59 protein-coding genes and 1 tRNA gene (1 of these 60 cut by a window edge) are annotated in these 55,582 nt (G+C 55.2%); 32 read left to right on the top strand and 28 right to left on the bottom strand.

What is annotated here, in order from left to right; all coding sequences use genetic code 11:
• The first annotated feature begins 335 nt into the window (after window positions 1-335).
• From AC2FH2_RS02555 to AC2FH2_RS02540, 4 genes are read left to right on the top strand one after another with little or no spacing between them, the layout of a single operon-like run.
• Complete coding sequence (locus AC2FH2_RS02555) at window positions 336-1,940, top strand: L,D-transpeptidase family protein (RefSeq protein WP_282027398.1); 1,605 nt, start codon at window positions 336-338, stop codon at window positions 1,938-1,940.
• A 36-nt stretch (window positions 1,941-1,976) separates the two neighbouring features.
• Entirely contained in the window at window positions 1,977-3,068 is a 1,092-nt protein-coding gene (gene lpxD / locus AC2FH2_RS02550) for a UDP-3-O-(3-hydroxymyristoyl)glucosamine N-acyltransferase (RefSeq protein WP_496691225.1), read from the top strand.
• Window positions 3,069-3,100: 32 nt separating this feature from the next.
• Window positions 3,101-3,358 (top strand): acyl carrier protein, encoded by a 258-nt coding sequence (locus AC2FH2_RS02545; protein ID WP_142633752.1) that lies wholly within the window; start codon window positions 3,101-3,103, stop codon window positions 3,356-3,358.
• A gap of 9 nt (window positions 3,359-3,367) precedes the next feature.
• Window positions 3,368-4,576 carry a beta-ketoacyl-[acyl-carrier-protein] synthase family protein gene (locus tag AC2FH2_RS02540; RefSeq protein WP_281994601.1) on the top strand — a complete coding sequence of 403 codons (1,209 nt, stop codon included), beginning with the start codon at window positions 3,368-3,370 and terminating at the stop codon, window positions 4,574-4,576.
• 40 nt (window positions 4,577-4,616) lie between these two features.
• Here AC2FH2_RS02540 and AC2FH2_RS02535 read toward each other — a convergent pair whose 3' ends face one another.
• Window positions 4,617-5,234, bottom strand: a complete 618-nt coding sequence (locus AC2FH2_RS02535; RefSeq protein WP_142633757.1) for an invasion associated locus B family protein — start codon at window positions 5,232-5,234, stop codon at window positions 4,617-4,619.
• A 433-nt stretch (window positions 5,235-5,667) separates the two neighbouring features.
• On the opposite strand from AC2FH2_RS02535, the gene AC2FH2_RS02530 reads away from it, so the two are divergent.
• Window positions 5,668-7,209: a helicase HerA-like domain-containing protein gene (locus AC2FH2_RS02530; protein ID WP_496712415.1), complete on the top strand. Its 1,542-nt coding sequence runs from the start codon at window positions 5,668-5,670 to the stop codon at window positions 7,207-7,209.
• Between the two features lie 36 nt (window positions 7,210-7,245).
• On the opposite strand, the gene AC2FH2_RS02525 is transcribed toward AC2FH2_RS02530, so the two are convergent.
• The 7 genes from AC2FH2_RS02525 to AC2FH2_RS02495 all read right to left on the bottom strand — a co-directional run bounded on the left by AC2FH2_RS02525 (window position 7,246) and on the right by AC2FH2_RS02495 (window position 13,526).
• Window positions 7,246-7,497: a hypothetical protein gene (locus tag AC2FH2_RS02525; protein ID WP_142633761.1), complete on the bottom strand. Its 252-nt coding sequence runs from the start codon at window positions 7,495-7,497 to the stop codon at window positions 7,246-7,248.
• A gap of 176 nt (window positions 7,498-7,673) precedes the next feature.
• The gene (locus tag AC2FH2_RS02520) at window positions 7,674-9,116 is read right to left on the bottom strand and encodes a branched-chain amino acid ABC transporter permease (protein ID WP_142633764.1); all 1,443 of its coding nucleotides are present in this window, start codon (window positions 9,114-9,116) and stop codon (window positions 7,674-7,676) included.
• A complete protein-coding gene (locus tag AC2FH2_RS02515) occupies window positions 9,113-10,123 on the bottom strand; it encodes a branched-chain amino acid ABC transporter permease (RefSeq protein ID WP_282021241.1) in 1,011 nt (336 codons plus the stop codon). Before AC2FH2_RS02515 ends, AC2FH2_RS02520 begins: the two co-directional genes overlap by 4 nt.
• The gene (locus tag AC2FH2_RS02510; protein ID WP_496710320.1) at window positions 10,123-10,500 is read right to left on the bottom strand and encodes a hypothetical protein; all 378 of its coding nucleotides are present in this window, start codon (window positions 10,498-10,500) and stop codon (window positions 10,123-10,125) included. Before AC2FH2_RS02510 ends, AC2FH2_RS02515 begins: the two co-directional genes overlap by 1 nt.
• Window positions 10,501-10,598: 98 nt before the next feature.
• Window positions 10,599-11,429, bottom strand: a complete 831-nt coding sequence (locus tag AC2FH2_RS02505) for an ABC transporter ATP-binding protein (RefSeq protein WP_142633769.1) — start codon at window positions 11,427-11,429, stop codon at window positions 10,599-10,601.
• Window positions 11,426-12,214, bottom strand: a complete 789-nt coding sequence (locus AC2FH2_RS02500) for an ABC transporter ATP-binding protein (protein ID WP_496794223.1) — start codon at window positions 12,212-12,214, stop codon at window positions 11,426-11,428. The genes AC2FH2_RS02505 and AC2FH2_RS02500 overlap by 4 nt, the downstream gene beginning before the upstream one ends.
• Before the next feature lie 130 nt (window positions 12,215-12,344).
• Window positions 12,345-13,526, bottom strand: coding sequence for an ABC transporter substrate-binding protein (locus AC2FH2_RS02495; RefSeq protein ID WP_142633772.1), 1,182 nt, complete (start codon window positions 13,524-13,526; stop codon window positions 12,345-12,347).
• A 153-nt stretch (window positions 13,527-13,679) separates the two neighbouring features.
• On the opposite strand from AC2FH2_RS02495, the gene AC2FH2_RS02490 reads away from it, so the two are divergent.
• Window positions 13,680-14,777, top strand: coding sequence for a PQQ-dependent sugar dehydrogenase (locus AC2FH2_RS02490; protein ID WP_496822747.1), 1,098 nt, complete (start codon window positions 13,680-13,682; stop codon window positions 14,775-14,777).
• Here AC2FH2_RS02490 and AC2FH2_RS02485 read toward each other — a convergent pair.
• Window positions 14,774-15,778, bottom strand: coding sequence for a GlxA family transcriptional regulator (locus AC2FH2_RS02485; protein WP_496822745.1), 1,005 nt, complete (start codon window positions 15,776-15,778; stop codon window positions 14,774-14,776). The two genes, AC2FH2_RS02490 and AC2FH2_RS02485, sit on opposite strands and share 4 nt — an antisense overlap.
• 169 nt (window positions 15,779-15,947) lie before the next feature.
• On the opposite strand from AC2FH2_RS02485, the gene AC2FH2_RS02480 reads away from it, so the two are divergent.
• A complete protein-coding gene (locus AC2FH2_RS02480) occupies window positions 15,948-17,318 on the top strand; it encodes a class II 3-deoxy-7-phosphoheptulonate synthase (protein WP_142633778.1) in 1,371 nt (456 codons plus the stop codon).
• Between the two features lie 73 nt (window positions 17,319-17,391).
• On the opposite strand, the gene AC2FH2_RS02475 is transcribed toward AC2FH2_RS02480, so the two are convergent.
• The gene (locus AC2FH2_RS02475; RefSeq protein ID WP_282021242.1) at window positions 17,392-18,066 is read right to left on the bottom strand and encodes a PAS domain-containing protein; all 675 of its coding nucleotides are present in this window, start codon (window positions 18,064-18,066) and stop codon (window positions 17,392-17,394) included.
• Between the two features lie 243 nt (window positions 18,067-18,309).
• Between AC2FH2_RS02475 and AC2FH2_RS02470 the strand changes: the two genes are divergently transcribed.
• The 12 genes from AC2FH2_RS02470 to AC2FH2_RS02415 all read left to right on the top strand — a co-directional run bounded on the left by AC2FH2_RS02470 (window position 18,310) and on the right by AC2FH2_RS02415 (window position 30,074).
• Entirely contained in the window at window positions 18,310-19,200 is an 891-nt protein-coding gene (locus tag AC2FH2_RS02470; RefSeq protein ID WP_496822743.1) for a YicC/YloC family endoribonuclease, read from the top strand.
• A gap of 16 nt (window positions 19,201-19,216) precedes the next feature.
• On the top strand, window positions 19,217-19,858 hold the full coding sequence (gene gmk, locus AC2FH2_RS02465; RefSeq protein WP_142633784.1) for a guanylate kinase: 642 nt from the start codon (window positions 19,217-19,219) through the stop codon (window positions 19,856-19,858).
• Window positions 19,855-20,379 carry a gamma carbonic anhydrase family protein gene (locus tag AC2FH2_RS02460; RefSeq protein ID WP_282027405.1) on the top strand — a complete coding sequence of 175 codons (525 nt, stop codon included), beginning with the start codon at window positions 19,855-19,857 and terminating at the stop codon, window positions 20,377-20,379. Before gmk ends, AC2FH2_RS02460 begins: the two co-directional genes overlap by 4 nt.
• A 34-nt stretch (window positions 20,380-20,413) precedes the next feature.
• On the top strand, window positions 20,414-21,460 hold the full coding sequence (locus AC2FH2_RS02455) for a sensor histidine kinase (protein ID WP_496822742.1): 1,047 nt from the start codon (window positions 20,414-20,416) through the stop codon (window positions 21,458-21,460).
• Window positions 21,461-21,655: 195 nt separating this feature from the next.
• Window positions 21,656-22,696, top strand: a complete 1,041-nt coding sequence (locus tag AC2FH2_RS02450) for a substrate-binding domain-containing protein (protein ID WP_142633790.1) — start codon at window positions 21,656-21,658, stop codon at window positions 22,694-22,696.
• Between the two features lie 78 nt (window positions 22,697-22,774).
• Window positions 22,775-24,247 carry a phosphate ABC transporter permease subunit PstC gene (gene pstC / locus AC2FH2_RS02445; protein WP_496822741.1) on the top strand — a complete coding sequence of 491 codons (1,473 nt, stop codon included), beginning with the start codon at window positions 22,775-22,777 and terminating at the stop codon, window positions 24,245-24,247.
• Window positions 24,244-25,605, top strand: coding sequence for a phosphate ABC transporter permease PstA (pstA, locus tag AC2FH2_RS02440; protein ID WP_496822740.1), 1,362 nt, complete (start codon window positions 24,244-24,246; stop codon window positions 25,603-25,605). The genes pstC and pstA overlap by 4 nt, the downstream gene beginning before the upstream one ends.
• Before the next feature lie 12 nt (window positions 25,606-25,617).
• On the top strand, window positions 25,618-26,415 hold the full coding sequence (pstB, locus tag AC2FH2_RS02435; protein WP_142633794.1) for a phosphate ABC transporter ATP-binding protein PstB: 798 nt from the start codon (window positions 25,618-25,620) through the stop codon (window positions 26,413-26,415).
• A 16-nt stretch (window positions 26,416-26,431) separates the two neighbouring features.
• Window positions 26,432-27,133, top strand: coding sequence for a phosphate signaling complex protein PhoU (gene phoU / locus AC2FH2_RS02430; RefSeq protein ID WP_271947126.1), 702 nt, complete (start codon window positions 26,432-26,434; stop codon window positions 27,131-27,133).
• 11 nt (window positions 27,134-27,144) lie between these two features.
• Window positions 27,145-27,834, top strand: coding sequence for a phosphate regulon transcriptional regulator PhoB (phoB, locus tag AC2FH2_RS02425; RefSeq protein ID WP_142633798.1), 690 nt, complete (start codon window positions 27,145-27,147; stop codon window positions 27,832-27,834).
• A gap of 121 nt (window positions 27,835-27,955) precedes the next feature.
• Complete coding sequence (locus tag AC2FH2_RS02420; protein ID WP_496822739.1) at window positions 27,956-29,185, top strand: acyl-CoA dehydrogenase; 1,230 nt, start codon at window positions 27,956-27,958, stop codon at window positions 29,183-29,185.
• A 121-nt stretch (window positions 29,186-29,306) separates the two neighbouring features.
• A complete protein-coding gene (locus AC2FH2_RS02415) occupies window positions 29,307-30,074 on the top strand; it encodes an SDR family oxidoreductase (protein ID WP_496822738.1) in 768 nt (255 codons plus the stop codon).
• On the opposite strand, the gene AC2FH2_RS02410 is transcribed toward AC2FH2_RS02415, so the two are convergent.
• Both AC2FH2_RS02410 and AC2FH2_RS02405 read right to left on the bottom strand, forming a co-directional pair.
• On the bottom strand, window positions 30,071-30,940 hold the full coding sequence (locus AC2FH2_RS02410) for an acyl-CoA thioesterase (RefSeq protein WP_496710328.1): 870 nt from the start codon (window positions 30,938-30,940) through the stop codon (window positions 30,071-30,073). The genes AC2FH2_RS02415 and AC2FH2_RS02410 overlap by 4 nt on opposite strands.
• Before the next feature lie 49 nt (window positions 30,941-30,989).
• Window positions 30,990-32,207, bottom strand: coding sequence for a serine hydrolase domain-containing protein (locus tag AC2FH2_RS02405; RefSeq protein WP_496822736.1), 1,218 nt, complete (start codon window positions 32,205-32,207; stop codon window positions 30,990-30,992).
• Between the two features lie 183 nt (window positions 32,208-32,390).
• On the opposite strand from AC2FH2_RS02405, the gene AC2FH2_RS02400 reads away from it, so the two are divergent.
• Entirely contained in the window at window positions 32,391-33,002 is a 612-nt protein-coding gene (locus tag AC2FH2_RS02400; RefSeq protein ID WP_496688103.1) for a 2-hydroxychromene-2-carboxylate isomerase, read from the top strand.
• Window positions 33,003-33,014: 12 nt separating this feature from the next.
• On the opposite strand, the gene AC2FH2_RS02395 is transcribed toward AC2FH2_RS02400, so the two are convergent.
• Together AC2FH2_RS02395 and AC2FH2_RS02390 are read right to left on the bottom strand one after the other, a co-directional pair.
• A complete protein-coding gene (locus tag AC2FH2_RS02395; RefSeq protein ID WP_496822735.1) occupies window positions 33,015-34,034 on the bottom strand; it encodes a phosphotransferase family protein in 1,020 nt (339 codons plus the stop codon).
• A gap of 25 nt (window positions 34,035-34,059) precedes the next feature.
• A complete protein-coding gene (locus tag AC2FH2_RS02390) occupies window positions 34,060-34,878 on the bottom strand; it encodes an SDR family NAD(P)-dependent oxidoreductase (RefSeq protein ID WP_496688097.1) in 819 nt (272 codons plus the stop codon).
• Between the two features lie 151 nt (window positions 34,879-35,029).
• On the opposite strand from AC2FH2_RS02390, the gene AC2FH2_RS02385 reads away from it, so the two are divergent.
• The 3 genes from AC2FH2_RS02385 to AC2FH2_RS02375 all read left to right on the top strand — a co-directional run bounded on the left by AC2FH2_RS02385 (window position 35,030) and on the right by AC2FH2_RS02375 (window position 37,350).
• A complete protein-coding gene (locus tag AC2FH2_RS02385) occupies window positions 35,030-36,025 on the top strand; it encodes an NADPH:quinone oxidoreductase family protein (protein WP_496822733.1) in 996 nt (331 codons plus the stop codon).
• A 123-nt stretch (window positions 36,026-36,148) separates the two neighbouring features.
• Entirely contained in the window at window positions 36,149-36,589 is a 441-nt protein-coding gene (aroQ, locus tag AC2FH2_RS02380) for a type II 3-dehydroquinate dehydratase (protein WP_142633816.1), read from the top strand.
• Window positions 36,590-36,594: 5 nt separating this feature from the next.
• Window positions 36,595-37,350, top strand: coding sequence for a LuxR family transcriptional regulator (locus AC2FH2_RS02375; protein ID WP_142633818.1), 756 nt, complete (start codon window positions 36,595-36,597; stop codon window positions 37,348-37,350).
• A 394-nt stretch (window positions 37,351-37,744) separates the two neighbouring features.
• Here AC2FH2_RS02375 and tsf read toward each other — a convergent pair whose 3' ends face one another.
• From tsf to AC2FH2_RS02350, 5 genes are all read right to left on the bottom strand, one after another.
• Complete coding sequence (tsf, locus tag AC2FH2_RS02370) at window positions 37,745-38,620, bottom strand: translation elongation factor Ts (RefSeq protein ID WP_142633819.1); 876 nt, start codon at window positions 38,618-38,620, stop codon at window positions 37,745-37,747.
• Between the two features lie 77 nt (window positions 38,621-38,697).
• Window positions 38,698-39,489 (bottom strand): 30S ribosomal protein S2, encoded by a 792-nt coding sequence (rpsB, locus tag AC2FH2_RS02365; protein ID WP_142633821.1) that lies wholly within the window; start codon window positions 39,487-39,489, stop codon window positions 38,698-38,700.
• A 167-nt stretch (window positions 39,490-39,656) separates the two neighbouring features.
• Window positions 39,657-40,493 (bottom strand): lyso-ornithine lipid O-acyltransferase, encoded by an 837-nt coding sequence (gene olsA / locus AC2FH2_RS02360; protein WP_271948058.1) that lies wholly within the window; start codon window positions 40,491-40,493, stop codon window positions 39,657-39,659.
• Between the two features lie 4 nt (window positions 40,494-40,497).
• Entirely contained in the window at window positions 40,498-41,253 is a 756-nt protein-coding gene (gene olsB, locus AC2FH2_RS02355) for an L-ornithine N(alpha)-acyltransferase (RefSeq protein WP_496675580.1), read from the bottom strand.
• Between the two features lie 97 nt (window positions 41,254-41,350).
• Complete coding sequence (locus AC2FH2_RS02350) at window positions 41,351-41,533, bottom strand: DUF3553 domain-containing protein (protein ID WP_142633824.1); 183 nt, start codon at window positions 41,531-41,533, stop codon at window positions 41,351-41,353.
• A gap of 42 nt (window positions 41,534-41,575) precedes the next feature.
• Here AC2FH2_RS02350 and AC2FH2_RS02345 point away from each other — a divergent pair, with 42 nt between their 5' ends.
• Complete coding sequence (locus AC2FH2_RS02345; protein ID WP_496822731.1) at window positions 41,576-42,172, top strand: histidine phosphotransferase family protein; 597 nt, start codon at window positions 41,576-41,578, stop codon at window positions 42,170-42,172.
• Here the strand turns inward: AC2FH2_RS02345 and AC2FH2_RS02340 are convergent.
• The 9 genes from AC2FH2_RS02340 to AC2FH2_RS02300 form a co-directional block, all read right to left on the bottom strand.
• On the bottom strand, window positions 42,169-43,431 hold the full coding sequence (locus AC2FH2_RS02340; protein WP_496822729.1) for a glutamate-5-semialdehyde dehydrogenase: 1,263 nt from the start codon (window positions 43,429-43,431) through the stop codon (window positions 42,169-42,171). The two genes, AC2FH2_RS02345 and AC2FH2_RS02340, sit on opposite strands and share 4 nt — an antisense overlap.
• A gap of 24 nt (window positions 43,432-43,455) precedes the next feature.
• A complete protein-coding gene (gene proB / locus AC2FH2_RS02335) occupies window positions 43,456-44,562 on the bottom strand; it encodes a glutamate 5-kinase (RefSeq protein WP_496688083.1) in 1,107 nt (368 codons plus the stop codon).
• On the bottom strand, window positions 44,550-45,584 hold the full coding sequence (gene obgE / locus AC2FH2_RS02330) for a GTPase ObgE (RefSeq protein ID WP_496691244.1): 1,035 nt from the start codon (window positions 45,582-45,584) through the stop codon (window positions 44,550-44,552). Before obgE ends, proB begins: the two co-directional genes overlap by 13 nt.
• 37 nt (window positions 45,585-45,621) lie before the next feature.
• Window positions 45,622-46,158: a GNAT family N-acetyltransferase gene (locus AC2FH2_RS02325; RefSeq protein WP_142633834.1), complete on the bottom strand. Its 537-nt coding sequence runs from the start codon at window positions 46,156-46,158 to the stop codon at window positions 45,622-45,624.
• The gene (locus tag AC2FH2_RS02320) at window positions 46,155-46,763 is read right to left on the bottom strand and encodes a LysE family translocator (protein ID WP_271947094.1); all 609 of its coding nucleotides are present in this window, start codon (window positions 46,761-46,763) and stop codon (window positions 46,155-46,157) included. The genes AC2FH2_RS02325 and AC2FH2_RS02320 overlap by 4 nt, the downstream gene beginning before the upstream one ends.
• 93 nt (window positions 46,764-46,856) lie before the next feature.
• Entirely contained in the window at window positions 46,857-47,126 is a 270-nt protein-coding gene (rpmA, locus tag AC2FH2_RS02315) for a 50S ribosomal protein L27 (RefSeq protein WP_120635433.1), read from the bottom strand.
• Between the two features lie 11 nt (window positions 47,127-47,137).
• Window positions 47,138-47,755, bottom strand: coding sequence for a 50S ribosomal protein L21 (locus AC2FH2_RS02310; protein WP_271947092.1), 618 nt, complete (start codon window positions 47,753-47,755; stop codon window positions 47,138-47,140).
• Between the two features lie 210 nt (window positions 47,756-47,965).
• Window positions 47,966-48,763: a DUF2059 domain-containing protein gene (locus AC2FH2_RS02305; protein ID WP_281994622.1), complete on the bottom strand. Its 798-nt coding sequence runs from the start codon at window positions 48,761-48,763 to the stop codon at window positions 47,966-47,968.
• Window positions 48,763-49,584, bottom strand: coding sequence for a DUF2059 domain-containing protein (locus AC2FH2_RS02300; protein ID WP_271948056.1), 822 nt, complete (start codon window positions 49,582-49,584; stop codon window positions 48,763-48,765). The genes AC2FH2_RS02305 and AC2FH2_RS02300 overlap by 1 nt, the downstream gene beginning before the upstream one ends.
• Before the next feature lie 144 nt (window positions 49,585-49,728).
• Between AC2FH2_RS02300 and AC2FH2_RS02295 the strand changes: the two genes are divergently transcribed.
• From AC2FH2_RS02295 to AC2FH2_RS02260, 8 genes are all read left to right on the top strand, one after another.
• Window positions 49,729-49,818 (top strand) — tRNA-Ser (locus AC2FH2_RS02295).
• A gap of 344 nt (window positions 49,819-50,162) precedes the next feature.
• The gene (locus AC2FH2_RS02290; RefSeq protein WP_281972111.1) at window positions 50,163-50,684 is read left to right on the top strand and encodes a hypothetical protein; all 522 of its coding nucleotides are present in this window, start codon (window positions 50,163-50,165) and stop codon (window positions 50,682-50,684) included.
• A 200-nt stretch (window positions 50,685-50,884) separates the two neighbouring features.
• On the top strand, window positions 50,885-51,913 hold the full coding sequence (locus tag AC2FH2_RS02285; protein WP_496822727.1) for a zinc-binding dehydrogenase: 1,029 nt from the start codon (window positions 50,885-50,887) through the stop codon (window positions 51,911-51,913).
• Between the two features lie 74 nt (window positions 51,914-51,987).
• Entirely contained in the window at window positions 51,988-52,863 is an 876-nt protein-coding gene (locus AC2FH2_RS02280) for a branched-chain amino acid ABC transporter permease (protein ID WP_496822725.1), read from the top strand.
• A gap of 3 nt (window positions 52,864-52,866) precedes the next feature.
• Window positions 52,867-53,964, top strand: a complete 1,098-nt coding sequence (locus AC2FH2_RS02275; protein WP_142633851.1) for a branched-chain amino acid ABC transporter permease — start codon at window positions 52,867-52,869, stop codon at window positions 53,962-53,964.
• Window positions 53,961-54,725 carry an ABC transporter ATP-binding protein gene (locus tag AC2FH2_RS02270; protein WP_271947084.1) on the top strand — a complete coding sequence of 255 codons (765 nt, stop codon included), beginning with the start codon at window positions 53,961-53,963 and terminating at the stop codon, window positions 54,723-54,725. The genes AC2FH2_RS02275 and AC2FH2_RS02270 overlap by 4 nt, the downstream gene beginning before the upstream one ends.
• On the top strand, window positions 54,722-55,495 hold the full coding sequence (locus tag AC2FH2_RS02265) for an ABC transporter ATP-binding protein (protein WP_496693177.1): 774 nt from the start codon (window positions 54,722-54,724) through the stop codon (window positions 55,493-55,495). The genes AC2FH2_RS02270 and AC2FH2_RS02265 overlap by 4 nt, the downstream gene beginning before the upstream one ends.
• A 5-nt stretch (window positions 55,496-55,500) precedes the next feature.
• Window positions 55,501-55,582, top strand: the beginning of a protein-coding gene (locus AC2FH2_RS02260) for an AMP-dependent synthetase/ligase (protein WP_271947081.1). 1,805 nt of this gene lie beyond the right edge of the window; the window shows 82 of its 1,887 coding nt (coding positions 1-82); it begins with the start codon at window positions 55,501-55,503; its stop codon lies beyond the right edge, outside the window.

Below are 55,582 nucleotides of genomic sequence, written 5' to 3'. Positions count from 1 at the left end.
GTTCCTGCCTGCACACGATGTTACGCGCGCTGTATTAATTTATTCCCATCCCAGATGAGGGATTTATGACACAGTCGTGAAGGGCGGCCAAGAAGTCTTTCAAATTCATCTTTTCAAGGGGGAATTTTCGGCAGTTTTTTGCGCAGGTGGTGCAAAATGGCAAAGATCCAACGTCTTAGGCCGTCGCCGAAATCTGTCCGATGCAAACAAGCATCACGCTTGAGTATAAGCACGAAATTGATGCATTTGTGAATAGACAATGGGTTTCAAGCAAAACCATAATTGTTCGGCATTGCCTGAAACGGCGTATTATATTGAAAATTCAAGGGCTCCAAATGTTCTCTGTTCTTCGTGCAAGCACCGGTATTGCTTTGGCCGCATGTTTTCTGACGTCTTCGGCGATGGCGAACACTGAGGCCAAGCCTGAAACCGCATTCCAGATGGCGGTTGCCGAATTTGCACCTTCCGGGTCTGAGATTGCCGATTTCTACCGTGAAAGAGGATTCGTGCCTGTTTGGGTTGGCGACACGGCTGCACATGCTGAACGTCGTCAACGGTTGATTGAGGGGCTTTCTGCGGTCGAATTACACGGGCTACCCGCGAACGCCTATGATGCGCAGGGCTTGGTTGACCGGCTTCAATCAGCAAAATCAGCGCGTGAGCTTGGGGCCGTCGAGGTCGAGTTGACACGCGTTTTTGCAGCCTATGCTCAGGACATGAGGACAGGCCTTTTACGCCCATCCGATATAGACGATGGATTGGTCAGGAAGGTCGAGCCGACCTCGACAGCAGGGCATCTGCGTGGACTGACGACCTCGGAGGATGCAGCCTATTTCGATCAGTTGGCGCCAAGCTCGACCCAGTATCGGGCTTTGATGAAGCAGAAACTTGCGCTGGAAGAATTGGTTCGCCAAGGCGGTTGGGGAACTACTGTTCCGCAGGCTAAGCTCGAACTGGGAGATACGGGACCCGCCGTAATAGCGATGCGTAACCGACTGGTTGAAATGGGTTTTATGAACCCAACAGCCAGCCCTGTTTTTGACGATGCCTTGCTGGCAGGCGTTCAGCGGTTTCAGATCGCACATGGTCTTGCCGCAGATGGCGTCGCGGGTCCGGGCACAATTACTGAGCTGAACCGCACTGCTTCGGATCGTCTGAAGGCCGTCTATGTCGCGCTGGAGCGCGAGCGCTGGTTGCCGCGCGAGCGCGGTGAACGCCACATTCTGGTCAATCAGGCTGATTTCTCAGCCAAGATTGTTGATGACGGCTTTATTACCTTTGAAACCCGCGCCGTGATCGGCAAGAACACCCATGATCGTCGCAGCCCTGAGTTTTCGGACAAGATGGAGCATATGGTGATCAACCCCAGTTGGTATGTGCCACGCTCGATCATCACCAAGGAATACCTGCCGCAGCTGCAGTCCAACCCAAATGCCGTTGGGCATATTCAGATTACCGATCGCAGTGGTCGCCAGGTCAATCGCGGGGCAGTAGATTTCACTCAGTTCACCGCAAGCAACTTTCCATTTGCGATGCGCCAACCGCCCAGCAAAAGCAATGCCCTGGGGCTGGTGAAGTTCATGTTCCCCAACAAGCACAACATTTATCTGCATGATACACCGCAGAAAAGTCTGTTCGCTCGGGAATCTCGTGCCTTCTCGCATGGTTGTATCAGATTGGCGCAGCCTTTCGAATTCGCTTACGCACTGTTGGCGAAGCAAGAAGAAAACCCAAAGGCATTTTTCCATCGGATTCTCGCGACTGGAAAAGAGACCACTGTGAAGCTTGAGCAGCATGTTCCTGTCCACTTGATTTACCGCACTGCCTTTATTGGCCCGAAAGGTGAGGTACAGTACCGACGCGACGTCTATGGCCGTGATCAGAAAATCTGGAATGCTCTGCAGAAAGCAGGGGTGGCCCTGCCGGACGTTCAGGGGTAATCACCGGGGGCAGGTCCTAGTTCCGGGAAGCCCCACATGAAATATACAGTTCAACAAATCGCAGATGCCCTTGACGCTGAGTTCCAGGGCGATGCCAGCTTGGTCGTACATGCTGCTGCTGAACCGTCGGATGCAACTGCTACTGATCTGGCGATGGCGATGTCGCCAAAATATGCCGAGGATCTGGGATCGGGTTCGGCGCAGGTCGCCATCCTTTGGGAAGGTGCTGACTGGCAGGCGTTGGGGCTTAAGGCAGCAATATTCGTTCGACGACCGCGCATGGCGATGGCCGGGATCACCTCCATGCTGGATAAAGGGCAGGGCTTTGGGTCCGGGGTTCACCCTTCGGCAGTCATCGACCCAACTGCGGATGTGGCAGATGGGGTCTCAATCGGCCCTCTGGCAGTCATTGGTGCACGGGCCCGGGTCGGCAGAGGGGCGAATATCGGACCGCATTGCGTCATAGGCATGGATGCTGTGTTGGGCGAAGACGCCGTTCTGCGCGAAATGGTCAGCATTGGTGCCCGGGTGCAGATCGGGGATCGTTTTATCGCGCAACCAGGGGCAAGGATCGGTAGCGACGGGTTCAGTTTTGTTACGCCCGAAGTATCGGGGGTAGAGAACGCGCGCAAGACCTTGGGGGATGCAGGAGACGCCAGCGCGCAAAGCTGGCTGCGCATTCATTCGCTTGGTTCTGTGGAAATTGGCGACGATGTCGAGATCGGTGCGAATTGCACGATCGACAACGGGACCATTCGTAATACTCGCATCGGGAATGGCACAAAACTGGATAATCAGGTCCATATCGGCCACAACACGCGCGTTGGTAATGACTGTCTGCTGTGTGGTCAGTCTGGTATTTCCGGTTCGGTTGAGCTTGGCAATAACGTGGTTCTGGGTGGGCAATCAGGCGTCTCGGACAATATTTTCGTTGGCGACCGGGTGATTGTCGGCGGTGGTACCAAAATCCTGTCAAACGTACCTGCCGGTCGTGTGTTGATGGGCTACCCGGCTGTGAAGATGGAAACCTTTACTGATGTCTATAAGGCGCAGCGCAGATTGCCGCGGATGCTTCGTGACGTGGAGGCGTTGAAAAAGGCTGTTTCCAAACAGCCTCCGAGCGATTAAATCACATTCAACGTGATAATCAGAGGATCGATATGAGCATCACCGACCGCGTCATTGCCATCATTGCCGAACAAGCCGTGTTGGAGCCTTCGGATGTGACGCCCGAAAGTACGCTCGAAGATCTGGGGATCGACAGCCTGGGGCTGGTCGAGAGTATCTTTGCCATCGAAGAAGAGTTCGACATTACCGTTCCGTTCAATGCCAATGAACCAACGGCCAGTGACTTTGACATCTCAAATGTCGCCGCGATCATTGCTGGGATCGAAAAGCTTGTGGCAGAAAAGGTCTGACCCAAGCAAATGAAACGGGTAGTAATAACCGGGGCAGGCACGATCAATTCGCTTGGTCATTCAGTTCCAGATACGCTTGAGGCGATGCGGGAAGGCCGTTGTGGCATTTCGGAACTTGAATTTCGAGATGTCGACAGGTTGGCGATCAAGATCGGTGGGCAGGTCCGGGGGTTCGAAGCCGAGGGTCGGTTCAACCGCCAACAGATGACTCTGTATGACAGGTTTACACAGTTTACCCTGACCGCGGCCAAAGAGGCCATAGATCAGTCCGGGATCGAATTCCACGGTGAGTTGGCTGCACGATCTGGCGTGGTTCTGGGAACAGCAGGTGGTGGCGTTTCGACCTGGGACGACAATTACCGTTCAGTCTATGAGGACGGGAAGAACAGGGTTCATCCATTTGTTGTTCCTAAACTTATGAACAACGCGGCGGCAAGCCACGTATCGATGGAACATAACCTCAAAGGTCCCAGCTTTACCGTATCGACTGCCTGTGCCTCATCGAACCATGCGATGGCGCAAGCCTTTCAGATGGTGCGCAGCGGGGCGGCCCCTGCGATGATCACCGGCGGCTCAGAATCCATGTTGTGCTTTGGTGGCGTTAAGGCCTGGGAAGGGCTGCGGGTGATGTCCAAGGATGCCTGTCGTCCCTTTAGCGCCAACCGAAACGGTATGGTGCAAGGAGAGGGAGCGGGCATCTTCGTGTTCGAGGAATACGAACACGCGAAGGCGCGTGGGGCAGAAATTTTGTGCGAAGTTGCTGGTTTCGCGATGACCTCGGATGCATCAGACATTGTGATGCCCAGCAAGCAGGGCGCAGCCCGTGCGATGTCAGGGGCGTTGTCTGATGCTGGCCTGAATGCCAATCAGGTGGGTTATATCAACGCCCATGGCACAGGTACTGCGGCCAATGACAAAACGGAATGTGCCGCTGTAGCTGGCGTTTTCGGCCCGCATGCGGACGAACTTTTGATCTCATCCACAAAGTCGATGCATGGTCACTTGATTGGCGGAACCGGCGCGGTAGAGCTTTTGGCCTGTATCATGGCCCTGCGAGATGGGGTGATTGCACCGACGATTGGCTACGAAGAACCTGATCCGGAATGTGCTTTGGACGTTGTGCCCAACGAGGCACGCGAAGCGAAAATCGAGGTTGCGCTAAGCAACGCTTTCGCTTTCGGAGGTCTGAACGCTGTACTTGCCTTGAAGCGGATTTGAGAAAGCCGCTGGGTTAAACGGCTTTCTCGAAATGTAGTCTTCAGTTGGTTGCGACATCAACAATGTCGTAACCTGCAGTAAACCCGGACAAAGACAGGTCAAGTTCGATCACCTGATCCGGCGCGGGCGCTGGAACGATGGTCAAAGTCGCCTTGCTGCCCTGCTTCATTGCGTCGATATCCCCTTGGGTCAGGCCGATTTGGGCAACACAGCCAACAGGGTTACAAAACGAATAGTTGTAGCGTTTGGCAGGCGCCCCGTCGATTGAGAGGGTCAGCTGCGCTTGCAACAGTGTTTCAAGCGGAACCAAGATATTTGCTCCGGCTACAGCCGAACCGCCTTCGGGTAGGCGGAACATGGAAAACTCAGCCATAGGCACATCTTGCGGGCCATTTATGACCTGCAGCAGCGAACACAGATCTTTGCCCGCGTTCATCTTCAAACAGTTCAGGCTCCAGTCTCCGAATTTTTCTTTGTCATAGCGCTGTCCGACCTTGACGGTTTCATCGACCGGCTGCCCCAGGTCGAGACCATTGTCCACCTGCTCGGTCGTAGGGGATTCGGTGGCAGGTTCTGTCGTGTCGGTGGTCTCTTGCGCCAGGGCGGCGCCGTTGAAAAGAAAAGCTGCCGCAACAAGCTTTATCGGTGTCCTGAACATAATTGCCTCGTGATTGTTGATGTGGCTTTTCGCTGGGTCTAGCACCACTGGCGCGCAGTGTCAGGCATTATGCAGCGTAAAAAGACAGAAGTGATCGGAATCTCGCCTGAGGCCCCGTGGGCAATACGTGTGGCCAAGAAAAAAGGGAGCCGGTGGAGCGGCTCCCTTTCATGAATTTTTCTCCCCGTCGGACCGGCCGACTTAATTATGAGCAGACGTTACGAGAGGGCGGCGCGATGGTCAACTGCTAACCTGAAAATTTAATTATGAAGCTATGGTGGAAAAAGGGCCGCGCGTGAACGCGCGGCCAGTCGACAGGGAGGAAGTTTGTTGACCGCGCAATTCTCACACACGAACAACCAGAAAACTATCGCAGCCAAAGGTTAACTTTGTATGCTGGGTGGAGATCGGTAGGAAACAGGGCCTTAAGCATATGAGTGAGAACATATTTCTTGGCGGTGGTGGCGCAGATTACAGCCAACCGCAGACGTTGTCGTTGAAATACGCCAACCGCCACGGCCTGATCGCCGGTGCGACCGGCACTGGCAAGACCGTGACGCTTCAGATCCTGGCCGAGGGGTTTTCCAAGGCCGGGGTGCCGGTGTTTCTGTCTGACGTCAAAGGTGATCTGTCTGGTTTGGCGCTGGCGGGCAGTGAAAGTCACAAGCTACATGGGGCATTTCAGAAGCGTGCCGAAACCATCGGATTCACGGATTACGAATATGCCGCTTGCCCGGTCACTTTCTGGGATCTGTTCGGTCAGCAAGGCCATCCGGTTCGAACCACAGTATCCGAGATGGGACCTTTGTTGTTGTCCAGGCTGATGGACCTGAGCGAAGCACAAGAAGGCATTGTAAACATTGCATTTCGGGTTGCCGATGAAGAAGGTATGCCCCTGTTGGATATGAAAGATCTGCAAGCCCTGTTGGTCTGGATTGGAGAGAACAGAGCAAATCTTTCACTGCGCTATGGGAATGTCTCAACCGCCTCGATCGGTGCCATCCAGCGACGGTTGTTGGTTCTTGAAAATCAAGGGGGCACCAATCTGTTTGGCGAACCTGCCCTGGAACTGGCCGATCTTATGCGCACCGATGTCAACGGGAATGGCATGGTGAATATCCTGGCTTCTGACAAGTTGATGGGATCACCTCGGCTGTATGCGACGTTCCTGTTATGGCTGCTGAGCGAACTGTTTGAAGAGTTGCCCGAAGTCGGCGATCCGGACAAACCCAAGCTGGTATTTTTCTTTGACGAAGCGCATCTGTTGTTCGAAGACGCGCCCAAAGTTCTTGTGGACAAGGTCGAGCAGGTCGCCCGCCTTATCCGATCAAAGGGCGTAGGGGTCTATTTCATCTCGCAAAACCCGGCAGACATCCCAGAAGACATTCTGGGTCAGTTGGGTAACCGGGTACAGCATGCTTTGCGAGCCTTCACTGCCCGAGACAGGAAAAACCTTCGCCTTGCGGCCGAAACCTACCGCGAGAATCCGAACTTTGATACAGAGGCCGCCATCCGTGAGGTTGGCGTGGGCGAGGCGGTTACATCCATGCTGCAAAAGAAAGGGGTTCCGGGCATCGTCGAACGCACTTTGATCCGTCCCCCTGGGTCACAGTTGGGGCCGATTACCGCTGCCGAACGGCAAACGGTAATGAATGCATCTCCGATGAAAGGCAAATACGAAACCCGCATAGATCGCAGATCAGCCTTTGAGATGCTCCAGGCGCGGACTGATGCCGCAGCACAAGCCGCAGCCGAGGCAGAAGAACAACTTGAGTCTCAATCGATTGCAGAACGCGAATTTGCCACGGCTCGCCGATACTCAGGTAGCAAAGTATCGCGGTCTTCTTCGCGGATCGTGCGAAAGAAAGACACCTTTGCCACCGCCATGAGCGAGGCCGTCATTAAAGAGCTTAAGGGAACAACCGGGCGCAGGATCGTCCGAGGCATTCTGGGCGGGTTATTTCGTAATCGTTGAATGGCGGGCCGGGCTAATTGCCCGGCCTCACAACGGTCACTTCAGGCGGCGTTGGCCTTCTTGTCTGCAATATGCATCAGCCTCGGGGACGGACATTTTTGTTGCCGGAAAGTCGATTGCCCGGTCCCAGTCCACGCGGTTCTGCCGGTAGAGCTGGCATGTTACCACGCCCTTGGGGGTCTGGACTTTGACCGGAGTGGTTTCCAGATCTTTTGGTGACGGAATACATGCGGTCAAAGAGGCAAGAACCGGCAACAGAATGAGTGTCTTTGTAAGAGTGGTTTTCATCGGTGTTTTCTATTCCCTGCGGGCAAATGGTAGTAGTCTGCACAAAGGCAAATATTTGGTGAACACGACTGTGAAACTTGTCAGGCCGATGAGTTGCTCTAGTAAGTTCCTCACTCAAAAGCAAGAAACCGCACCAATTTCTTGACGCGGTTCCATATATTGGAGGTTCTGTGGCCCTATTTCTCGGGGATCAACCCTCTTGGGCTGAATCTAAGAACAATCAGCAGAATCAACCCCATCGTGAACAGTCGCATATGGGCCGCGCTGTCGATCAGATGCGTCTTGAGCGCACTGCCATCGGGCATTCCGGACGTGATCAGGTTCATAAGCCACAACCCAATCGGTTCGACCTGGACCCACAGGAACCAGATGAGGAACGCGCCCAGCACCGCACCAAAGTTGTTGCCCGATCCGCCCACGATCACCATGACCCAGACCAGAAATGTAAAGCGCAGAGGGTTGTAGGTACCCGGCGTCAACTGCCCGTCCAGCGTTGTCATCATTGCGCCCGCGATACCGCAGATGGCAGAGCCCAGAACGAAGATTTGCAAATGGCGGCGGGTGACATCTTTACCCATCGCCTCGGCTGCAACCTCGTTGTCACGGATGGCGCGCATCATGCGGCCCCAGGGGCTGCGCAGCGCCATCTGGGCCATCCACAGCAGGATCAGAAGAACAACCATGAACAGCAGGGAATAGCCCAGCTTGACCGACAGGGTCGAGGCGATGACAGGGTCCAGCCCAAACCAATCGGCACGGGCAATGAAGGATGGATCCTGCTGTAGCTCAACCTCATAGCCGACCACGGGCGAGGGGCGCGGGATGCCGTAGACATTCTTGACACCTCGGGCCAGCCAGTCCTCGTTTTTCATGATTGCGATGATGATTTCGGCAATCCCAAGCGTCGCAATCGCCAGATAGTCCGAGCGCAGGCCAAGGGCTGTTTTGCCGATCAACCAAGCAGCACCGGCGGCCAACACGCCGCCCGCTGGCCAGGCCAGCAGAACCGGCAGATTCAACCCGCCAAGGTTGCCCGCAACGGCTGGGTCAATGGCTTCGACACCAGCAACGCTGGGGTCAAACACCGCACGGTAAATGAAAAACCCGGCGATCAGAATGGCGACGATGGCAATCGTCTGTACACGGCCCCTCGGCATTTTTGTTGCCACCAGAACCGCCGCAACGACGGTCGCAGCCCCCAACAGCAACGAAAGGACGATCCCATATCCTCCGGATGACCACGCGCCGGGTGTCGGCGGGGTTGAGACCAGCACAACCGCCAGCCCGCCCAGCGCAACAAAGCCCATAACACCAACGTTAAACAAGCCGGCAAAGCCCCATTGCAAGTTCACCCCAAGCGCCATGATGGCCGAGATCAGCCCCATGTTCAGGATCAGGATTGCTGTGTTCCATCCCTGCACCAAGCCAGTTGCCAGTATTAGAACGGCGACCGCAGCAAAAAGAACCGAGTTTTTCAGCCGCTCGTTGTCCGTTTGCACAGCATATCGGTAAGTCCATCCTAGGGCGACCTCCGCGATTCCGGCAATCAGTCCGACGGTGCCAATAGTTGCTCCGGCGATCAGAGGAATAGCAATCGATGCAATGAGACTTAGGATCATACTGCTTTCCCCTTAAACAGACCTGTGGGCTTAAACAGAAGCACGATAAGCAAGATAACAAAGCTGACCGCGAATTTGTAATCGGTGGATAGGAATTGGACCAACCCCGAGGGCTCTAGATGTTCCGGTGCCAGATAGGTCAGCACCTTTTTCCACGCATAGGTGATCGTCACCTCGGAAAACGCGATGATGAACCCGCCCGCGATAGCGCCCAGCGGGTTGCCGAGGCCGCCGACGATGGCCGAAGCGAAGATCGGCAGCAGAAGCTGGAAATAGACAAAGGGCTTAAAGCTCTTGTCCAACCCGTAAAGCACACCCGCAGTTGTCGCCAGCGCCGCGACAAGGATCCAAGTGATCATCACCACACGTTCAGGGTTGATGCCGGACAGCAGCGCCAGATCCTCGTTATCCGAATACGCGCGCATCGACTTGCCGGTGCGGGTTTTGTTCAAAAACCAGAACAAAAGTGCCACGGCGACTACGGCCACAACCACGGTGATGCCCTGAGAGGTCTTGATCGCCAACCCCTCACGCAGCCCGGTCATTGCCTTGAATTCCCGCGCTGAAACGATGAACCGCTCACCGTCCGAGAACCTTTGATCATCCGGCCCGATTATGAACCGCACCAGCCCGTTCATGATGAACATCACGCCCATCGAGACGATAACCAGAATGACCGGTTTGGCCTTTTGTTCCCGGTAGAAACGGTAAACCAGCCGATCCGTGATCAGAACCAGAACGATACAGCCCAGAATGGCAAAGGGCAGGGCCAGCAGAGCAGTCGGTAACGGCCCGAAACTGACCCCGGCGGCCTGCAGGCCCCATGTGACCAGCACGGCGATCATCGCACCAAAGGCCATCGTGTCGCCATGGGCAAAGTTCGAGAACCGCAGGATGCCATAGATCAGAGTGACCCCCAGAGCGCCCAGCGCCAACTGGCTGCCATAGGCGATTGCAGGAACGAGGACGAAGTTGGAGAGCGCCACTAGGGCGTTGAGGAAATCCATTATTCAATGACCTCACATGTACCGATGCTGGATTGAACTGAGAGATCACCGAGCGCGTTGTAAATCTGTGTACGTACGCTTCGGCCATCAGGAAACACCGTTATGGTCAATCCTGCAAGTGGCCCCATTGAAGGGACCAGAAAATGCCGTGCCCCGCCAACCCCAATTTGCTCGATTGGGTTGTTCTGAATGGCGGTGTCAAGTTTGATGGGTTTGGAAGACGACGAATAAGCGAGTGTGGGTGTTCCAGAAAGCGTGCCGGCACTTTCAAGCGAATGGTCGTTAGACCAATCACATTCTATTTCGAATACCTGAGGTAAAGTGTTTGCTGCTTCGGCCAACGCAAAATTGTCTGTTAGACCGATTGCGCAAGCCATGGCAGTAATCCTAACGATCTGGTTCCTTGGCTTTTGAACCACGGCAGACCTATGCCAATCAAGTGAACGGGATGTTGAGCTCAAAATTTGCACTGTGCTCACCCCCCCAAGAAACTCTTACGAACCTCTGGATCGGCCAGCAGTTCCTTGCCCGTGCCGGTATAGGCATTCCGCCCCTGAACCAGAACATATCCCTTGTCCGCGATCTCCAAAGCCTGACGGGCGTTCTGTTCTACCATCAGGATCGGCAACCCGGTGCGCGAGACCTCGATGATCCGATCGAAAAGCTCATCCATCACGATGGGCGAGACACCAGCCGTTGGCTCGTCCAACATCAGCACTTTGGGCTGGGTCATCAATGCGCGGCCCACGGCGACCTGTTGGCGTTGACCCCCCGACAGCTCTCCGGCGGCTTGATTGCGTTTGTCTCGGAGAATGGGGAAGAGGTCATAAACCTGTTCCATCGTGTCTGAAAAGTCGTCACGACGGATGAAGGCACCCATCTCAAGGTTCTCTTCGACCGTCATCGACGTGAAGATGTTCGAGGTCTGAGGAACAAAGCCCATCCCCTTGATCACCCGATCCTGGGGCGACAGGTTGGTGATGTCTTCTCCGTCCAGTCGCACAGATCCCGCGCGGACATCCAGCATCCCAAACACGGCCTTCATTGCAGTGGATTTACCGGCGCCGTTGGGGCCAACGATTACAGCGATTTCACCGGCATCGACTGAAATCGTGCAATCATGCAGGATATCCGGGCCCTTGCCGTAGCCTCCGGTCATGGTGTCGCCGATCAGGAATGGGCCACCTTCGACGCGGTGCGTCTTTCCGCTTTTGCGATGTGCGGGCGTCATCGTGCCCATGCCGTGTGTATTGGTGATCGAGGCATCCTTGTTGCCGTGGTCATCCTGATAAGGATTATCGCTCATGCCCCGGCCTCCAGCTTGTCTTTGTTCTTCAGGCCGGTGCCCAGATAGGCTTCGATCACATGCTCATTGGCTTTGATCTCGTCCAAAGTGCCCTGGGCCAGAACCTTGCCCTCGGCCATACAAATGACCGGGTCGCAGATTTTGCCGATGAAATCCATGTCGTGTTCGATGACTACAAACGTATAGCCGCGTTCCTTGTTCAGGCGCAGGATCGTGTCGGCGATGGTCATCAGCAGGGTGCGGTTCACACCCGCGCCGACCTCGTCCAGAAACACGATCTTGGCGTCGACCATCATGGTACGGCCAAGTTCCAGCAGCTTTTTCTGCCCGCCCGAGACCTGACCGGCCTTGTGATCGGCCAGATGTTCGATGGTCAGAAACTCCAACACCTCATCAGCCTTAGCCTTTAACGCGCGCTCTTCATCGGCGATGCGTTTGCGGCCGAACCAGGTGTTCCAAAGCGATTCCCCGGATTGCGCGCCGGGCACCATCATCAGGTTCTCTCGGCAACTCATCGAGGAGAACTCATGCGCGATCTGAAAAGTGCGCAGCAGACCTTTGTGAAATAGATCATGCGGTGGCAAGCCGGTTATGTCCTCGCCATCCATGAACACGCGCCCAGAGGTGGGCGGGAGCACACCCGCGATCACGTTGAACAGAGTTGTCTTTCCGGCCCCGTTCGGCCCAATCAGGCCGGTGATCGAACCCTTCTGGATTTCCAGCGATGCCCCATCCACCGCATGAAACCCGCCGAAATGCTTATGCACGTCCTCGACGACGATCATCTTTTCCCCTAGCCGCCGTTTTCGGCGTTCTTGTTTTCACACCCTCATTGAAGAGGTGCGGTCTTTTTTCACTGAAGCAGCCCGGACACAAGGTCCGGGCTGCTTATTTTCAGGTCTTCTTAGGCCAAAATCAACGGAAGTTGACGGTCTTGTTTTCGCCGTCGGTGACTTCGATCTCGCGATACGAACCTGCGCTTTCGCCGGGGCCGATCAGCTCAACGCCGGACGCGCCGACATAGTCGATGTCTTGACCAGCGGCCAACAGTTCCAAACCTTTGGCCAGCTCACCCGGATAGATCTTCTCTCCTGGAGCGTTGGCAACATCTAGGATCTTGCTGCCATAGTCGGCCGGGTTGGTCGAACCAGCGGCCTGCATCGCCAGCATGAACAGCGCTGCGGCGTCATAGCTTTCAGGCGAATAGGGCGACGATCCGTCAAAACCGGCGGCTTCGGCCATGGCAAAATACTTTTCAGCACCTTCACCACCTGAACCGGCGATCTGACCGAACGAGCCGTTCAGGTCGGGACCGACATTTGCGGGCAGCGAGTCACCGATCATGCCGCCCGGCAAGCCGAACGTGTCGAATGCACCGCTGTCCAGCGCCGACTGAATGATGCCCAGTCCGCCCTGATCGAGATACCCGGCTACAACCAGAATGTCGCCACCGGCCGAGGCCAGCGCGCCAACTTCGGCCGAGTAGTCCGCTTTGCCATCTTCATGCGCTGCCACGATTGTGACTTCGCCGCCCGATGCCTCGAACGAGGACTGGATCGCGTCTGCCAGACCCTTGCCATAGTCGTTGTTGGTGTAGGTCAGTGCGATTGAAGTGATACCGCGATCATTCAGGATATCTGCCATCACTTGACCTTCACGCGCATCCGAAGGGGCGGTGCGGAAGAACAGGCCGTTATCCTCCATGGTCGACAGGCCGGGCGAGGTCGCCGAGGGCGAGATCATGACCATCCCGTTCGGGATCGCGACATTCTGCAGGATCGCTCCGGTCACGCCAGAGCAGTCACCGCCAATGATGCCGGCAACGCCGTCGGCAATCATGCGTTCACCGTTCGAGGTGGACAGGCCGTTGTCGATACAGCCGGTATCAGCGCGCGATGCGGTGACGGTCGAGCCATCCAGCAGTTTGCCGGATTCGGTGACTTCGGCCATCGCCATCTCGGCGCCTGAACCCATAGCGGGTGCCAGCGATTCAATCGGTCCGGTAAAGCCGAACAGAACACCCAATGTGACGTCTTCGGCCATAGCTGCGCCCGAAAGAAGGGCGGTTGCTGCAGTTGCTGTAAGCAGCTTTTTCATATGGTTACTCCCAGTTGTGAACGTATTCGTTCTGGGCACGACCCTAGGCAAGCTGTTCGAAAAAGAAAAGTCCTAACGCAAACGTGTTTTTGTGGCGGACAGTTCTAGTTGTTCAGATGTGCCCGGCGCGGTGTTTTCGGTAAGGAGAACGAGATGTTTAGACTAGCTTTGATCTTCATCTTTTCTGTTGTTTCAGGGTTGGCAGGGGCAGAATCGCTAACTACCAACTCCGGATCGGCGCGTGTGACGGCGATGGCGAAGGGGCTCGATACGCCCTGGGCAATCGGCATCCTGCCTGACATGTCCTTTCTGGTAACTGAGCGCGACGGTGAACTTCTGTTTGTGTCGAAGGGAAACATAGTTCGCGTCAAAGGCACTCCCAATGTGGTTGCAAAGGGGCAGGGCGGTTTGCTGGACGTAACCGTTGCCAGGGATTTTTCGCAAAGCCGTGAGGTTTTCCTGACCTATTCCAAGCCTCAACCAAAGGGGGCAGGCACTGCACTTGCGATTGCGCGCCTGTCCGAAGACGGATCAGAGCTGACCGATCTGCGCACGATTTTCGAAGCGGAAAATGGTGGGGATTCTGGGCGTCATTTTGGCTCTCGTATTGTCGAGGCAAAGGACGGGACATTACTTGTCACTATCGGCGATCGTGGTGATCGCCCGACCGCACAGGATCAATCGAGTCACAACGGCTCGGTGATCCGTGTGAATCGGGACGGCTCGGTGCCGGCTGATAATCCATTTGTCGGACAACAGGGAATTCAGCCTGAGATATGGTCTTATGGCCACCGGAATCCCCAAGGCGCAGGGCTGGATGCACGGGGGCATCTATGGGTATCGGAACATGGAGCCAAGGGCGGAGATGAAGTGAACCTAATCCGGCCGGGGCGGAACTATGGCTGGCCGGTGATTTCCTATGGCAAGCACTATTCCGGCCAGGCAATCGGCGAGGGGACGGCGAAACCGGGGATGGAGCAACCTGAATTCTATTGGGACCCTTCCATCGCCCCATCCGGCCTTTTGATTTATTCAGGCAAGCTTTGGCCCGAATGGAAGGGTGATCTATTCGTCGGGTCGCTCAAATTCGACTATATCGCTGGGCTTGAAGGCATCCCTTTGACTGAGGTCGAGCAGATCAAGGGCCCTCAGACGGAACGCGTCCGCGACATTGTCGAGGCACCAGATGGATCAATCTGGTTTATTTCCGTCGGGCAGGGCGCTGTCTTTCGCATGACCCCCAGCGATTAAACAGACAAGCGCCCGCTTTGCGCACCGCGCTCACGATAGGGCGTGGTGTTGTAATGCGCCCGGTAGCATTTCGAGAAATGGCTAGGCGAGGCAAACCCGCATGCCAGCGCCACGTTGATCACGCTCATGTCGGTCTGCATCAGCAGGTTCCGGGCTTTATGCAGGCGCAGCTCCATATAGTAGCGTTTAGGTGACCGGCTGAGGTAACGGCGAAACAGACGCTCTAGCTGCCGCGTGGACATGCCGACCTCTTTGGCCAGAAGCGAAGGCGAGATCGGCTCTTCGATGTTCTTCTCCATCATCAGGATGACCTGGCTCAGCTTGGGATGGCGCACCCCAATCCGTGTCGGGGTCGACAGACGCTGGGTGTCCTGATCGGTGCGGATCGAGGAATAGATCAACTGATCGGCCACCGCGTTGGCAAGGTCTTCCCCGAAATCCTCGGCGATGATTTTCAGCATCAGATCGATAGAGGAAGTACCGCCGGCTGTTGTCATCCGGTTTCCGTCAATCTGGAATACGGATTTGGTCAGTTCGACCTCATCAAATTCTTCGGTGAAACTGTCCGAGTTTTCCCAGTGGATCGTCGCACGCTTGCCATCCAGCAAACCCGCCTTGGCCAAGGTATAAGCTGCCGTACACAGCCCACCAATGCGCAATCCCCGGCGTGCTTCGCGGCGGACCCAGTTCAGAATTTTCTTGGTGGTAGCGGCTTGAACATCGACACCGCCGCAGATCAGCACGACGTCATCGCGCTGCAGCTCGGCTAGATCAGCGTCCAGTTTGAACTCGGTCCCGGCGGAGCATTTGATCGTCTCGCCGCCTTCGCCAGACAGGCTCCAACTGTAAAGCTCTTTGTCGGCCATGCGGTTTGCGATGCGCAGGCTATCCAGCGCGGATGCGAAACACAGCAGCGAGAATTTGTCCAACAGGACAAACACGAAATGACGAGGGCTGGCCGCAGTGGTTTCCACCGTGACAACTTGGCGTTGCTCTTGCATGGCGAGGTGTCCTTGATTCGGCGCCGTTTGACCCTACGTCCGGCGACAGATTTGACCGCCACCATGATCAAAGCTTGTTTGCGACGTCAAGAGGTCCAAATCGTATATGGCCTCTCATCAAACGTTTTTGTATAGAGGCGACTTGAATACTTCAGCGGAGATCAAAGCTATGACCGAATGGCAAAAAACGAACTGGCGCAACAAGCCCCGGGTTCAGATGCCAGACTATACAGACGCAGCCGCGCTGGCAAAAGTCGAGGCTCAGCTTTCGCAGTATCCGCCGCTGGTGTTTGCAGGTGAGGCACGTCGGCTCAAGCAACATCTTGGTGCTGCGGGGCGGGGTGAGGCTTTCCTGCTGCAGGGCGGCGACTGTGCTGAAAGCTTTGAACAATTCAGCGCGGATGCGATCCGCGACACCTTTAAGGTGATGCTGCAGATGGCCATGGTTCTGACCTATGGCGCAAAGGTGCCGGTGGTCAAAGTGGGCCGTATGGCTGGACAGTTCGCCAAACCGCGCAGCGCACCAACAGAGGTGGTGGATGGCATTGAGCTGCCCAGCTATCGCGGCGATATCATCAACGAGCTGGATTTCACGCCCGAGGCGCGGATTCCGAATCCGTCCAAGATGTTGCAAGCCTATACGCAGGCAGCGGCAACATTGAACCTGTTGCGTGCCTTTTCGACCGGTGGTTTCGCCGATATGAGCCATGTGCATTCGTGGACACTCGGCTTTGCCGATGGCCAGGATGTTCAGAAATACTCTGAAATTGCTGACCGAATTCAGGATTCGATTGATTTCATGGGGGCTGCGGGCATCACCGCGGACACAACGCATGAATTCTCGTCGGTTGAATTCTATACCAGCCACGAAGGTCTGCTGCTTGAATACGAAGAGGCGCTGACCCGTCTTGATTCTACATCGGGCAACTGGTTGGCCGGGTCCGGCCACATGATCTGGATTGGCGACCGCACCCGTCAACCTGATGGCGCGCATGTTGAATTCTGTTCCGGCGTTCTGAACCCGATCGGTCTGAAATGCGGTCCGACGACATCTGCCGAAGACCTCAAAGTTTTGATGGCCAAACTGAACCCGGAAAACGAAGAAGGGCGTCTGACCCTGATCGCGCGGTTTGGTGCAGGCAAGGCGGGAGAGCATCTGCCGCGTCTGGTCAAAGCCGTCAAGGAAGAGGGCGCCAAGGTGACCTGGGTCTGTGACCCAATGCACGGCAATACGATCAAATCGGCCACCGGCTATAAGACCCGGCCCTTTGATTCCGTGCTGCGCGAAGTTCGCGACTTCTTTGGTGTGCATCAGGCCGAGGGCACGATCCCCGGCGGTGTGCATTTTGAGATGACGGGGCTAGACGTGACCGAATGCACTGGAGGTGTACGCGCTGTAACAGAAGAAGATCTGTCAGACCGTTACCATACAGCCTGCGATCCACGTTTGAACGCGTCGCAATCGTTGGAACTGGCCTTCCTTGTTGCGGAAGAACTGACAGATCTGCGCCGGAACCGCGGCAAACGCGCAGCCTCCTAACCACTTGGTCAGACGATTTTAAAAAGGCGGGTCTAATAGGCCCGCCTTCTTTACATTTAACACGCGTTACTCGTTACTTATCCCGTGATACGACCAATCGAAGGTGAGATCCGGGACGTTTGTACTCTTGTTGTTCTTCGGCAAATCCTTCGACAACAGGCTGAACCGGTTGTTGCGGCGCCTGTATTTCTGACACAGCACGCAGTTTATAATGGCTTACATCAAAGCGCCGGGGGGTTGCCCCAATCGCCCCGTCACTGACCATAACGCCAAGAACACGGCTGACATCGCCCAAATCGCTTTTCAGCGGCAAAAGGATCATTCGCGCCTGAAGATCCGTGCGCCCAAACCCACCGGTCGAGGCCAATTCAAGTTCAGCAATGGCAGGACCGGCAAAAACCTGTTCAAGGATTTCGGTAACCTGAGTTCGCGCGCTGGGTTCGAAAAAAGCGGTCAGAGGCATTCCCCGAACCTCCATACCCGCCAGTGTGTTCAAGTGACTGCCGGCCAGACGAAACCGGGCCAGACCGGGTGCAATGCGTTCAAGGATGAAGGTGTTAGGCAGGATATTCTCAAGCCCGCGCGGGTCGATCTGAGATCGCATAGGAACACCATCGCCGGACAGCAAGGCTGTCCAGTACGCTTCGGCCTGTTGTATGGGCGATAGACTGCGCCCACTGTCAAAACGATCCATTGCGACGATCTTTCCAAATTTAGTCCCGGAACCGTTACCGAAAAAGATCTTCATTTTCATCACCCTAACTGCAATCGACCGTCATTTTCATAAAATGCAAGATACCGGGAGCTTTTGCGCCTTGTCGGTACTTGCCTAGACGAGATTGGCACGGGTTGAGTCAATTTTGGAGTAATTCTTTAATGAATGGTTAACCTCTGTCCGACGCTGTCATTCTCAGCAAACTCTTGCCCTGCACACGAGGATGGCATTAGGTGCGGACAAGAACATTAGGCGGGCAAAGCGGAGAAGATAGGCATGATCAGATCCATGACCGGATTTGCCTCGGGCAAGGGAACACATGGTCCACATAGCTGGACCTGGGAGCTGCGCAGCGTAAATGGCAAAGGGCTGGATATGCGTCTGCGGGTGCCTGAATGGCTCACGGGGCTTGAGGCTGCGCTGCGGTCACGGATGTCCAAAGGTCTGGGCCGGGGGAATGTGACGCTGTCGCTCAAGCTGAGCCGCGAGGAAGCGACCGCCGATTTGGTGCTGAACCCGGTTGCGATGGCTGCCGCGCTTGATGCGATGGCACGAACGCAGACGATGGCAGAAGAACGGGGGATAGTGCTGGCCCCCTCAACAGCGGCCGAACTGATTGCGGTCAAAGGCATGTTGGAAACCGGTGGGGATGCGGATGACCCGGCCCCCTTGGTCAAACATCTGATCGGCGCGTTTGACGATTTGCTGAGCGATTTCATTAAGATGCGTGAATCCGAAGGCCGGGCCCTGGCCGATGTGCTTGAGGCGCAGCTATCGCAGGTTTCAAGCCTTACGGAGCAAGCCGCCAAGCTCGCTGAAGAGCGCCGGGATAAAATCGCTGAAAACTTACAAGAAAATCTGCAGCGCGTGATGGATAATGCGCAAGGCGCGGATCCGGACCGGGTTGCACAAGAACTGGCTCTGATTGCAGTCAAGTCGGATATAACGGAAGAAATTGACAGGCTGAAAGCCCATGTCACTGCCGCACGCGATTTGCTTGCACAGGATGCCGCCGTGGGGCGCAAGCTTGATTTTCTGATGCAAGAGTTCAACCGCGAGGCCAATACGCTGTGTTCCAAGGCACAAAGCGCCGATTTGACATCGGTTGGGCTTGAGTTGAAGGCGGTAATAGATCAGATGCGCGAGCAAGTGCAGAACGTAGAATAATGACAGGAGCGCCCTGATGGCGGATCGACGCGGCCTATTAATCATTCTGTCCTCGCCTTCGGGCGCAGGGAAATCCACGTTGGCCAAGCGTCTGATGCAATGGGACACGGATCTGGAGTTCTCGGTTTCGGCCACAACACGCGCGCCCCGGCCTGGGGAAGAACATGGGCGTGAGTATTATTTCCTGACCGAAGATACCTTTCGACAGCAGGTGTCCGAGGGACAGATGCTGGAACATGCCCATGTGTTTGGCAATTTCTACGGCTCTCCGGCTGGGCCAGTTCGCGAGTCCATCAATGACGGCAAGGACGTTCTGTTCGATGTCGACTGGCAGGGCGAGGTGCAGATTAGGAACTCGGATCTGGGCAAACACGCCCTGTCGATTTTCATCCTGCCACCGTCGATCCCCGAATTGCGCCGCCGATTGGAAAGCCGCGGTCAGGACAGTGAAGAGGTTATTTCCAAGCGGATGCTCAAAAGCTGGGATGAGATCAGTCATTGGGGATATTACGACTATGTGCTGGTCAATGACGATCTGGACGAGACCGAAGAAAAGCTGAAAACCATCGTCAGTGCCGAGCGAATGCGGCGTATCCAGCAACCCAAGCTTCAGGATCATGTCCGTACGCTGCAAAACGAATTCGAGGATCAGTCATGACCATCTATGCCCTTGGCTCTGATGTACCGGAAATCCACGAGGACACCTGGGTCGCCCCAGACGCCAATCTGATCGGCAAAGTCGTGCTTGAACAGGGGGCCTCGGTCTGGTTCGGCTGCACGATCCGCGCTGATCACGAAGAAATTCGGGTTGGTGAGGGCAGCAATGTTCAGGAAAACTGCGTGATGCATATTGATGCGGGGTATCCTCTGACCATCGGGAAGAACTGCACGATTGGGCATAAGGTCATGCTGCATGGCTGTACGATCGGGGATAATACCCTGATCGGAATGGGGGCCATTGTGTTGAACGGTGCCAAGATCGGCAAAAACTGTCTGATCGGGGCGGGGGCTTTGGTGACCGAAGGAAAAGAGATACCGGATAACTCTTTGGTTATGGGCTCACCGGGTAAAGTGGTGCGCGAGATCGACAATGCGACCGCCCAGAAACTGACCTTCAGCGCCTTGCATTATCAAGAAAACATGCGTCATTTTCGCGATACAATGCGAGAGCTATCCTAGCGTCCAACTGCGTTGCTAAGAGAACTGCCCCTTTATGACCAACGACCAGCTTGAAGAAATTGTAACCGCCATCCCGATGCCCGCGCTGATGGTAGACCAGACGGAACGGATTATTGCGGTCAATACCGAAGCAAAGACGTTGTTGGGCCAGAATATCCTGCAGCGGCATTTCGCGACCATCCTCAGACAGCCGCAGGTGATCGAGGCGATTGAACAAAGCCTGCGCACGAAGGGAACGTCTAACACTCGGCACCTGTCCAATGACGGTGCCCAGGATACAACATTCGAAGTTCAGTGCCGGTATATGAATGGGGTCGGTGCAGTATCCGGCGGTGCGTTGCTTGCTGTATTTCAGGACGTTACGCATGTTGAGCAAGCAAATCAGATGCGACGTGATTTCGTCGCGAATGTCAGCCATGAATTGCGGACCCCGCTGACGGCATTAATGGGCTTTATTGAAACCTTGCGCGGTCCGGCCCGAGATGACGAGGCCGCCCGGGATCGTTTTCTTCAGATCATGAACGACGAGGCAAATCGCATGAACCGGCTTGTCGGCGATCTTCTGTCTTTGAACCGCGTCGAAAGCGAAGAGCGGGTTCGCCCGAAAGAACAACTTGAGCTGACGGCACTTCTTAGATCGACCCTCAATTCTCTGCGCCCATTGGCAGATGACGCGGATGTAGTGCTGAGCCTGGATGCGCCCGAAGACAAAATAATGCTAGTTGGCGACAGCGACCAGTTGCTCCAAGTATTTACCAACCTGATCGAGAACGGAATTAAATACGGCGGCAGCGGTGGTCGGGTAGAAGTTCGCGTCAAATCTTCGGATCACGATACTGCTATGCGCGGTCCCGGTGTTCGCGTTCAGATCGTGGATAGGGGACCTGGAATCGACCCGAAGCATGTATCGCGTTTGACCGAACGATTCTATCGCGCTGACAGTCATAGGTCACGGCAACTGGGTGGAACCGGGTTGGGCCTAGCGATTGTAAAACATATTCTAAACCGCCATCGCGGCAGATTGCGGGTGGAAAGCGATCTTGGAAAAGGCTCTGTTTTTACAGTGATTTTGCCGCGCTGATCGCTTGGATCAAGCCAGTTGTCGGATCTTTTTTGTTTCTTTCACAGCATATGTTCTGTGGCGTATCGGCTGAAAATCCAAACGTGTCATGAAACCGTTACACACTTGTCACAAAAGGCTTACGCACGACTTTTAAAGGTTCGGCCAAGATCATCATGAGGATGATCCAGAAACATATTTCTCAAGGAGACTGAAATGTCCTTTGTAAAACTGTCGGCTTCGGTTTTGGCTATCGCTGCTGTTTCGGCCACTGCGGCCACCGCGCGTGATCAAGTTCAGGTTGCTGGTTCTTCCACCGTTCTGCCCTATGCTTCGATCGTTGCAGAAGCCTTTGGCGAAAACTTTGACTTCCAGACCCCGGTTGTTGAATCGGGCGGATCTTCGGCCGGCCTCAAGCGGTTCTGTGAAGGTGTTGGTGAAAACACCATCGACGTAGCGAACGCTTCGCGCCAGATCCGTGAAAAAGAGATCAAAGCCTGTGCCGAAAACGGCGTCACCGACATCATCGAAGTTCAGATCGGCTATGACGGCATCGTTTTCGCATCCGACATCAACGGCAACTCGTTCGAGTTCACGCCGGAAGATTGGTACAAAGCGCTGTCCGCTCAGATCGTGGTTGATGGCCAGCTGGTCGACAATCCCAACAAGACCTGGGCCGACGTGAACCCTGCCTTCCCGGCACAGCCGATTGCAGCCTTTATCCCCGGCACCAAGCACGGCACGCGTGAAGTGTTCGAAGACAAGGTGATCCTGGCCGGTTGTGAGCATCTGGGTGACTTTGATGTCTACAAAGCTGCAAATGGCGACGACAAGAAAGCCGCTGAAAAAGCCTGTATCGCTCTGCGTACCGATGGCGTTTCGGTCGACATCGACGGTGACTATACCGAGACCCTGGCTCGTATCGACAGCAACAAAGACGGCATCGGCGTCTTTGGTCTGGCGTTCTACGAAAACAACACCGACAAACTGCAGGTTGCGACCATGGCAGGCATCGTGCCTTCGACCGAATCCATCGCAACTGGCGAATACCCGGTATCGCGCCCGCTGTTTTTCTATGTGAAAAAAGCACATATCGGCGTTATCCCCGGGCTGAAAGAATATGCAGAGTTCTTCGTCGCTGATGAGGTTGCAGGCCCCGATGGCCCTCTGGCTGCATACGGTCTGGTATCAGACCCAGAGCTGGTCAAGGTTCAGGAAATCGTAGCCAGCGAAACCACTTTGGGCGGCGGTTCATAAGCTTTCACACGACTGAACCGGGGCGGTGTCTACGCCCCGGTTTTCTTAAATCCACTCCTGCCGCTTGACGGAGTTCTCATGGCACTAACCTGGCTGCTGCTCATTTTGCTGGCGATTGCTGTTCTTGGCTATTTTGCGGGCCGGTCCCGCGCGATGGCCAGCGCGGACGGAAACCAGCGCAATCTGCACTCACTTCCATCCTATTACGGCTATAACGTTGCTTTGACGGCGCTGATACCGGGGTTCGTTTTGCTGGTCATCTGGTTGCTGGCGCAGCCCTTGATCGTCAGCAATTCTGCCTCTGGGTTGCTGCCGGACTCGGCAATCCCCGAGGGGTCGACCCGCGGCTTGCTGATGAGCGAAGTGCGCCGCGTCGCCAACGGCCTGGACGGCGCGGTTGCCGCAGGCACCATGACCGAAGACTTTGCCCGCAGCGCGCATGAAGATTTTGCCGATGTGACCGCGCGACTGAAAGAGGCTGGCCAGATCATTACGCAAGAGGTAACCGCACCCATTCTGCTGGCGGCGCAGAAATATCGCTCGATGAGCGCAAGCGGAACCATTGCGATGCAGATCGCGGTTTTGGTTGTGACGCTGATCGGGGCCTCATTTGCCTATATCCGCACTCATAAAGAATTTCGCGCCCGAAATGTTGTCGAACAAGGCATTCTGGCGCTGCTGCTGCTGGCCGCTTCGATCGCAGTTCTGACCACAGTCGGCATCGTCCTGTCCATGTTTTTTGAAACGATGAATTTCTTCGAACTTCATTCGTGGAAAGACTTTTTCTTTGGCAGCACCTGGGCCCCGAACTTCCGGGGCGGAAGTGAACTGTCGATCCTCCCACTGCTGTGGGGGACTTTGTATATTTCTCTGATCGCGTTGCTGGTTGCGGTTCCGATTGGGCTGTACGCTGCGATCTATCTTTCCGAATATGCCTCGAGCGTGGCAAGGTCTGTGGCCAAGCCTTTGCTGGAAATCCTCGCCGGTATCCCAACCATCGTTTACGGTCTTTTCGCGCTGCTGACGGTCGGTCCGGCACTGGTATCTGTGTTCGGGCAGGGGGGTGCTTTGGGCGTTGGTTGGATGGCCAGTTCGAACGCTGTACTCACGGCGGGTCTGGTCATGGGCATCATGCTCATCCCATTCGTGTCGTCACTATCTGACGACATCATCAACGCGGTGCCCCAGTCAATGCGAGACGGATCGCTAGGCTTAGGCGCAACGCATTCCGAAACTGTCAGGCAAGTCGTCCTGCCGGCAGCTTTGCCCGGGATCGTAGGGGCAATCTTGTTGGCCGCAAGCCGCGCAATCGGTGAGACGATGATTGTCGTAATGGCCGCCGGTGCGATTGCCAAATTCTCGGGAAACCCTTTCGAGGCCATGACCACAATCACCACTAGGATCGTCAGCCAGCTGACCGGGGATACTGATTTCGCAAGCCCGGAGACTCTTGTGGCCTTTGCCCTGGGTCTGACCCTGTTCATCATCACGCTGGGGCTGAACATCTTCGCCCTCTATATCGTGCGCAAATACCGGGAGCAGTATGAATGACTGACATGTCCCAAAAACAAGACGCAGCACCTGCCGCTAAACACAAAGGGGCTTCGCTGTTCAATCAGGACACACAAACCAAGCGTCGCAATGCGGCCGAAACCCGGTTCAAATTGTACGGTATCGCGGCCATTGGTGTCGGTCTTGTGATGTTGATCGTGTTGGTGACCAATATCGTCACCTCCGGTACCGGCGCCTTTCAGCAAAGCTTTCTTGAGCTGACGGTTGAGCTGAAGGAAGACAAGCTCGACAAAAAGGGCAACCGTGACATCGCGGATATCAGCAAGGTTTCGACCTTCGGATACGCGCCTTTGATCGCCTCCGCACTGGAGGTTGAGGTGCAGAAACTGGGCATCCAGTCCGATCTGTCGCCCAAAGAGATGGGGCAAATCCTTTCCAAATCCGCACAGGCGGACCTTCGTAATTACGTCATCTCGAACCCGGATGAGATCGGAAAGTCGGTCAGCTTCCGTTTTTTGGTGAACAGCCGCGTTGATGGCTATCTGAAGGGCCGTGTGACACGCCAGTCCATCGCGAATGACAAGAGCATCTCGGTCGCACAGCTGGACTTCGTGGATCAGTTGCGTGCTGCTGGTGTGCTGTACAAGGCGTTCAACCCTGACTTTATCTTCGGGGCGGACGCCTCCGATCAGCGGCCCGAGGCTGCCGGGATCGGAGTATCCATGCTGGGTTCTCTGTTCATGATGCTGGTCGTGTTGGCGCTGGCCTTACCGATCGGGGTCGCCGCCTCGATCTATCTGGAAGAATTCGCGCCTAAGAACCGGTTTACCGATATCATCGAGGTGAACATCTCGAATCTAGCGGCCGTTCCTTCGATTGTATTTGGTATTCTGGGCTTGGCCGTGTTCATCAATTATATGCATTTACCGACCTCTGCGCCGCTGGTTGGTGGTCTGGTTCTGACGCTGATGACGCTGCCAACAATTATCATTTCGACCCGAGCATCACTCAAGGCGGTGCCGCCGTCGATCCGAGACGCCGCGTTGGGGGTAGGGGCCTCGAAAATGCAGGCAGTGTTTCATCATGTGCTGCCACTGGCCGCACCTGGCATCCTGACGGGTACTATTATTGGCCTGGCGCAGGCGCTTGGTGAAACTGCGCCGTTGCTGCTGATCGGGATGGTGGGCTTTATCGCCTCGAACCCGCCGGATGGAATAGTGGACGGTTTTCTGTCTCCGAACTCGGCCATGCCAGCACAGATTTACGAATGGTCCAAGCGCGCCGACCCGGCCTTTTACGAACGCGCATGGGGGGGCATCATTATCCTTCTGCTTTTCCTGGTAACAATGAATGCAATCGCAGTCATCCTGCGCCGCCGCTTTGAACGCCGCTGGTAAATGGGGTCAATTATGAACGATATGACACGAGTGGAGAGAACCGTGGACGCCAAAGACATCAAGATCGCCGCGAACAAGGTTCAGGTTTATTACGGTGAAAATCACGCCATCAAAGACGTCGACGTCAGGATCGAAGACAAGACCGTCACCGCCTTTATCGGCCCCTCGGGTTGCGGAAAATCCACCTTCCTGCGCTGCCTGAACCGGATGAACGACACGATCGACATCTGCCGTGTCGAGGGCGATATCCTGCTGGATGGCGAAGATATCTATGACAAACGCGTCGACCCGGTTCAGCTGCGTGCCAAGGTCGGTATGGTGTTCCAGAAACCGAACCCGTTTCCCAAGTCGATCTATGACAATGTGGCCTACGGCCCGCGTATCCACGGGTTGGCCAGAAACAAAGCTGAACTGGACGAGATTGTTGAGAAATCACTGCGCCGCGGCGCCATCTGGGATGAGGTCAAAGACCGTCTGGATGCCCCCGGTACCGGCCTGTCCGGCGGTCAGCAACAGCGCCTGTGCATCGCCCGTGCGGTGGCTACGGAACCTGAGGTCCTGCTGATGGACGAGCCGTGCTCGGCCCTTGATCCGATTGCGACTGCGCAGGTCGAGGAACTGATCGACGAATTGCGGTCGCGATACTCGGTGGTGATTGTTACCCACTCGATGCAGCAGGCCGCTCGCGTCAGCCAGAAGACCGCGTTTTTCCATTTGGGCAACCTTGTCGAGTTTGGTGAAACCGGACAGATTTTCACCAACCCCGAAGATCCCCGCACCGAAAGCTACATCACCGGCCGTATCGGCTGAACATAGGTATTCAGAGATGACAGAACAACATATCGCATCCGCCTTCGACCGGGATCTGGAAGCCATTCAGGCGCATATCATGAAAATGGGCGGCCTCGTCGAAGCCGCAATCATGAGCGCGGCACGGTCGCTTGAATCGCGCGATGTCGAACTCGCGCAAGAGGTGCGTCAGGGCGACAAGGCCATTGATGCGTTGGAAGAGCTGATCAATGAAGAAACGGCGCGTTTGATCGCGCTGCGTGCGCCAACAGCAAGCGATCTTCGTCTGGTCCTATCGGTATTGAAGGTTTCCGCCAACCTGGAACGCATCGGCGACTATTCAAAGAACATAGCCAAGCGCACGACCGTCCTGGTCAATACCAGTGAGATCAATGGCAGTGCCGCCGCCTTGCGACGTATGGCACGTGAGGTCGAGCGGATGCTCAGGGACGCTTTGGACGCCTATGTCCAGCGCGACGCTGAGCTGGCGGCGGATGTCATCGAACGTGATGAGGAAGTCGACCAGATGTATAATGGTCTGTTCCGAGAATTCCTGACTTTCATGGCAGAAGACCCGCGCAACATCTCATCCTGTATGCACCTGCATTTCATCGCCAAGAATATAGAACGTATGGGCGATCATGTGACGGCCATTGCCGAGCAGGTCGTCTATCTGGTGACCGGAGAGCGCCCGACAGAAGCGCGTCCCAAAGCCGATTTTACATCGCAATCCGTCTAGGAGATTTGAGAATGTCCGCTGATCAACCGACCGTTCTGGTTGTCGAGGATGAGCCGGCTCAGCGCGAAGTCCTGGCCTATAATCTCGAGGCAGAAGGCTTTCGCGTTTCCAAAGCAGCCAATGGTGAAGAGGCCATGTTGCTGGTCGATGAAGACAGTCCGGACATTATCGTACTGGACTGGATGATGCCCAATCTTAGCGGGATCGAGGTTTGCCGCCGGCTGAAAACCCGCTCCGACACGCGGTCGATTCCAATTATCATGTTGTCGGCCCGGTCGGAAGAAATCGACAAAGTACGAGGTCTGGAAACCGGGGCTGATGACTATGTGGTCAAACCCTATTCGATTGTCGAGCTTATGGCCCGGGTACGCACCCAGTTGCGGCGTGTCCGGCCTGCGACTGTAGGAATTAGGCTGGAATTCGCAGACATCGTTTTGGATTCTGAAACTCATAAGGTCAGCCGCGACAGCAAACCACTAAAGCTTGGCCCAACCGAATTTCGCTTGCTGAGCACATTCATGGAAAAGCCGGGCCGCGTCTGGAGCCGAGAACAGCTATTGGATCGCGTCTGGGGGCGGGATATTTATGTCGATACACGAACGGTCGACGTTCATATCGGCCGCTTACGCAAAGCACTAACGCAGTATGGTGGAGATGATCCGGTTCGCACTGTTCGTGGTGCGGGATACGCGCTGGGTTGAACGCGTGGGGCAGGTGGCTGCAAGCTATGAGTTTTACTCAAGGGTGGATGCGAAACTCTTACTGTTTTTTGGCGGGCCGACGGGTTAGTTTGCCGCGAAGCTGACAAAGCGGAGACGCACCATGAATGCCCCTGACACCAAGCCGACATTACGCGCCAAAGATGCGCCTGACATGGGCCAGTTCGCCTGGGATGATCCGTTCCGCCTGTCAGACCAGCTAGACGAAGACGAACGTATGATTGCGGCCAGTGCGCAAGCCTATGCGCAAGAAAAGCTTCAGCCGCGGGTGACAGAAGCATTTCAGAACGAAGAAACTGACTCCGAGATTTTTCGTGAGATGGGTGAAATGGGTCTGCTGGGCACTACGATCCCGGAAGAATACGGCGGGCTAGGGGGCGGATATGTCTCTTACGGCCTTGTCGCCCGAGAAGTGGAACGCGTGGATTCGGGCTATCGCTCAATGATGTCTGTACAAAGCTCGTTGGTGATGTATCCGATCTATGCCTATGGCAGCGAGGAGCAGCGCCGGAAATACCTTCCGAAACTGGCCAGCGGCGAATGGATCGGATGTTTTGGCCTGACCGAACCCGATGCGGGCTCTGATCCGGCAGGTATGAAAACGCGTGCGGAAAAGATCGACGGTGGATATCGTCTATCTGGAAGCAAGATGTGGATATCGAACGCCCCGATTGCGGATGTGTTTGTTGTTTGGGCCAAATCTGATGCACATGACGGAAAGATCCGTGGTTTTGTCCTTGAAAAAGGCCTCAAAGGTCTGAGCGCGCCGAAAATCCAGAACAAGCTGAGCTTGCGCGCCTCGATCACCGGTGAAATTGTGCTGGAGGGTGTCGAAGTCACCGAGGATGCTTTGCTGCCTCATGTTCAGGGCCTGAAAGGCCCGTTTGGATGTCTTAACCGCGCACGCTACGGAATCAGCTGGGGTGTTATGGGCGCTGCCGAAAGCTGTTGGCATGCGGCACGCCAATATGGGTTGGACCGGAAACAATTTGACAAGCCATTGGCGCAGACGCAGCTTTTCCAGCGCAAATTGGCGGATATGCAGACAGAAATTGCTCTGGGTCTTCAGGCAAGCCTGCGTGTCGGGCGACTGATGGACAAGGCCGAAGCCGCGCCCGAGATGATATCAATCATTAAGCGCAACAATTGCGGCAAAGCCCTGGATATTTCACGTCATGCGCGTGACATGCACGGCGGCAACGGCATTTCGCTAGAGTTTCAGGTCATCCGACATATGGTGAACCTAGAAACGGTCAACACCTACGAGGGGACGCATGATGTTCACGCGTTGATCCTGGGGCGTGCACAGACGGGATTGCAGGCGTTTTACTAAGTTTCCAGAATTCGTGTAATTGGTATTATGTTAAATTAATGCCAATGCGCTTGGGAAACTTTTCAAATCCTCACAATACCTTACGATCTGTTCCTGACACCTACCACATCATGAGGATCGAATGGAATTGAACGGAAAGATCGTTGTTGTGACCGGTGCCGCTGATGGCATCGGAAAAGGTTTGGCACAGCGATTTGCTCGTGAAGGTGCCACGGTTGCCTGCGCTGATATCAACAAAACCGGCGCAGACGCTGTCGCAAAAGAGATTGGCGGCCATTCATTCCATTGTGATGTTTCGCTTGAGGCTAATACAGCCGAGTTGATCGAAGCTATAGAAAGCTCGATTGGCCCTATCGATCTGTATTGTGCAAATGCCGGGATATTGACGATTGGTGGCTTGGAGGTTCCGGATGAAGACTGGGATCGTATCTGGAAAATCAACGTGATGTCCCATGTTTGGACCGCGCGGCATTTGGTGCCCAGAATGCTGGACCGTGGCGAAGGCTACATCATGACCACGGCGTCTGCTGCGGGATTGCTGAACCAGCCAGGTGCTGCGCCATACGGCGTCACAAAGCACGCAGCAGTTGGATTTGCTGAATGGTTGTCGCTTACATACGGGCATAAAGGTTTGCGGGTCTCGGTACTTTGCCCACAGGCCGTACGGTCCGATATGACGCGCGGGCACGAAACTTCCGTGGCTTCGATTGACGGAATGTTGGAACCTGAAGATGTTGCCGAGGCTTGCGTAAAGGCAATATCTTCTGAGCAATTTCTGGTACTGCCGCATCCACAGGTTCTGGACTACATTCGCCATAAATCCGGAGATTATGACAGGTGGATTTCTGGAATGCAGAAGTTAAATCAAATATTTATTGAAGAGACTTAACTTTTGTTCTGAGGGCGCCTCATCAGGCCTTCCTGGGCGACTGATGCGACCAGAACGCCATCTTCGGAATAGATTGATCCACGGTTGAAGTTGCGCCCTCGTCCGCTCCATGGCGAATCCATGGAATACAGATGCCAATTCTCGAACTTGAGCGGCGCGTGAAACCAAATCGCATGGTCCAGGCTGGCGCCGTTCACTTCACCAGTAAACCAGCTTAGGCCGTGCGGGCGCATTCCCGAGCTCATGAGATACATATCTGAAGCATAGGCCAGCAACAGATGCTGCGTGACCGCATCGGCATTGGCCGCGGCCCCCATCCGGAACCAAATCTGGTTGCGGTCATCCGATTTCTCTGGGTTGAAAGGATCCAGATGGCCGACCTCGCGGACTTCGATCGGGCGCTCGCGTGTTAGTTCTCCGCGAAAGCTGGGCGGTACTTTGTCCAGATATTTCTTCTTGAGCTCTGATCGCGATGGGTAGGATTCGGGCGTTTCCATCTCAGGCATGTCGTGCTGATGATCCCAACCTTCGTCCTGAATGTGGAATGAGGCGGACATGTTTAAAATCTGCTTACCATGCTGAATTGCAACCACACGGCGCGTCGTGAAGGAACCTCCGTCACGGGCCCTATCAACTTGATAAATTACGGGAATGCTTGGGTCGCCAGGGCGGATGAAATAGGCGTGCAGGGAATGACATAGGCGGTTGTCGACGGTGCGATATGCGGCGGCTAGTGCTTGTGCGATGACCTGACCGCCGAAAATCCGCATAGGTGTTTCGCCGCCCGACCCTGTTCCCCGAAACAGGTCCACTTCCAGTCTTTCAACGTCCAGAAGATCCAGAAGAACTCTCTCTGCTTCGGTCATATGCGGTACTCCGATTAATCTTGGCGAATGGGTATCAGCGCGCCGAATGTCATTCAATGATTGACCCGAGGGTGAGCGCCTTCAATTCTGCGCGGGAGGGATAAGAGCTGGATGGTGACAGTTGGGTGAAAAAGATCGCTGTAAAATCGTTCTGACGATCAACCCAAAAGAAGGTCGATGCCATACCACCCCAGCTGAAATCCCCCATGCTGCCCGGAACACAGGTTCTGCCGGGGTTAATGACGACAGCGCCACCAAGGCCAAAGCCCATGCCCTCCATGGGTTGTTCCGCAAAACTCTGCGGTCCCATCGAGGCAATATCGCCGGGTAAGTGGTTGTGAAGCATGAATTCTACAGTTTTTGGTGCAAGAATCTGTTGATCACCGAACCTTCCGCGATTTCGGAGCATCTCTGAAAATCTAGCAAAGTCATCAATGATTGAAACCAACCCTCCGCCCCCAGAGTACATTGTTGCCGATTCAAAGGGCGATGCTTCGGCATTGTCGACCAGACGCAATGTCTGCTCACCCGTACGGGCTTCGTTTATCGCCATCGCATTGCCCGCCAAAGGCGTATAGAGCGAGGCAAACCGATCCCCTGCTCCCGCCGGAACCCTGAACCCGGTCTGGGACATGCCAAGAGGTCTGAAAATCTCTTTCGCAAGGAATTGCTCCAGAGATTGGCCAGAAATAACTTCTATCACGCGACCAATAACGTCTATCCCTACCGAATATTCCCATCGCGTTCCCGGCTGAAAGGCGAAAGGCAAAGTGGACAGCAAAGATACTCTTTCAGCCAAAGACACTTCTTTAGGGCCGAAAACAAGATCAAGTTCGTCCATTGCCGCAGCCAGGATGCCGGGGTTGAAAGGATAGCTCAGGCCACTTGTATGGGTCAGCAGCTGATGAAGCGTTGGTGCAGGTGCAGGTTCGGTCTGATCCAACCTTGTGGCGCCGGGTACCAGCGCCTGTGTTGCGGAGAAATCAGATATATATTCAGACACTTGAGCGCCGAGGTGAACCTCACCGCGTTCGACAAGGATCATCAGGGCCGCAGTGGTTATCGGCTTGGTCATCGAATAGATGCGAACGAGGGTATCCCGCTCGAATGGCAGATTGTTCTCAACGCTTCTAAGCCCGCAGGAATGAAACAGAACCTCCCTGCCCTGATGCATCATCAAGAATGAGCTTCCGGCATATTTGCGATCATCCACATAGGATTGCATCCAATCGCAAATACGATCTAGCCGGGCTTGTTCGAACTTCATCTGTGTGTGCTCAACTTTGAGAAATTAACGTATCTTTCCCGAATATTGCGGGGTTAAGCGGAAAAAGGACAGCTAAATCACCTCAATCCAACGATGTCCCTGTACGCCAAAAGGGTTTTGCCTGCTAATGTGGTCGCAGATAGATTCGTGTCCGGTTCGACTCTCGCCTGATGGAGGAGAAATATGCCGCAACATATAGAATTTGTTTATGATTTTTGCAGTCCGAACGCCTTCCTCGCGCAGAAGATGATATCTGATATCGCCGCAAAGCACGAAGTCGGTGTTACATATGTTCCGGTTCTGCTGGCCACTGTTTTCAAAGCCACCAATAACCAAAGCCCGTTTAAGGCTTTTTCAGAGAACCGGCAGAAGACGGCCTATTTGACCCGCGATCTCCATCGCTTTGCGCGTCACCGTGGGTTGAGCTTTCATATGAGCCCACATTTCCCGATGAACACCAAATTCGCCATGCGCGGGGCTTTGTTAGCATCCGGTAAATCATGGGAAAACAGATATATAGCGTCCATATTTGATGCTATTTGGGTGCACGGCCAAAAAGTGGATGATCTGGGTGTCCTTTGCGACATTCTTCAGGATAACGGCTTGCCTATACGAAAACTGCGCGAGGCCATGACCAATCTGAACGTAAAGCAAAACCTGAAAAACCAAACCAAGGCTATGGTCAAGCGAGGTGTTTTCGGTGTCCCCAGCATGTTTGTAGGTACTGAGATGTTCTTTGGCAAAAACAGCCTGGCCAACCTTGAGCTTGAATTGTCGAAATTTCATACGCCCTAGGTGGTTTCACCCTCAGCCCAATGCAGTCAGCCCTCGTTGTGCAAACTTAGGAACGTAACTACCAAAAATATGAGCTCTTTTCGGATCAGAGGCGTTTCCGTCAAGCGCCCGCTTATAAACACCCTGCAAGATCGCGGCCATTCGGAAGAAATTGAACGCCAGATAGAACCCAAAGTTATCAATTCCGGGCAGGTCGCGGCGCCCGCAGTATTGATCAATGAAAGCCTGATCGGATGGCAGGCCGAGCGAGGACCGGTCTATGCCAGCCAGACCCCGCCCCTCTTTTCCAGGTGGCATCTGCCATTGCATGATAACGGCTGCGAGATCGGCAAAGGGATGCCCGATTGTCGACAATTCCCAATCCAGTACGCCCAGACAGCGTGTGCCCTGCTTTTCGAACATCAGATTGTCGATGCGGTAATCGCCGTGAACCAGTGTTCTCTGACCATCATCCTTGGGGGTTGCGTTGGTCAAAGCCTCGATCAAGGCATCCATATCCGGAATCTGAGTGGTTTCGGACGCCCGAAATTGTTTCGTCCACCGCCCGATCTGACGCTCAAAATAGCTTCCCGGCGGGCCATAGTCGGACAGGCCAACCGAATCGATATCGACCTTATGCAGCGCCGCCAGAACGCGGTTCATCTCGTCGATAATTGCCGTGCGGGTTTCGGTTCTTTCGCCAAGCATTGTGGGTTCAAGAAACGTCCTGCCGTCGAGATGCTCCATCACATAAAACGCCGACCCGATGACGTCATCATCCTCGCAAAGCAGCAACATTTTTGGCACCGGCACATCGCTTTCGGCCAGAGCACTTTGAACCCTGAACTCACGGTCAACGGCATGGGCGGATTTCAGCAACACTCCCGGCGGCTTGCGGCGCAGGACATAGGAATTCTCAGGCGTTTTTAACTCAAAAGTTGGGTTTGATTGGCCAACCTCGAATTTTTTCGCCTCCAACGGACCCCGATACCCTTTGAGATGCGTGCCGAGATAGGCATCGACGCGTTTCAGATCCAGAATTGCGCTGTCCATTTTGTGGCTCCCTTTGGCCGATGCTTCAGAGTGCTTCAGCAAAGATGTTGCCGGCGGTGACAACATTGATCCCGCCCGAAACCGGGATCACCGCGCCTGTGACATAGCTGCCGCCAAGGCCGCACAGGAACAGCATACAGCCCGCGATATCCTCGTCACGTCCAACGCGACCCAAGGGTACGGATTCGCCGACTTTTTTGCGCGTCCCTTCGTCAGATGTGGCAAAGGCCGTCATCCGAGAGACAAAGGGTCCAGGCGCCAGCGCATTGACGGTGATGTGATGCGGAGCTAGTTCTTTGGCCATGATTTTGGTCAGATGCAGCACAGCCGCCTTTGAGGCAGAGTAGCTATACGCACCGTCGCCCATAGGAACTTCGCCCATAACCGATCCAACATTGACGATGCGGGATGGATCTTCGGCAGTCCCGGAAGACATCAGAATCGGCAACAGTTTTTGGGTCAGTTCGAAGATTCCTGTCACATTGATCGACATGACTTTTTCCCAGGCTTCGTAGGGAAACTGACCCATCGGTGCGCCCCAGGAAACACCGGCATTGTTCATGAGGATATCCAGCCGGTCCGTGCGCTTGAGCACTTCGGCCACCAGATTGTCGACACCCTCTTTTGATCCGACATCACCGGCAAACCCTTCGGCGGTTCCTGTGGCGTCCAGTGCGTTCAATTCGGCCGCGACCGCCTCGCACGCGTCGCCTTTACGAGACGCCAACAGTACACGTGCACCCGCCCGGACCAGCGCCTCGGCCGCCATTCGGCCAATTCCGGTGGCCCCACCCGTGACCAGAGCGGTTTTGCCCTGCAATGAGAAAAGAGTTTCGGGGGTCATGACCTGCTCCTCGGTTTTTGATTTTGGCAAACTGTCTCATTTGTCGGTCAAGGTTAACGCCTAACCCGGTTGTGCCGGGTGGTTTCTTGACAACTCAGAACAGTAGGCCAAAAGTTCTTCCTTACCGAATAACAGGGACATTAGCGTAAACATGCAAGCCTTACTCAGCGTCGCTCCGGGCGGGCCGGAGACATTGGAACTGACCACCCTGCCCGATCCGTCGCCGGGCAAGGGCGAATTGCTTGTTCGCGTGCGGGCCGCAGGCGTTAATTTCCCGGATACACTGATGATACGCGACCTGTATCAGATAAAGCCACCAAGACCGTTTGCCCCCGGAGGTGAAATCGCTGGCGAGGTTATCGGGCTAGGCGAAGGTGTTTCGGGCTTTAACGTTGGCGACCGTGTGCTGGCCCTGACCGGACACGGAGGTTTTGCCACACATCTGGCGGTCAAAGCGGCGACAGCTGTTAAATTCCCGAGCTCAATGCCATTTGAGGACGCGGCGAGCTTTATCTTCACCTATGGCACCTCATATCACGCCCTGAAGGACCGCGCTGCGCTGCAACAAGGGGAAACGGTCCTGATTCTGGGTGCAGCAGGCGGAGTTGGTACGGCTGCGATTGAGCTAGCCAATGCCATGGGGGCTCGGGTTATTGCGGCAGTCTCATCGCAAGACAAAGCAGATTTCTGTCGTCAGATCGGGGCGGACGAAACGATCATTTACGCGCGCGACATGGACAAACAGGCGCAAAAGGCCTTTGGATCGGGCATCAAGGCCTTAGCCGGTAGTCAGGGCGTTGATGTCGTCTACGATGCCGTTGGCGGTGCCTATTCAGAGCCAGCGCTGCGCAGCTTGGGGTGGAAGGGGCGGTTCCTGGTCGTCGGTTTCCCAGCCGGAATCCCTCAGATACCATTGAACCTCCCTCTGCTTAAGGGTTGTCAGATTGTCGGTGTTTTCTGGGGCGCCTCGGTGTTTCGCGACCCGAAGGGACATGGCAAAAACATGAAAGATTTGTTCGGGTTATACGCCAAAGGGCAGATCAAACCACAGATCAGTGCGCAATTCCCTCTGGATCAAGCCCAAAAGGCGCTAGACCTTCTGGCCAGCCGAAAGGCCCTTGGGAAAATTGTCGTGACCATGGCATAGCCAGCCAATATCTGAAACTTCAGCCTCGTGTCCTATAGGCCGCGGTTCTGACGCATGATCCAGGTTCGGTGGACATCTCTACCTGTTCACGTTTAAGAACCTTGTTATGGGGACAGTATAACAATGCATAAAGCTCTTATTCTGAATGGTCCGAACCTCAATCTGCTGGGCACGCGACAGCCCGAGGTTTACGGAAGCACAACGCTGCAAATGGTCGAGGATATGTGCCTCGACCACGGTAAGTCTATCGGGATGGAAGTGATCCATTTCCAATCCAACCACGAAGGCGCGTTGATTGATGCCATTCATGCCGCCAAAGGTGTGCAGGATGGCATTGTTTTGAACGCAGGTGCTTATACGCACAGCTCGATTGCCCTGATGGACGCAATCGCATCGGTTGAGCTGCCGGTCATCGAGGTTCATTTGTCCAATATCCACGCGCGTGAGGAGTTTCGACACCGATCCTATATCTCACGTGTGGCAGTAGGCATGATTTGCGGATTGGGTCCGCAGGGATATGTGCTGGCGCTGGATGCGTTGCGGTCCCATTTACAGGGTGAATGATCGCTATGAAGCTTTCTGAGTATCTGAATTTCCTCAGCTATACCAAAACCCTGGAAGAGCTCTGGGATGCCCATTGCCGGCAAATGGCAGAATATGGGTTCGATCGTTTGCTGTACGGATATACGCGATATCGCACCGAAACGTCGCTGGGGGATCCCGAGGATTTTGTAATCCTGACCAATCACAGCAAAGATTACCTGGATGGGTTTCTGGGAGGCGGGTTGTATTTCCATGCTCCGATGCTGAAATGGGCTTTGCATAATGAAGGGGCCGCAAGCTGGAGGATCGCCCAGGATCTGATGACTGATGGCACCCTGACCGCAAAAGAGCGAGACGTCATCGAGTTCAACAAAACCAAAGGTGTCGTCGCCGGCTATACGGTCAGTTTCGACTCGGTTTCGGTTCGGTCGAAAGGGGCAATTTCGCTTTCAGCGCATGGATCGCGTACACAAGACGATGTGGACGCTGTCTGGGAGGAATTTGGCCAGGATATTCTTCTGATGAACAACGTTGCTCATCTGAAAATCCTCACCCTGCCCTATAACGCACCAAATCGCGCCCTGACAAAACGTCAGCGTGAGGCGCTTGAGTGGGTCGGCGACGGCAAAACAACTCAGGACATTGCGATACTGATGGGGCTGACTTCTGCCACTGTCGAAAAGCATCTGCGTCTGGCGCGCGAGGCCCTCGTAGTCGAGACAACGGCGCAGGCAGTTTTGAAAGCATCTCTTCAAAATCAGATGTTCATCGTTGGGGTTTGACTCAGGGAGTGACGCGAATATGCGTCAATTTACCTAGGGTAAGGAAAACATGACTTTCCGAATCTAACGCTAAAGTTGCAAAGTGGTATTGTTCCGTGAGTGGTGGCTTTAGCCTGGGAACATTTGGTCGGATCTTTGCAATAACAAAGCTCTCCGATCGCTCTGACAATAGGGCGCCTATTTGTCCGCGTCTCTTTGTCGGAATTTTGGGGGGCCTCGTCCATCCCCATCTTTGCGGGGCCCCTCATTCAAACCAGATTTAACTTGTGGACGCTTTCGGCGTCCTTTTTCGTTTCTTGGCATCAATTCTACACTAAGGGCAAAGAAAAACCGGATACGCATGGCGTACCCGGTTTTTCAGATTGATACAGGCCCTGTTCAGGGCCTGTGATGCTTAGCCCTGAACTGCTTTTGCAACTTCAGCAGCAAAGTCTTCTTTTTCGACAACGATGCCTTCGCCAACTTCCAGACGCACGAACCCGGTGACAGTCGCGCCTGCTTCTTTGGCAGCGGCCTCAACGGTCAGGTCAGGGTTTACAACGAACTGCTGGTTCAACAGGGTCGATTCAGCGACGAACTTCTTCATGCGACCAACGATCATCTTTTCGATGACCTGCTCCGGCTTGCCGGATTCGCGTGCGATGTCCATCTGGACCTGCTTTTCTTTCTCGACGATCGCCGGGTCCATGTCTGCCTCGGACAGAGCTGCCGGGTTCACAGCCGCGATATGCATCGCAATCTGCTTGCCGATGGCTTCGTCACCGCCGGTCAGAGCGACCAGAACGCCGATCTTGCCCATGCCGTTAGTGGCTGCGTTATGGACGTAAGATACAACAGTGTCTCCCGACAGTTTGGACATACGGCGCACCGACATGTTCTCACCGATGGTGGCGATCTTGTCGGTCAGCGTTTCCGCAACGGTTTTGCCACCCAGATCAGCTGCCAGCAGAGCTTCGACATTGTCGACGCCTTCTGCGGCATATGCGATCTTACCAACCATTTCCTGAAATTCGGCGTTTTTCCCGACGAAGTCGGTTTCCGAGTTCACTTCAACTGCAACACCATTGTTGCCGTTTACGTGAACGGCAACCAGACCTTCCGCCGCGGTACGACCCGATTTCTTGGCCGCTTTGGCCAAGCCTTTGGTGCGCAGCCAATCAACGGCTTCGTCCATGTTGCCGCCGGTTTCGGTCAGCGCTTTTTTCGCGTCCATCATGCCTGCGCCAGTGGTGTCGCGCAGTTCTTTTACCATTGCTGCTGTGATTGCCATCTTTTGGCTCTCCTCAATTCAAACGGAATAGGGGCAGGTCATACCCTGCCCCAGATGTCATTTACGTGACGGGCAGCTTACGCTTCGGCAGGTGTTTCTGCTGCTGCGGGTGCTTCTTCCGCAACGACTTCTTCAACCGGTGCTTCTTCGAATGCGCCAAGATCAACGCCTGCTGCACCCATCTGAGCGGTCATGCCGTCCAGAGCGGCACGTGCTGCCAGATCGCAGTACAGCGAGATCGCGCGGGCTGCGTCATCGTTGCCAGGGATGATGTAATCGACACCATCGGGCGAGCAGTTGGTGTCGACAACTGCCACGACCGGGATACCCAGCTTGTTGGCTTCGGCGATGGCCAGTGCTTCTTTTTTGACGTCGATGACGAACAGCAGGTCCGGGACGCCGCCCATTTCGCGGATACCGCCCAACGAAGCCTGCAGTTTGCCCTGGTCACGTTCCATGCCCAGACGCTCTTTCTTGGTCAGGCCTTCGGCGCCCGATTCCATGGCTTCGTCAATCTGGTTCAGACGGTTGATCGACTGGGAAACGGTTTTCCAGTTGGTCAGGGTGCCGCCCAGCCAGCGGTGGTTCATGTAGTACTGGGCTGACTTTTCAGCTGCTTCGGCGATTGGGCCTGCGGCCTGACGCTTGGTGCCTACGAACAGAATGCGGCCGCCCTTGGCAACAGTGTCACGAACAGCCTGCAGAGCCTGGTCCAGCATCGGAACGGTCTGGGTCAGGTCCATGATGTGGATGCCATTGCGCGAGCCGTAGATGAACGGGCCCATGCGGGGATTCCAACGCTGTGTCTGGTGACCAAAGTGAACGCCAGCTTCCAACAGCTGACGCATGGAGAACTCGGGAAGAGCCATGCTTTATTTCCTTTTTCCGGTTTACGCCTCGGCGGGGGTGAAAGAAGCGGATGCTCCAACCGGCGGGCCAGATAAGGATGTCTCCCCTATAAAGCCCAAACCCCGCCTGCGGGTTTGAATGGCGCGCGTATACGGCAGGTTTTCAGGCAGTGCAAGGGCCAATCTCCCTATTTTTCAAGCCGTGCAAGGCTGTGCGCCTGACGCACGGTATCTTCGCAATAGGCGGCCAGGGCCTTTCGGTTCTCAAAGTCGCTGACCTTGGCTGGCGAATGATAGATTAGCTCTACGCCACCTTGGCGACGCGCTCCCAAAGTCTTTAACAGATGCGGCGCAAAATCCATGTCACCCCACCAGCCATAAAACCGGTCAGGCTCACCCTTAGGTGCATGGTAAACGACCGACACCGGTTGAACATACATGAAATCGCGTAGATCTTCAGTGAAGAATGCCGCAAAAAGTGTAGTTTTGAATGGTAAAATTCGTAGACCGTCGGTCGACGTGCCCTCTGGAAAAAACAGCAGCTTGTGACCGGCTGTCAGGCGCTCCTGAAACAGAAGTGTCTGTTCGCGTGCCTTCTTGCGGTCGCGCTCGATGAAGACAGTACCTGTCGCTCGCGCCAGCCAGCCTATACCGGGCCATTTGGCTACCTCGGCCTTCGAGACAAAATAGATCCTTTTACGGGCATTCAGCGCAAAAATATCAAGCCACGAGGAATGGTTCGCAACAACCGCACCACGCTGGGTCATAAGCTCGCCGGTTGTACGGTAGCTAATCCCGAGAATCCGGAACGCATTACGGCATACGAACTGCGTGATGAAGGGCGTGACCGGACGGTGAACCCCATAGAGCGGGCGCTCGATCATGCGAAGGATCAGCAGGACAATCAGCCCGCTGAATACAAATACAGCAAGTGGTAAACCCCGAAGGAAGACCAATAGCCATCCGCAGACCCCCAGATTGATTGGGTCAGGTGCGTCTTCACTGTGCCATGAGGCGTCACTCATCACGTTACGCTCCGCCATAGATGCGCCGTTGTCGCTCATTCATCCGCGCCGTGTCGAGGATAAGGCAAACATCGGTGGTATTGAACATATGGTCGATAAAGGCACCCTCGCCCACAAACCCGCCGAGACGCAGGTATGCTTTTATCAGTGCTGGAACCTGCACCATCGCTGCGCGCCGATCCAGTTTATCGCTATCCAGCATATCCATGGGCTGGAACACTTCGGGCTGAGCCCGAACCCGAAGGTCCGGAGGCGCAAGGTGATTGTGATGTAACATGGACAAAGGCTGAGCCAGAGCTTGAGGATCGGTGCCGTGGAAACTGGCGACGCCGAACAAGACCTCGATCTCGCGCTCGGCAACATAGGCGGCCAAGCCATTCCACAGGTGATACATTGCTGTGCCGCCGCGATAATCGGGATGTAGACATGAACGTCCCAACTCCAACAGCTTGCGTCCGCCTTGTTTCAAGATGGAAAGATCGTATTCATCTTCGGAATAGAACTGTCCGATTTCAGAAGCACGATCACCTGGTAACAGCCTGTAAACGCCAACAACTTTTCCAGATTGATCGTCAATCGCCAACATATGATCGAAATAGGGATCGAACCTGTCGCGCTCCAGCCCGGCATCGTGGTCGACCATTTCCCCACCGCCGCCCAGTTCACGTATGAACACGTCATAGCGTAACCGCTGTGCAGCCTGCAATTCGGTGTCATTTTCGGCGAGTTTGACGGTGAAAGAAGGGCCTGCGTCCGGCATCAGAGGTTCCGTGTTGTTTCCGCGCTGATACCGCAGGTTTCAGGGGAATGGCAACATAGAGCGCTTCGATCAAACGTTAACCTTTCTTAAACCAGTTTCACGGATCAAAGACCGGCATCAGGGCGATGCGTGCCCCGTCGATTACCACTTTTCCCTGCTCGCGGAAGTTTACGGTGATCTTACCTGCGATGTTGGATTGTACCTGTCCAACGCCCCAATCGGGGAAATCGGGGTGGCGGACATACATGCCCGGTGCAAGAATGGCATTCAGATCTGTCATCAAGGGGCTCCGGTCCGGTGGCAGATACAGCAGGAGGTACGCGTGAGCGACTTGGACGTCAACCTGGCCGAACTGATCGGCTCGCGGATCTGCCACGATCTGATCAGCCCGATCGGGGCGATCACCAACGGCTTGGAGCTGCTTGAAATGGTTGGCGCGGTGCAAGGCCCCGAGATGGAACTGATCGCGGGAAGTGTCGGCAGCGCCGGCGCACGCATCCGCTTTTTCAGGGTCGCTTTTGGGTCGGCCAGCCATCATCCCCTTGGGCGGGCCGAGGTTTTAGAGCTGTTGAATGATGTCGAACGCGCACGTCGTGTTCGCGTCAACTGGAACCTGACCGAAGCGGTACCGCGTAATCAGGTGAAACTGGCCTTTCTGGCGTTGATGTGCTGCGAAAGCGCGATGCCATTTGGCGGGGATGTAACGATCGTAAACGATGGGAAGAACTGGTCTGTGACAGGGACCGCGGACAAAATGAAGCTGGAAGCCGAGCTATGGAAGAACCTGCCCAGCGGACGGTTTACCAACAAGGTCACCCCTGCGCAGGTTCAATTTGCGCTGCTGCCTGAATCCGCATCGTCGATTGGACGGCGGGTCGCGACCGATACGGCCTCAACCCGCGTCGAAATCCGGTTTTAAGACCGAACAGTCCCTGAACCGCGCACCAGATACTGAAAACTGGTCAGTTGAGCCGCACCTACGGGGCCGCGCGCGTGCATCTTTCCGGTGGCGATGCCGATCTCGGCCCCCATGCCAAACTCACCGCCATCGGCGAATTGGGTTGAGGCGTTATGCATCAGGATCGCGCTATCAAGCCGTTCAAAGAAACGGGCAGCTGCAGCGGGATCCTCGGTCATGATGCAATCCGTATGGTTCGACCCAAACCTGCGGATATGCGCAATGGCGGCGTCGATATCAGCCACCGGCTTGGCCGCGATGATACTATCCAGAAACTCTTTGCCCCAGTCATCAGAAGTGGCCGCGATAGTGCCATCAACGGCCAAAGTACCTTCGGCGTGTACTTCGACACCTGCGGCCAACAGCGCCGATATGACATCCCGTCCCAGCGTTTCAGCGATATCCCGATGGATCAGCAGACATTCGGCAGCACCGCAGATTCCGGTACGACGGGTTTTGGCGTTTAAAACCACATCGAGCGTCTTTTGCGGATCAGCGGCCTTGTCGATATAGATATGCACAATGCCTTCCAGATGGGCAAATACCGGGACCCGGGCCTCGCGCTGGACTAGCCCGACCAGCCCTTTGCCCCCACGGGGAACGATTACGTCGACATAATCGGTCATGGTCAGCAGTTCCTGAACCGCCGCCCGGTCGCGGGTTGGGATAAGCTGAACGGCATCCTCGGGCAGGTTCGCCGATGTCAGACCCTGAACCAAACAGGCATGGATGGCTGACGAGGAATGAAAGCCTTCTGATCCACCGCGCAGGATGACCGCGTTCCCGGATTTCAGGCACAACGCCCCCGCATCCGCCGTGACATTCGGGCGGCTCTCATAGATCACGCCGATCACGCCCAGAGGCGTGCGCACGCGCTGAATGTTCAGGCCCGAGGGCATGTCCCATTCGGTCAGAACCTCACCAACAGGATCGGCTTGCTCTGCAACGGCGCGCAGCCCGTCGACCATGCCCTGAATGCGGGCCTCATCCAGCATCAGGCGATCCATCATCGCCGGGCTCAACCCTTTGTCGCGCCCAAATTCCATATCTTTCTTATTGGCCGCAATGATCTTTTCACGATTGGCCCAAACAGCCTCGGCGGCCCCAATCAGGGCTGCGTGTTTACGCTCGGCGCTTGCAAATGCCAGCTCGGCAGCGGCGGCCTTGGCGCGTTTCCCAAGATCGGTCATCAGGTCGGGGATGCTGTCGAAATCCTTCATCTCAGGTGCCTTTCAGTCAATTTATTAAACAGCCAGATCATCGCGGTGGATCAATACCGCGCGGCCAGGATAGCCTAGAGTGGCTTCGATCTCGGTCGATTTGCGCCCCTTGATAGCGTCTGCTTCTTGCGCGGTATAGCGGCTGAGCCCCTGCGCAAGCCGTCGCGCCTGTGGGTCCATGATCGAAACAGGATCACCGCGCCCGAAATCTCCGGACACTTCGACTATTCCTGCTGGCAACAGGCTTTTGCCATTGCTCAGCGCCCGCGCGGCCCCCGCGTCTACAACGATCTCACCCCGGGGTTTCATCGCTGAAATCCAGCGTTTGCGTGCGGCATGCGGATCAACAGTCGCGATGAACCATGTGCAGTTCGCGCCGTTTTCAAGCGTTTTCAACGGGTTCAGAGGGGAACCTTCGGTGATCGCCATGTCGCAACCAGCAGCCGTGGCCATTTTTCCCGCCAACAGTTTGGTCTTCATCCCGCCCTTTGATAGGCCGGAACCGGCATCACCCGCCATCGCCTCAATCTCGGGCGTGATGTCTTCGATGACGTCATACCGCCTGGCCGAGGCATCCTCATTTGGATTGGCCGAATAGAACCCATCAACATCTGACAGCAGGATCAGCTGATCCGCACCAACTGTGACGGCGATCTGAGCGGCCAGACGATCATTGTCGCCGTATCGTATCTCATCCGTTGCCACTGTATCGTTTTCGTTGACAATCGGAACGACTCCAAGCCCCAGCAGCGTTTCCAAGGTGGCGCGTGAATTCAGATAGCGGCGACGATCCGCGCTATCCTCCAGCGTGACGAGCACTTGTGCAGTGGTAATGTTGTGAGGCGTCAGCGCTTCTTCATAGGCGCGGGCCAGCCGGATTTGCCCGACAGCGGCGGCGGCTTGAGACTGTTCCAACGGAAGCGTGGCCAGGGGCAGACCCAAAACGCCACGCCCCAATGCGATTGACCCCGATGAGACCAGAATGACGTCGGTCCCCTGCCCCTTTAGCCATGCGACGTCCTGAGCAAGCGAATGTAACCAATCAGATCGCAGCAACCCTGTGTTCCGATCCACCAGCAAGGCGGATCCGATCTTGACCACGAGGCGTTTGGCTGCGGTCAGGGTTGCCAAGGCAGTTCCTCCTCGGCGGGTTTCTGGCGCACGCGGTCATCGTCTATCCGACCGCGCAAAGCCCGCAGGACGTCGGTTACACCCAGATGTGCCACACCAGACATTGCCATTACGGAGCCTCCGACGGCCTCTTCAAGCTCGGTCTTGGCTAGTTCGCGTTCCTCGTCATCCAGGGCGTCGACCTTGTTCAAGACGGTGATGCGAGGCTTATCGGCCAACTCACCACCATAGGCTTCAAGCTCGTGAATGATCGTGCGATAGTCTTCGGCCACACTTTCCGAGGTGCCATCAACTAAATGCAGCAATACCGCGCAGCGTTCGACATGGCCCAGAAAGCGGTCTCCGATCCCGCGTCCTTCATGTGCGCCCTCGATCAGACCGGGGATGTCGGCCACCACGAATTCCACATTGTCGACACCCACCACGCCCAAATTGGGGTGCAAGGTGGTAAAGGGGTAATCGGCAATTTTGGGGCGTGCGTTCGATGTCGCAGCAAGAAAGGTCGATTTGCCGGCATTAGGCATCCCCAACAGGCCGACATCGGCAATCAGTTTCAGGCGCAGCCAGATCGTGCGGTCGATACCTGCCTGACCCGGATTTGCCCGACGAGGAGCTTGGTTAGTGGCCGATTTGAAGTGCAGGTTGCCAAAACCGCCATTGCCGCCCTTGGCCAGTAGGACCCTTTGGCCCACCTCTGTCAGATCGCAGATGACCGTTTCTTCGTCTTCGTCCAGGATCTCAGTGCCGACCGGGACGCGCAGAATGATGTCATCACCATCTTTTCCGGTGCGCTGCTGCCCTCGGCCAGGCTGACCGTTCTTGGCAAAGAAATGCTGCTGGTAGCGAAAGTCGATCAGGGTATTCAACCCATCCACAACTTCGACCCATACAGAGCCACCTTTACCGCCGTCGCCGCCATCGGGACCGCCGTATTCAATGTACTTTTCGCGCCGAAAACTGACGCAGCCGCCACCGCCGGCCCCGGACCGGATGTAGACCTTTGCAAGATCGAGAAATTTCATGACTGTCCCCTACTGCAAAGGCCCCACCGGCCACAAGTCAGAGTTTTTTACTGTATGTCCAAGTGGGCACGTTCGCATCACGCGCCACTGAATAGATTTCGGCATCACCCAGGTATTCGAAACCACAATGCGTCAGCACCCTGGCTGAGGCTGGATTGTCCTGAAATACGCTGGCGAACATCGACGTGTTTTCAAGCGGATTGGCGACAACCAGTGCTTCGACCGCCAGAGATGCGATCCCGGTGTTCCAATAGACAGGAGCCACCCAATAGCCGACCTCGGATTGGTTGCGATCCAGGCGTTCCAGCGAGATCAGGCCTATCAGCTCCGGACCGCCATCCTTGGTCGCGTCCATCGCCCAGACATCCTCGCTGCGGTCTTCGGCCATGGACCGGGTCACAAAGGCCTCAACCGCGCCGGGCGGCAAAGGGTGCGCAATCCTTGTCGTCATACGCGCAACCCGCTCATCTCCGGCATAATGTTCGATGAGACCCAGATCCGACCGGCGCAGAGGGCGCAGATCGAACCGCTCGGTTTCTATGACCGGCTGGTTTATGATCGTCTCAAGTTTCATAGGTGCGTTCCTCCTCCGAACAACACAAAAAGTACAGACGCAACAGTGAGACCTGCTAACGTCCACATCAGATATTTTTCCATCGGCCGACCTTCAACCGCGTGGGCAATTCTATCCCCGGCAAATGTCCAGATTGGGTGAAGAATCACCTGACAAATCAACAAACAAGCCGCGATTGCGAGCGTTGCCTCAAAAGTTGGTGTTCCGATGGCGACAAACCCCGTGAACCCCGCAACGATCATGGCCCAGGCCTTGGGATTGAGCGGATGAACAATCAATCCAGCCAGAAACCCTGGCGCTGCGCCATCAGCCTCTTGCCGGGACAGCCGCGTGTTGGCGATCTTCCAGGCCAGCCACATGATATAGGCCGCCGAGGCGTATTTCAGAACAGCAAACACCGCCGGCGCCTGATCCGCCAATTGCAGCAATCCAAAGCCCACCGGCCAGATGATTAGCTGCTTGCCCAGAATGACGCCGCCCACAAAAGGCAGCGCTGCCCGAAACCCGTAACGCGCACCGGTTCCCAGCAGGACCATATTGGCCGGTCCCGGCGTGCCGACCTGACTGGCGGCAAAGATCAGGAAACTGGTGGTTGCGACTGTCATCGGACTGTTTGATCGAACCTGCGTTAAAACGAGAAAAGGGACCGGCATTTTCTGCCGGTCCCCCAAGAATTTTCAAACCTTATGGGTTTCGGCTTACTCTGCGGCCTCCGCCACTGGCAGGACCGAAATAAAGGTGCGGTTTTTGAGGCCTTTGTGGAACTTCACAGCGCCATCAACAGTTGCAAAGATGGTGTGATCTTTGCCAATGCCTACGCCTTCGCCCGGCCAGAACTTGGTGCCGCGCTGACGCACGATGATGTTGCCTGAAATGGCGGCCTGGCCACCATACAGTTTCACGCCAAGGCGGCGACCAGCTGAGTCGCGACCGTTACGGGAGGAACCGCCAGCTTTTTTATGTGCCATTCTCTCTCTCCTTAGCCTTTAGCAAGCTCTTTGGCCTGCTCAACCCATTCGGGTTTCACTTTGACCGTTTCGATAGCAGCAATCTGCTCGTCCGACAAGGCGGCCAGAGCGGCAAAGCTCTCGATACCGGCCTCGTTCAGCTTTTTGGCAGCGGCAGGGCCGACACCGTTCAGCGCGGTCAGATCGTCTGCAGCAGCAACAGCGGCGGGTGCCTCTGCTTTGGCTTCTGCTTTCTTGGCGGGCTTTTTCGCTGCGGGTGCAGCTTCACCAGCCGGCGCGGAACCGGTTGCAGCTTTGATACCCGACTTGTCAGCGCCCGACGACAGGATGTCGGTGATCTTGACCAGGGTCAGCTTCTGACGGTGGCCAACGGTACGCTTCGAGCTGTGCTTACGACGGCGCTTGACGAAGTTGATGACCTTGTCACCCTTGATCTGTTCGATCACGTCGGCCTGAACGGCTGCACCATCTACAAACGGTGCACCAACAACCGGAGCGTCACCGCCCAGCATCAGAACATCGTTGAATTGAACTTTTTCACCTGCGTCGGCAGCCAATTTTTCAACGCGGAGGATATCACCCGCCTGAACCTTGTACTGCTTGCCGCCAGTCTTGAGGACCGCAAACATGCGTCTTTCCTTTGTCTAACCCGCGTTCTGTGGTCCCCTTGCGGGTGTTTTCGGCCTCAGCCACCTCGAACAGCGCGCCCTTTTTCGGGCTGTGTGAATGACCCATGGATCAGCCCCTTGGGTCAATAATAACGATACCCGGCGCGGAGATTCCGGCCGGGATGGGCGCTTATCCAAAGATTGCAGAGGAAAGTCAACATGAAATGGCGACTAAAGATCAGAGCCCTGTAAGACAGCCGCAACCGCCTTTCCCAGATCGTAATAGATCTGATCATACATACTGTCGAAGCTTTCGAACAGTGAGCTGTTCAGCGCTTGCCCTGTATCCGTTCGAGAAAACGCGATGTTCTTGCGCATCTGGGCGTTGCTCAGAGGGTTATAGGCCATCAACAGAAAGGAATACAGCCAGGTTTCTGTCTCTTGCTCGATCCCGTCCTTTTGCAGCAGAAGGTTGTCCAGAAGGTCGCTGTCATCGAGAACCTGGCCGTCATTTATCCCCCTGAAAAAGTTGTAATCCGCGCTCAAAGCGCTCCGCACGTTCTGTTTGATCAGGTCGTTGGCCAGTATGTACTCTTCGACCAGTTTGAACTGCATGCTGTCTTTGGTGTTTTCGAAATAGGCCTGTTTTGCCAAGTCTTCGATTGCCGGATCAACAAATGCAAGCCGTGCGGAATTCTCAAGGGAAACGATGGTCTGGCCAAGATCGCTTTCAAAAAAGGCGATGGCGCGTTCCAAATGCACTTCATCCAGGCTTTGCCGGAATCCCTGGACCAACTGATCATACATCCAATCGGGATCATAAATCGCCTCGACCCGAGTTTCGAACAGAGCGCCACCGTTGCCATCCAACAAAGTGGCGTCCATCTCTTGGCTCATCTTTCCGCCTTCGGACAGGAGGATTTCGATCAGGTTCTCCAGACGCATTGCCTGCGCCAGCCGATCCGCTTTTTCCACGGCGCCGGATGATGTGGCCCAGAAGATTAGGGCGAAAACGATCAGAATGCGCATCAGATGTCCTGTGCGGGGTGAAGCTCGGCCATTTTGGTTGCCAGGACTTCGAATTTCATAGCCATTATCTCATACTGAATGGCGTTCAAAAGTTCGTAGACTTCCTGCATTAAAGGCTGTTCCAACGCCTCGACATAGGTGATGACATCCGCATCCGAGAAATCCTGATAGGTATAAGCAGCACCGGCAAGTGCAGAAAGCTGTAAGGCCTGTCGCATCCCGGTTTCGTTCTGTTTCATCATTGCGCGCAATTCATCTGCATCCAACTGCAGTTCGATAACACCTGAAGCGCTGGCGGCGAGGAGGAACCGGATTTGTATTTCCTGAAGGGCGCGCAAAGAAGTACCGCTTGAGTCGATGGCAGTGTTCATCCTTTTTAGACTCTCAACGCGTTGAGAGCCTTCGCGGACAAGTTGAGCGACTATCTCTTGCCCCTGCTGTTGTTTCGCTTCGTCATCCTCGATCAGATGGGAAGCGTTTTCAGCAGAAACCAGTCGTTGACCCAGATCTGATGCATAGAATTCTACCGCGTGATTCAGCGCCTGATCGCTGAGCGTCTGCTCTAAAATCGAAACTGCAGTTTCATGCATGTCTTTGGTATCGAAAACTTCTTCGGTCAGCCGCGCCCAGTCCGACCCGAATCCATCGGGGTCAAAACCCAGCATCTGAGGTGCCGAGGCCGAGGCCAGAGCAATACTTTCAAGGGCAACGTCGAAACCGGTCGTGGTCAAGAATGCCTCGATCCTATCGCGCCCGGCAGCGGATGCCGGGATTGGCAACATGAATACTGTGAAAAGAAACAGCGAAAGGGCGGTGGTCATGTGGTGCGTAAAATGTCTCATGTACAGAAGCCTAGGGGTTTTGCGGCATCTGGCAACGGAAAATCCTGGGATTGATAAATTATGAAACTTTCTGCTTGCACCCCCGGGTGTTCATCACTAAATCCCCCCCTCACAGACCCCCGCGGAGAGGTGCCGGAGTGGTCGAACGGGGCGGTCTCGAAAACCGTTGTGGGTGCAAGCCCACCCAGGGTTCGAATCCCTGTCTCTCCGCCATCAGCCATTCAGCGCATGATTGGCAACCAGCTTTCCGGAATTTAGCTCAAGCACCTGAAATGCAGGCCTTTGTCGTCTTATTCGCTTTGCGCGCCTTCCTACGAGAATTCTTAGCCTCTGTGCTTCCCTGTCGAACAGGCATTTGTGCGACCCTGTGGGTTAGTTGACAAGAATGGCATCTCGGCCACTGGTTGTTCAACGTTGGCGTGTTATTGCCATGGGATCGGCCCAGATCGGCGTACACTGGCTCAATCCCTTGTTCTGAGAGGATGTTCCACGAATTCCCCTTTCCAGTCCGCTAGTTTCCCCCCATCTCGGCGACACATATTTCAAAGGAGAATCCCATGTCGCGTATAATCTTGCTAGGGGTCGTCGTCGCCGGCGTTGGCGCCGCAATCTATTACTATCTGAATCAACCTGCCGCTCCGGTCGAACAGCCGCAAGCCGCCGCTGAAGAAACCGGAAACGCTGTGTCCGAAGCCGTAGAATCGGTTACTGAACAGGCTGGCGAAGCTGCGTCTTCCGTTACGGAACAGGCGGCTGAAATCGTCGAACAGTCCAGCGAAGCCGCGTCTGACTTAGCCACTCAAGCTGGTGAAACAGCGACTGAGCTGGCTGATCAGGCTGGAGAAGAGGTCGCTGCCCTCACCAACCAGGGGCAAGAGCTGCTGAATTCCTGGGTTGAGAGCGGCGCTATGAGTGTTGATAACTTTGACTATGACGCCATGGTGGCCTCAGTTCAGGAAAGCACACTGGCAGAAGAACTGAAGGTAAAAGCGGTTGGTATTCTCGATGATATCAAAGCCTCACCTGCAACAATCGCGCTGAAAATTCAGGAACTTCAGGCCCTGTTGACTGGTCAGTAAGAATTAGAAAGACCGCCGAAAAGGCGGTCTTTCCCTACGTCAAAGAATAGTTCGATTGACGCGCCTTTGGCCATTTGCTTGGCTGATCTGAACACATATGCCACGGTTGATGTCGATCATGGCCATTATTTTCGAAATTGTTGGTTCGATGCAGTCAAGCAGGACCCGACAGTTTCTTATCGTTCAGAAAAGGTACGCTCATGACCCCCCTTCCCACTTCCATGTTTGCGATCATTCAAACTCATCATGGGTATTCGGGCAAAGCCACTGGTCCCAGCATCCAAAATGCGTCTGATTGGCTGGCCGAAACGGAAATGCCTGTGCCCGAGCCGGGCGCAGGACAGGTTCTGATCCGCCTGAGGGCATCATCGGTTAATCCGTCCGACCTGCATTTTATCAAGGGTGAATACGGGCAGCCTAGGGTAAAGGGGTCTCCGGCCGGGTTTGAGGGATGTGGAGACGTCGTCGCCACCGGTGCCGGTGCCGAGGGTTTGCAGGGACAGCGCGTGGCATTCATGGCCACTCATTCCGGTGCCTGGGCCGAGTACGCTCTGACCGATGCACAAATGTGTATTCCACTGCGTCCGGATATCTCGGATGACGATGGGTCAGCACAGATTGTGAACCCGATGACGGCCATGGCGATGGTCGATCTGGCGCGTCAGGCCGGAGATGCTTTTATCGTATCTGCCGCAACCAGTCAGTTGGGCAAGCTTATGTGCAGCCTCGGTCGCGATCTTGGGCTCAAGCCGATTGCAATAGTGAGACGCGCTGAGACCGTTACTGCATTGAAAGAGCTGGGCGCGCATGAGGTGCTGGTGACATCAGACCCCGACATGCTGCAGAAACTCGCAGCGCTTAGCACAGAGCTTAAACCTCGGGTCTTTTTGGATGCCGTCGCCGACCAGATTTCCGAACAGATTTTCTGTGCGATGCCGAAAGGTGCGCGCTGGGTGTGTTATGGCAAGCTCAGCCCTGAACTGCCCAAACTAACGCAGACGGGACAGCTCATCTTTATGGGTAAGAAAATCGAAGGGTTTTGGCTGACACAATGGATGACAGCGACGCCTCGCGAAGATGTGGTACGTGTCGTTGCCGAGGTTCAGGCCCGCTTTGCGGACGGGCGTTGGAAAACAGATGTTTCTGAAAAGCTTACATTAAAAAATGTTATGTCCGGGCTGGTTGATGCACTGCAAAAGAGTGACGGAAAGGTAATTATCACGCCATAGTAGTACAAACCCCGGGCTAAGGAGGAGGCCCGGGATCTAAATGAACCCGGAGCAACCGGTATAGGGAGGTGAGTTTGGATAATGCGCAGCTGCTGATTAGCGGGCTGGCGAATGGCTGTGTCTATGGGCTGATCGCGCTCGGATTTGTTCTGATTTACAAGGCGACCGAGGCAGTGAATTTCGCACAGGGTGACCTCATGATGCTGGGCGCCTTTGTTACCATCGGGCTTACAAATGCCGAATATATAGGGCTGCCTTTTTGGCTGGCCTTGCCGATCTCGTTGGGGATCATGGGCGTGCTGGGGTACTTGCTGGACCGGTTGATCATTCGGCGACTTTTCGGGGAAAGCCAGACGGCTGTGGTCATTCTGACCATCGCCCTGGGCTTTGTAATCCGATTTGTCGCTGGTCTGATTTGGGGGCACGAACCGCAGACGCTGCAGAATCCACTGGCCGGAAAAGAAGTGCGCTTTGGTGACCTTGTACTGGGGATGGAGGACGTGGCGGTTATTGTCGTTACCGTTCTGCTGACCTGGGGGCTGTACCAGTTCTTCAGTCGCACCAAGCTTGGGCTTGCAATGCAGGGTTCCTCGCAAAATCAGCTGGCGGCCTATTATATGGGAATCCCGGTAAAACGTGTACAGGGTTTCATCTGGGCGTTGGCCGGCGTGGTTGCGGGTATCGCAGGCATTTTGTTTGCCGCCAAAGGATCCGTGGACCCGGCAACCGGACTTCTGGGCATTAAGGCCTTCGCCGCTGCGGTTATTGGCGGATTCGGAAGTTTACCTGGAGCATTGGCCGGAGGTTTGATCGTTGGCGTAATCGAACCGTTTGCCAGTCGCTATATCGCTGCTGGGTACAGTCAGATTGCACCTTATGCGCTGTTGTTGGCTGTCCTGATCTTTCGCCCCAATGGGCTGTTCAGCCAAGTTAGGGTCAAAAAGGTTTAAGCGATGCGGATCATTTTCAAGACCAGTTACATGCAAGATATCCGGCCTTGGAAAGACCGGTATCAACTGAGCCTATACCTGATCCTTCTAGGCGTCGTGATCGCTGCTCCGTGGTGGTTGGACGCATTCTATCTGGGTGAGCTGACAAATGTTCTGATCTGGGCGATTGCAGGTCTTGGGTTGATGATACTGACCGGCCATACCGGACAGGTCAGCCTTGGGCATGCGGCTTTTCTGGCCTTTGGGTGCTATGCGAATATCATCTTGATTGAGGCAGGCTTGCCATTCCTGCTGGCCTTCCCGATCGCCGGTATCCTGACCGGGATAGCAGGGGTGACCGTTGCTATCCCGGCCCTGCGCCTTCACGGTATCTACCTGGCAATCTTTACCATGGCCCTGTCGATCCTGATGGATGACGTGATTGTACTGGCCGAGCCGATCACCGGCGGGGTCGCCGGTAAATATATCGGCGGGGTCGAGATATTTGGATTCATGGTCGATCGCTGGGCTACGCCGGTCCAATTCTTCTGGCTGGTGCTTGCAGTCGCGGTTCTGGTCACTCTGGGCTATATCAACCTGCTGCGCGCACCGCTTGGGCGCAGTTTCATCGCCGTGCGAGATTCTGAGGTCTCGGCCCAGGCGATGGGTGTTGATATTGCGCAGACCAAGATGATCTCATTTGCCCTGTCCTGCGCTGTGACCGGCTGGGCGGGTGCTCTGATGGGGATGTTCTCGGGCGCGTTCAATAACGAGACATTCAGCGTCCTAATCTCAATTCAGTTGCTGATGATGATCGTGATCGGTGGTCTGGGCTCAATCCACGGGGCATTCCTGGGTGCTGTCGTCATTGGGTTTCTGCCGCAATTTTTGTCGATCGCAAAAGAGTATGTCGGCGCAGTTTTCGGGGGCAGCACCGTCGCAATTCCGGGATTGGAATTTGGTATCTTCGGCATGATCCTGATTGCCTTTATCCTGTTCGAACCCATGGGGATGTATGGACGTTGGCTGAAGATCCGGACATGGTTCGAACTGTTTCCCTTCTATCGCAAGGACATGTTCAAACGTCAGAAATCCTATCTCAAGACGGAGCGTCTGAGATGAGCCTGCTTGAATTTAAGAATGTCACCTTGAAATTTGGTGGCGTCACGGCTGTGAACGACCTGTCCTTTTCGGTCGAAGACGGCGAGGTTTTTGCCATAGTCGGCCCCAATGGCGCGGGTAAATCGACCGTTTTCAATCTGATCTCGCGCTTTTATGAACCAATAGAGGGTTCAATCCGGTATGACGGGCATAACTTGCTGCAGGTGAAACCGTCAGGCGTTGCAGCTTTTGGTGTTGCGCGGACGTTTCAGAATATCGAACTGTTCGAACACGCCACTGTTTTGCAGAACCTGCTGGTCGGGCGTCATCGGCACCGCAAGACAAAACTTTTATCCGAGGTGCTGTTCCTGCCGTCGGCCCGGCGGCAAGAGATCGAAAACCGTGAAAAGGTTGAAGAAATCATCGATTTTCTTGATCTGCAGGCCTATCGCGACAAGATGATATCAGGCCTACCTTACGGTGTGCGCAAAGTGGTTGAAGTTGCCCGCGCCCTGGCCACCGATCCCAAGTTGTTACTGCTGGATGAACCGGCCTCGGGGCTGTCGGTCGAGGAAACGACCGATATGCGCTGGTGGATAGATGATATCCGGCGGCAGATGGGGATTACGGTGCTGATGGTCGAACATGACATGGCTTTGGTCTCGGGCGTCTCGGATCGGGTCCTTGCAATGGCGGATGGGGCTATGCTCGCACTGGGAACCCCTGCGCAGGTACAGTCACACCCGGCAGTGGTTGAGGCCTATCTGGGGAAAGTTTCATGAGCGATCCGATCCTGACCATTCGCAATGTCGAAAGTTTTTACGGGCCAATCATGGCAATCCGGGGCGTGTCGCTGGATGTGCATCCGGGTAAAATCGTGTCGATCCTTGGGGCTAATGGGGCCGGCAAGACTACATTGATGAAAACCGTGTCCGGCGTAATGGACCCGGAAAAGGGCAAGATCAGCTTTGACGGGGTCGAAATTCAAGGGGCCGAGCCGCATAAAGTCGTGCAGAAAGGCGTCGTCCACGTACCCGAAGGGCGCGAAGTATTCCCCCTTTTGACCGTGGAGGAGAACCTGAGTCTCGGGGCCTATACCTCGTCGGACCGGGGGCAAATTGATCATGATCGCGATCTGGTTTTTTCATACTTCCCGATCCTGAAAGAACGCCGCAATCAAGAGGCGGGGACCTTATCCGGCGGCCAACAACAGATGTTGGCAATCGGGAGGGGGTTGATGGCAAATCCAAGGATCATGTTACTGGACGAGCCCTCGCTGGGCCTGTCTCCTTTGCTTGTGCAAGAGATTTTCGGAATCCTGAAGCGCCTGAATGATGAACAGAACATGACGATGATGCTGGTTGAACAGAACGCCAATGCTGCGCTGGAACTGGCGCATCACGGCTATGTCATGGAGGTCGGGCGCATCGTCATGGATGGCCCCGCGGATGAGCTGATGCAGTCAGAAGACATCCAGAATTTCTATCTGGGCGTGCAGGAAGAAGGTTCGCGTGAAAACCGTCGCTGGAAACGCAAGAAGACGTGGAGGTGAGCAGCATGAATATAAGCACCCTGCCCTCTCAGATCATGATCAACGGTGTTCAGTACAACGCAAATCCCGGTCAGCGACCGGTCTATG

The sequence above is a fragment of the Ruegeria sp. YTSA105 genome (assembly GCF_059610225.1).
The sequence above is the reverse complement of the archived record's forward strand: the minus strand, read 5'-3'. Positions and strand labels throughout refer to the sequence as shown.

Bases quoted from the DNA above. Each gene is read 5' to 3' on its own strand.
- AC2FH2_RS02555 (WP_282027398.1), top strand. From the start codon at position 336: ATGTTCTCTGTTCTTCGTGCAAGCACCGGTATTGCTTTGGCCGCATGT.
- lpxD (WP_496691225.1), top strand. From the start codon at position 1,977: ATGAAATATACAGTTCAACAAATCGCAGATGCCCTTGACGCTGAGTTC.
- AC2FH2_RS02545 (WP_142633752.1), top strand. From the start codon at position 3,101: ATGAGCATCACCGACCGCGTCATTGCCATCATTGCCGAACAAGCCGTG.
- AC2FH2_RS02540 (WP_281994601.1), top strand. From the start codon at position 3,368: ATGAAACGGGTAGTAATAACCGGGGCAGGCACGATCAATTCGCTTGGT.
- AC2FH2_RS02535 (WP_142633757.1), bottom strand. From the start codon at position 5,234: ATGTTCAGGACACCGATAAAGCTTGTTGCGGCAGCTTTTCTTTTCAAC.
- AC2FH2_RS02530 (WP_496712415.1), top strand. From the start codon at position 5,668: ATGAGTGAGAACATATTTCTTGGCGGTGGTGGCGCAGATTACAGCCAA.
- AC2FH2_RS02525 (WP_142633761.1), bottom strand. From the start codon at position 7,497: ATGAAAACCACTCTTACAAAGACACTCATTCTGTTGCCGGTTCTTGCC.
- AC2FH2_RS02520 (WP_142633764.1), bottom strand. From the start codon at position 9,116: ATGATCCTAAGTCTCATTGCATCGATTGCTATTCCTCTGATCGCCGGA.
- AC2FH2_RS02515 (WP_282021241.1), bottom strand. From the start codon at position 10,123: ATGGATTTCCTCAACGCCCTAGTGGCGCTCTCCAACTTCGTCCTCGTT.
- AC2FH2_RS02510 (WP_496710320.1), bottom strand. From the start codon at position 10,500: ATGGCTTGCGCAATCGGTCTAACAGACAATTTTGCGTTGGCCGAAGCA.
- AC2FH2_RS02505 (WP_142633769.1), bottom strand. From the start codon at position 11,429: ATGAGCGATAATCCTTATCAGGATGACCACGGCAACAAGGATGCCTCG.
- AC2FH2_RS02500 (WP_496794223.1), bottom strand. From the start codon at position 12,214: ATGATCGTCGTCGAGGACGTGCATAAGCATTTCGGCGGGTTTCATGCG.
- AC2FH2_RS02495 (WP_142633772.1), bottom strand. From the start codon at position 13,526: ATGAAAAAGCTGCTTACAGCAACTGCAGCAACCGCCCTTCTTTCGGGC.
- AC2FH2_RS02490 (WP_496822747.1), top strand. From the start codon at position 13,680: ATGTTTAGACTAGCTTTGATCTTCATCTTTTCTGTTGTTTCAGGGTTG.
- AC2FH2_RS02485 (WP_496822745.1), bottom strand. From the start codon at position 15,778: ATGCAAGAGCAACGCCAAGTTGTCACGGTGGAAACCACTGCGGCCAGC.
- AC2FH2_RS02480 (WP_142633778.1), top strand. From the start codon at position 15,948: ATGACCGAATGGCAAAAAACGAACTGGCGCAACAAGCCCCGGGTTCAG.
- AC2FH2_RS02475 (WP_282021242.1), bottom strand. From the start codon at position 18,066: ATGAAGATCTTTTTCGGTAACGGTTCCGGGACTAAATTTGGAAAGATC.
- AC2FH2_RS02470 (WP_496822743.1), top strand. From the start codon at position 18,310: ATGATCAGATCCATGACCGGATTTGCCTCGGGCAAGGGAACACATGGT.
- gmk (WP_142633784.1), top strand. From the start codon at position 19,217: ATGGCGGATCGACGCGGCCTATTAATCATTCTGTCCTCGCCTTCGGGC.
- AC2FH2_RS02460 (WP_282027405.1), top strand. From the start codon at position 19,855: ATGACCATCTATGCCCTTGGCTCTGATGTACCGGAAATCCACGAGGAC.
- AC2FH2_RS02455 (WP_496822742.1), top strand. From the start codon at position 20,414: ATGACCAACGACCAGCTTGAAGAAATTGTAACCGCCATCCCGATGCCC.
- AC2FH2_RS02450 (WP_142633790.1), top strand. From the start codon at position 21,656: ATGTCCTTTGTAAAACTGTCGGCTTCGGTTTTGGCTATCGCTGCTGTT.
- pstC (WP_496822741.1), top strand. From the start codon at position 22,775: ATGGCACTAACCTGGCTGCTGCTCATTTTGCTGGCGATTGCTGTTCTT.
- pstA (WP_496822740.1), top strand. From the start codon at position 24,244: ATGACTGACATGTCCCAAAAACAAGACGCAGCACCTGCCGCTAAACAC.
- pstB (WP_142633794.1), top strand. From the start codon at position 25,618: ATGAACGATATGACACGAGTGGAGAGAACCGTGGACGCCAAAGACATC.
- phoU (WP_271947126.1), top strand. From the start codon at position 26,432: ATGACAGAACAACATATCGCATCCGCCTTCGACCGGGATCTGGAAGCC.
- phoB (WP_142633798.1), top strand. From the start codon at position 27,145: ATGTCCGCTGATCAACCGACCGTTCTGGTTGTCGAGGATGAGCCGGCT.
- AC2FH2_RS02420 (WP_496822739.1), top strand. From the start codon at position 27,956: ATGAATGCCCCTGACACCAAGCCGACATTACGCGCCAAAGATGCGCCT.
- AC2FH2_RS02415 (WP_496822738.1), top strand. From the start codon at position 29,307: ATGGAATTGAACGGAAAGATCGTTGTTGTGACCGGTGCCGCTGATGGC.
- AC2FH2_RS02410 (WP_496710328.1), bottom strand. From the start codon at position 30,940: ATGACCGAAGCAGAGAGAGTTCTTCTGGATCTTCTGGACGTTGAAAGA.
- AC2FH2_RS02405 (WP_496822736.1), bottom strand. From the start codon at position 32,207: ATGAAGTTCGAACAAGCCCGGCTAGATCGTATTTGCGATTGGATGCAA.
- AC2FH2_RS02400 (WP_496688103.1), top strand. From the start codon at position 32,391: ATGCCGCAACATATAGAATTTGTTTATGATTTTTGCAGTCCGAACGCC.
- AC2FH2_RS02395 (WP_496822735.1), bottom strand. From the start codon at position 34,034: ATGGACAGCGCAATTCTGGATCTGAAACGCGTCGATGCCTATCTCGGC.
- AC2FH2_RS02390 (WP_496688097.1), bottom strand. From the start codon at position 34,878: ATGACCCCCGAAACTCTTTTCTCATTGCAGGGCAAAACCGCTCTGGTC.
- AC2FH2_RS02385 (WP_496822733.1), top strand. From the start codon at position 35,030: ATGCAAGCCTTACTCAGCGTCGCTCCGGGCGGGCCGGAGACATTGGAA.
- aroQ (WP_142633816.1), top strand. From the start codon at position 36,149: ATGCATAAAGCTCTTATTCTGAATGGTCCGAACCTCAATCTGCTGGGC.
- AC2FH2_RS02375 (WP_142633818.1), top strand. From the start codon at position 36,595: ATGAAGCTTTCTGAGTATCTGAATTTCCTCAGCTATACCAAAACCCTG.
- tsf (WP_142633819.1), bottom strand. From the start codon at position 38,620: ATGGCAATCACAGCAGCAATGGTAAAAGAACTGCGCGACACCACTGGC.
- rpsB (WP_142633821.1), bottom strand. From the start codon at position 39,489: ATGGCTCTTCCCGAGTTCTCCATGCGTCAGCTGTTGGAAGCTGGCGTT.
- olsA (WP_271948058.1), bottom strand. From the start codon at position 40,493: ATGAGTGACGCCTCATGGCACAGTGAAGACGCACCTGACCCAATCAAT.
- olsB (WP_496675580.1), bottom strand. From the start codon at position 41,253: ATGCCGGACGCAGGCCCTTCTTTCACCGTCAAACTCGCCGAAAATGAC.
- AC2FH2_RS02350 (WP_142633824.1), bottom strand. From the start codon at position 41,533: ATGACAGATCTGAATGCCATTCTTGCACCGGGCATGTATGTCCGCCAC.
- AC2FH2_RS02340 (WP_496822729.1), bottom strand. From the start codon at position 43,431: ATGAAGGATTTCGACAGCATCCCCGACCTGATGACCGATCTTGGGAAA.
- obgE (WP_496691244.1), bottom strand. From the start codon at position 45,584: ATGAAATTTCTCGATCTTGCAAAGGTCTACATCCGGTCCGGGGCCGGC.
- AC2FH2_RS02325 (WP_142633834.1), bottom strand. From the start codon at position 46,158: ATGAAACTTGAGACGATCATAAACCAGCCGGTCATAGAAACCGAGCGG.
- AC2FH2_RS02320 (WP_271947094.1), bottom strand. From the start codon at position 46,763: ATGACAGTCGCAACCACCAGTTTCCTGATCTTTGCCGCCAGTCAGGTC.
- rpmA (WP_120635433.1), bottom strand. From the start codon at position 47,126: ATGGCACATAAAAAAGCTGGCGGTTCCTCCCGTAACGGTCGCGACTCA.
- AC2FH2_RS02310 (WP_271947092.1), bottom strand. From the start codon at position 47,755: ATGTTTGCGGTCCTCAAGACTGGCGGCAAGCAGTACAAGGTTCAGGCG.
- AC2FH2_RS02305 (WP_281994622.1), bottom strand. From the start codon at position 48,763: ATGCGCATTCTGATCGTTTTCGCCCTAATCTTCTGGGCCACATCATCC.
- AC2FH2_RS02300 (WP_271948056.1), bottom strand. From the start codon at position 49,584: ATGACCACCGCCCTTTCGCTGTTTCTTTTCACAGTATTCATGTTGCCA.
- AC2FH2_RS02290 (WP_281972111.1), top strand. From the start codon at position 50,163: ATGTCGCGTATAATCTTGCTAGGGGTCGTCGTCGCCGGCGTTGGCGCC.
- AC2FH2_RS02285 (WP_496822727.1), top strand. From the start codon at position 50,885: ATGACCCCCCTTCCCACTTCCATGTTTGCGATCATTCAAACTCATCAT.
- AC2FH2_RS02275 (WP_142633851.1), top strand. From the start codon at position 52,867: ATGCGGATCATTTTCAAGACCAGTTACATGCAAGATATCCGGCCTTGG.
- AC2FH2_RS02270 (WP_271947084.1), top strand. From the start codon at position 53,961: ATGAGCCTGCTTGAATTTAAGAATGTCACCTTGAAATTTGGTGGCGTC.
- AC2FH2_RS02265 (WP_496693177.1), top strand. From the start codon at position 54,722: ATGAGCGATCCGATCCTGACCATTCGCAATGTCGAAAGTTTTTACGGG.